The sequence below is a fragment of the bacterium genome (genome assembly GCA_016703265.1).
GTDB lineage: Bacteria > Krumholzibacteriota > Krumholzibacteriia > LZORAL124-64-63 > LZORAL124-64-63 > CAINDZ01.
In genome coordinates this window covers 57,672-115,342 of sequence record JADJCK010000007.1, presented here as the reverse complement: position 1 = coordinate 115,342, position 57,671 = coordinate 57,672, and the positions used below count along the sequence as shown (strand labels likewise).

Sequence of the window (57,671 nt, the reverse complement as noted above, 5' to 3'; positions counted from 1 at the left end):
CGGCGGCGGGGTCAAGCATTTCAACGTGGAGAAGTTCGGCGCGAAGGTGGCCTACACCATGGACGGCGGCCGGCGCGGCGAGGTCGAGAACGAGACGTTCTGCGCCGACAGCGCCATCGTCACGTTCGTCGGGCGCGACATCCATCCCGGATACGCGAAGGACAAGATGATCGCCTCGGTGAAGGTGGCCGGCTCGTTCCTGGCGCTGATTCCGCGCGAAGGCGCGCCCGAGACGACCAGCGGCCGCGAGGGCTACATCCACCCCATCGCGATCAAGGGCAACTGCAGCGAGACGGAAGTGACGCTGCTGATCCGCGATTTCGAGCTGGCGGAACTGAAGCCGAAGGCCGACCGCATCCGCGGCTGGGCCGAGCAGGCCTGCGCGCAGTGGCCCGGTTCCTCGTGCCGCGTCGAGATCAAGGAATACTACCGCAACATGAAGTACGACATCTCGAAGGAGCCGCGGGCGATGGAGTACGCGCTCGAGGCCGTCAAGCGGGCGGGCATGTCGCCGATCCTCGGCCTGATCCGCGGCGGCACCGACGGCGCCGTGCTCTCGGCCAAGGGCCTGCCCACGCCGAACATCTTCACCGGCGAGCAGGACTTCCACGGGTACGGCGAGTGGGTGTGCGTGAAGGACATGGAGCTGGCTTCCGACACCATCGTGCACCTGATCGCGGTCTGGAGTGAGAAAAGCTCCTGAGCCGTTGGGTGGGAGAGCGTCACACAAATGATCCGGCGGGCTGTCCTCGCGCCTTTGGCGCTGCGGATTGCCCGCCGGATCATTTGTGTGACGCTCTCCCGCGCTCCACGGAGCAGGAGCTTCCTACTTCAAGAGCGTGATCAGGCGGATGTCGGTCGTGTTGTTGGTTGATAGGCGCACGGCGTAGGTGCCGGTGGCGACGGAGCGGCCTTCCGCGTCGCGGCCGTCCCACACCAGGGCGGTGCGACCCGCCGGCGCCGCGCCGGTGAACAGCTGGCGCACCAGGGCGCCGTCGAGGCTGTGCACGGCCAGGCGCACGTTGGCAGGTGCGGCCAGGTCGAAGGCCACCGTGGTGCTGGGGTTGAAGGGGTTCGGCCACGGGGCGGCGAGAGTCGCGGGACCTCGGGCCACCAGCGGGGGCACGGGGCTCGACAGGCCCAGGTCGTAGGCCAGGGTCACCCAGTCCTTGCCCGTGGTGGCGGCGTACACGTAACCGGTGACGAACACGCGACCGCCGCCCGCCGTCACGGCGCGCGGCTCGTCGCTCTGGCTGGACGGGCCGTCCTGGCGCAGCACCCACTGCTGCTGGCCCGTGGCGCCGTCGTAGCCCACGGTGGCGATGTCCCAGCTCGTGCCCGTGCCGTCGCTCAGACCGGTCGTGATGATCAGTCCGCCGGGGCCCTCGCAGACGGCCGTCGCCACGTCGTACCAGCCGGGGGGGCCGTTGTAGGCCGGCGCCTGCCAGACCACGGCGCCGGTGGCGCCCGAGAACCTGATGGTCATGAAGTTGTAGTTCCACCAGGTGTCCTGCACGCCGGCCACGACCAGGTCGCCAGTCGTCGTCAGCACCATGGCGCGGGGATCGTCGCCGCCGTGCGTGGGCCCGTCGTAGCGCGCGCGCCACACGGCGTGACCGTCGGCCTCGTCGTAGCGCGCCGTGAGGATGTCGTAGCCGTTCGTGGTCGAGTAGCCGCGCTGGGCCATCAGGATGTCGCCGTCCTGCCCCACCGCCAGCCAGGCGCTGCGCGAGACGATGTCGGCCAGCGCACCCGTCGTGACCGCTTCCCAGACCATGGCGCCGGTGGCCGCCGCGAGCTTGCGTGTCAGGCAGCGCGCGACGTTGCCCGCCTCGATGGTGTGCCCGCTGAAGACCGGGTTGCCGTCCGGACCCACGACAACGTCCCAGGCGATGTCGTCGGCGCCGGCAGCCCCGCCGCGAATTTCCATCCAGTCGATGGTGCCGTTGCCGCCGTCCAGCTTCATCGCCAGCATCTGCACGCCCTGGCCGGCCACGGAGACCCGCCCGGCGATATACACGTCTCCCGCCGCGTCGCCCGCCACCGCCAGCGCCGCTTCATCGAGCCCAGCCGAACCCTGGTAAAGCCGGGACCAGAGAACCTCTCCGGTCGCGCCGTCGACCTTCAGGACGACGACGTCATCACCCTGGCCTCAGCCAACGCAGCCGCGGATGTAGCCCGCGACGAGCAACTGGCCGGCCGTGTCCCAGGTGATGTCCGCAACGGTCACGTCCTTCGCGTCGTACCCCTGGTAGCGCGCCTGCCACAGCTGGTGGCCGTCCTGGCGGTCCAGCTTGCGGATGCACAGGTCGATGCCCTCGATGCCGTCGGCCGACTCGCCGGCCACGATCACGTCGCCGGCCGGGTCGACGACCGTGCACCAGCCGTCGTCATTGAACTGCCCGCCGCCGTCATGGCGCTGGTTCCAGGCGATGGTCGGCACCGCCGCCGTTGCCGGCAGCGCGGCCAGCAGCGCCGTCGACGCCGCCAACGCAAAAGCGATTCCCTTGAAGTCGATTCCCTGTAGTTCATGCGACCGTCCCCGGCTCCGCGAGCCACCTGCAGGTTCGTTCCCTACTTTGCCAGAACCAGTTTCGCCGTGCGCGCCGGGCCGGCGCCCGTCACGCGCGCCACATAGACGCCCGACGGCAGCGGGAAGCCCGCGTCGTCGCGGCCGTCCCAGGCCAGGACCACCGGTCCTGCCGCCATCACGCCGCGCGCCAGGCGACGGACGACCCTGCCGCCCAGGTCGCAGATCTCTGCCTGCACGGTGCCCGAGGCGGCCAGATGGAAGCGCAGTGTCGTCGACGGATTGAACGGGTTCGGCGCCACGGCCAGCGTGCCGCCCGGTGCCGCAGGCACCACGTCATCCACGCCGCTGGCCCGCCCCAGCGCCCAGTCCAGGAAACCGTGCAGGAACAGCGAAGCCTCCGAGGCGCCGAGCGACTCGACGGCGTAGCCGCAGAACAACGAGCGCCCCGCTCCCCAGGTGGAGGTCACGGCGGCCCAATTCCCATTGCGATACGTCTGTGCCAGCGCGCCGGCACCGACGGCCGTCAGGGCGTCGGGGCTGGTGCTGTTGCCGGCGCCGCCGGCGCCGTTCAGGGTGCCGCTGAACCAGTTGCTCCCGAACGGGGCCGCGGGCAACGCGGCCACTTCGACCGCGCCGGTGGCGTCCGCGGCGTAGGCGGTGCCCAGCACGACCTGGAACCAGGCCGCGGCCTGCGACGAGTACCACGGGCTGGCCGGGCTGCACGCCTGCCAGGCCAGGTCCTGGCCACACAGCAGCAGCGTGCCGCCGTGCTGCACGTAGTAGGCAAGGGCCGAGCGGTCGGCTTCGTCCAGTGCCGGCTCCATCGCCTCGCCGAACCAGATCACCCCCGTGAAGCCATCCAGCTCGGGCGACGTCAGGATGCCGGCCTCGTCGCGCGGCCAGCGCGCCCAGGTCACATCGCCCGAAGCCAGCGCCGGCGCATAGAAGTCCTCGAGCGACTGGCCGCCGTCGCCGTCGACCAGCAGCACCTCCACGCCTGTCGTGACGACACGGAACTCCCGCGAGCTCACCAGCGAGGGGTCACCCTGGCTGGCCACGGTGACGTGCGCCACGCCGGCGCCTTCGACCGCCAGGGGCGTCAGGTCGATGTCCACGTTGGTCTCGGAACCGGGCGCCAGGTTGAAGGAGATCTGCTGGATGAAGGGCGGGTAGCAGATGGTGCCTTCGCAGAGCGAGCAGCTCCAGGCGGCAGGCATCTCCTTGACCGTCGTGACCGTGTAGGTGTCGGTGACGGTGCCCGTGTTGCGCACGGTCGTGGTGAAGGCGGTGACGACCGAAAGACCGGTCACGGCGCCCTGGTCGGCGGCCGTGAAGGTGAAGGAGCGGGTGGCCGCATCGGCGGCGCCGGCCGGCAGCACCAGGAGGGCGCACCAGCAGAACAGACGAAGACAGAAAAGACGAAGACTTGCGTGCATGTTGCCTCGCCGGGCGCCTGGCTGCGCCCGCAGACGGGGTGGAATCCGGCGTTGCAGCGGCCCGCCGGCCGCGCCACCGGGACGCCTGAACGATGGCTATCATATCACCGGCGCACCGGTAGGTCATGACAAAAAGCCAAACTCAAACCGGAAAGTCGCGCGGGTGCTTCGGCAGCGAGGCGCACCCGGGTCGGCGCAGCCATCACGGAATCGTCCCTAATTGTAACGCTTTTCCTCATATTTGATATCGTGCGATTATTGCCGCAGTGGTCCTGAGTGTCGCGGACTCGCGAGACAAAACAGCAAAAAGTCGCTAGTTGATTCTTTCTTTGCATATCCAAGACGTGATAGCATTGACAGGTCGGACCAGCGCAGGCCGGGTCCGGCTGGAGGCGTCCCGCGACGCGCAGTGCACCAGGTGTGCGGCGTGTCGTTTCGGCCTGTGGGGGTCGTGTGATACAGGGGAGTGGAAACATGCTGCGCAGGAGATTGCTGTCTCTCATGCTGGCGCTGATCGCGCTTTCGGCCACCCTGGCCGTCGCCGCGCCGATCAAGGTCAGCGACCAGGCCTCGGCGCTCGCCGTCACCGCCGAGAAAGGCACCGGCCTGAGCTTCCACGTGCAAGTGGGCGAGCTCGAGGCCACCGACATCGCCACCAAGAGCGGCGTCTTCACCCGCCTGGCGATCCCGGGCTTCCACAGTTCGATGATCGAAGGGGCACCCGAGTTGCCGCAGATGAACCGCCTGGTGGCGGTGCCTGCCGGCGCGACCGCGCGCGTCAGCGTGCGCAACGTGGTGACCACCCGCGTGAAACTGGCCGACTACGGCATCACGCGCCCGATCTTCCCCGCCCAGCCCAGCGTCTCCAAGAGCGCCGACCTGGACAACCTGCCCTTCGTGCAGGACATGGCCGCCTACATGCAGAAGGTCGTCAGCCGCGAGCCGGCCACGATCCTGCCGCAGGGCCGCCTGCGGGCCATGGACTTCGCGCGCCTGGAAATCGCGCCGGTGACCTGGTTCCCGACCGAGAACGAGATCGAAGTCGTCACCAGCATGGACGTCGACGTCGCCTTCGACAATGTCGACAAGTCCTACGCCACCGACCTGATCGCCCGCACCTACAGCCCGTTCTTCGAGAGCCTCTATGCCGGCATGGCCGGCACGAAGGCCTTCCACGACGCGTATCCCGACCGCGTGGGCGACGTCGTGACCATGGTCATCGTGACCCCGCCCGCGTTCGCCAGCCAGATGGCCGACTTCGTGGCCTGGAAGACGCAGCGCGGCTTCCGCGTCATCATGGCCGTGACCGGCACGCCCGCGGTGGGCACCACGACCACGTCCATCGAGGCCTACCTGAACGGCCTCTACAATAACGCCACCCCGGAACTGCCCGCGCCCAGCTTCGTGCTGTTCGTCGGCGACGTGGCCGAGCTGCCGACCTACTCCGAGGCCGGCGACGCCACCGACCGCCCCTACTGCGCGGTCGACGCGGACCTGATCCCCGACATGTACTACGGCCGCTTCAGCGCCACCAACCCGACGCAGCTGCAGGCCCAGCTCGACAAGACGATGATGTACGACCAGTTCACGATGCCGGATCCCAGCTACCTGAACCGCGTGACGATGATGGCCGGCGTGGACGGCACCTACGCCGCGACCCACGGCAACGGCCAGATCAACTACGGCACGAACAACTACTTCAACGCCGCGCACGGCATCACCAGCAACACCTGGCTCTACCCCGCCTCGAACGGCGCGGTCGAGGCCGCCGTCATCCAGACGGTCAACGACGGTGTGTCGATCATCAACTACACGGCCCACGGCAGCGAGACCAGCTGGGCCGACCCGACGATGACGCAGGCGAACATCAACGCGATGACGAACGTCGGCAAGCCGACGCTGGCCATCGGCAACTGCTGCCTCACGTCGACCTACGACTACGCCGAGTGCTTCGGCGAGACCTTCCTGCGCGCCGCCAACAAGGGCGCCGTGGGCTACATCGGCGCCTCGAACTCGACCTACTGGGACGAGGACTACTGGTGGGGCGTCGGCTTCCACGCCTCGAGCCAGATCAACGGCACCGGCTACCCGATCCTGGCGACGGGCATCGGCGCCTACGACGGCATGTTCCACGAGTCCGGCGAGGCCGAGCACCTGTGGTACGTGACCAACGACGCGCTCGTGTTCTCGGGCAACCTGGCCGTCTCCGAGTCCGGTTCCTCGCGCACGACCTACTACTGGAACATCTACAACCTGCTGGGCGACCCCAGCCTGAGCACCTACCTGGTGCCGACGGCGAACACCGTGACCCATCCGGCGACGGTCTTCGTCGGCCAGACGTCGATCTCGGTCGGCGCGGCCACCGGCAGCTACGTGGGCCTGACCCAGAACGGCGTCCTGATGGGCTGCGGCACCGTCAACGCCAAGGGTACCCTTGACGTCACCTACTTCGGCGAGCTCACGCCCGGCGTGCCCATGAAGCTCGTGGTGACGGCGCAGAACAAGATCCCGTACATCACCGACATCAACGTGATCGTGCCCGCCACGGTGACGATCAACCCGACCGTGATCGACGTGAACGTCCCGACCGCCATCACCGTCACGGTGATGAATGCCGAGGGCACGCTGCCCCTGCCGGGCATCTCGGTCTGGGCCGAGGGCCTCGACTACGCCACGACGCCGGTGCTGACCGACGCTGCCGGTGTGGCCGTGGTCAACGTCAACGCCGCCTACGGCCCGACGCTGGACATCGTCGGCCAGGACATGGCCGAGACTTACCGCCTGTTCACCGAGCAGGTGACGGTCAACGCCGCCACGCTGACGGCTCCGGACCTGACGGTCACGACCGGCATCGGCCTGAGCGATGCCTTCGCGCTGAACCTGCCCGGCACGCTGCACGCGTCGGTGACCGAACCCGGTGCCACGCTGTACGCGCGCCTGCCGAACGGGACGCTGCTGGAGACGACGGCCGCCGACCTGGCGCTGACGCCGACCGGCCTGGGCGTCGTGGCCGGCACCATCGCGGTCAGCGGCTACAATGTGTACACCGAGAACTTCAACATCATCGAGGCCTACGGCCAGCTCACCGGCACGGTCACCTCGGCCGGTTCGCCGATGGTCGGCGTGACGGTGCGCCTGCTCGACGAGACCCTCACCGAGGTCTTCGCCGTGGTCAGTGGCGCCGGCGGCGCCTGGTCGGCCCCCGAGGACATCCTCGTCGACGACTACACTGTCGTGGTGGACCACTTCGGCTACCTGCACTACGAGGCGGCCCAGTTCATCAACTACGGCGCCAATACGCACGACGTGGTGCTGGCTGCCGCGCCGAGCGGCGTGTTCTCCGGCTCCATCTTCGATTCGGTGACGAACGAGCCCCTGCAGGGCACGGTGCGCGTGTACCGTTCCGACAACGGCTCCCTGTACACCGAGACGACCAGCGGCGTGGACGGAACGTTCGTGACGTCGGCGCTGCCGTACTTCACGTACAACATCCAGGTGCGCGCCTGGCACCACAAGCCGGTCACGATTCCGGTCACGATCGAGGAGCCCGAGACCATCAAGGGCTTCCTGCTCGACCCGACGGCGGGCGACCTGCTGTTGATCGACGACGGCGCCAAGAGTGCCGACAAGGCGGCCAAGTTCGGCGGCAAGCTCGACGACGAGCTGCTGGCTGCCGGCTACACCGCTCCCGTCGCCAAGAGTGCGGCCCAGATGCTGCTGGATCTCGAGGAGATGGGCTACTCGGTCACGTCGGTCACTGCTGCCGCGGCCGATCCCGCGACCTTCGACGACTACGACCTGGTGATCCTGGCTTGCGGTGACAACACCGAGACGCTGGCCAACACTGCCCTCAAGGCGGGCCTGGTCGCCTTCGCGCAGACGGGCGGGCACATCCTGCTCGAGGGCGGCGAGCTGGGCTATGACCAGTACGGCGACACCGCCTTCGCCACCAGCGTGATGCACTCGACCGACTGGAACGCCGACAGCGCCGGCACCATCACGGTGAACGACGCCGCGGCCTTCATCCTGAACAACCCGAACGCCGCCGCCGTGCCGCTGGACCTGACCTACGCGGGCTACGGCGACAGCGATGCGATGGCGCCCCTGGCCGACGCGGCCCGGCCCCTGGCCTGGTCCAGCTACGCTTCGGACGCCAGCGTGATCACCTACGATCCGAACCCGGCGCCCGAGGGCGGCCAGATCGTGTTCTTCTGCTTCAACTACCTGGCTGCCGCCGCCGGCCGCTACCAGTTGCTCGAGAACGCGATCCTCTGGCTGACGACTCCGGAAATCGGCAGCTGCACGGTGACCGGTCACGCCCTGCTGGCGGGCCAGTCCAACCATGCGGGCATCGTGATCTCGGCGTCGCCCAACGGCGGCACCACGACCACGGCCGCCGACGGCTCGTACACGCTCAGCGGCCTGTTCGCCGGCGCCTACACGATCCACGCGGCGAAGGCGGGCTACGCCTCCACCGACGTCGTCGTGACGCTGACGAGCGGCGAGACCCGCACCGGTGTCGACTTCGCCATGAACTCGACGACGCAGCTCGACCAGTGCGTCTCGCCGGCCCTGGCGATCGCCGACAACACCACCGTCAACAGCACCATGGACGTGCTGACGGCCGGCGTCATCGGCTCCATCAAGGTCTACACGAACATCACCCACACCTACCGCGGCGACCTCGTGGTCACCCTGGTTTCGCCCGCCGGCACGAGCGTGGTCCTGCACAACCGTACCGGCTCCGGCACGGACAACCTGACCGGCTGGTTCCCGGGCGACTTCACCCCCGCGGGCAACCTGAGCTCGCTGCTCGGGCAGAACATGCAGGGAACGTGGCGCCTGACCGTGGCTGACCAGGCCGGCGGCGACACGGGCACGCTCAACCAGTGGTGCCTGCAGATCGTCTACGCGCCGCCGTACGTGGCCGGCGTCGATGACGAGACCGTGCCGAGTGTGCTGGCCCTGGCCGGCAACTACCCGAACCCGTTCAATCCGGTGACGAACATCAAGTTCGACCTGCCGGTGCGCGGGCACGTGACGCTGCAGATCTTCGACGTGGCCGGACGCCTGGTCCGCACCCTGGTCGACGAGACCATGGAAGCGGCCACGCACACGGCCGTGTGGAACGGCACCGATGACGCCGGCCGCATGGTCTCCAGCGGCGCGTACTACTGCCGCGTGAGCAGCGGTGGCGCCATGGCGACCTCGAAGCTGCTGCTTCTGAAGTAACCCGAGTCCTTCGCACAGCGGGGGCGGCGGCCGGAAGGCCGCCGCCCCTTTTTTGCCAGTAACATCATCTTGGGTGGTAATCTATTCAAAAATAGCAACTTATGGCTTCTGGTGATTTTCATGTGGCCCCTTGCGGCCCCGATCTCACTGTGATATCATCTTAACATCAACACCGGCAACCACCCGATCCTGCGGAACGGCCGAGGAGGCTCGCGATGCACAAGGAAAAACAGATCGCCACGATGTCCGGCTGGGCCATGTTCTTCTTCCTGATGATCCTGCTGTTCGGCTCGATCGGCCTGCTCATCATGGCGCTGGTCCGGCACCACGTCGTCGGGATCGTCGGCAGCTCGCTGGGCCTGCTCGCCTCGCTGTTCCTGCTGCCCGGCCTGTTCGTGGTCAACCCGAACGAGGCCGTCGCCCTGCTGCTGTTCGGCGACTACAAGGGCACCACGCGCCAGGGCGGCATGCGCTACACGAATCCGTTCTACACGAAGATGAAGCTGTCGCTGAAGGCGCGGAACCTCAACGGCGACCGCCTGAAGGTGAACGACCTGTCGGGCAACCCGATCGAGATCGCCGCGGTGGTCGTCTGGCGCGTGCACGACACGGCCGAAGCCCTGTTCGAGGTGGAGAACTTCGAGCACTACGTGAAGATCCAGAGCGAGTCGGCGGTGCGCCATCTGGCGAGCGCCTACCCCTACGACGCCGGCGATGACGAAGTGAGCCTGCGCGGCGCCACCGACTCGGTGAGCGAGCATCTGCAGCGCGAACTGCAGGAGCGCCTGGGCAAGGCGGGCGTCGAGGTGATGGAGGCGCGCCTGGCGCACCTGGCCTATGCGCCCGAGATCGCGCACGCCATGCTGCAGCGCCAGCAGGCCAGTGCGGTCGTCGCCGCGCGCAAGAAGATCGTCGAGGGCGCGGTCGGCATGGTCGAGATGGCACTGCAGGAACTGAACACGCGCGACCTGGTGCACCTGGACGACGAGCGCAAGGCCGCGATGGTCAGCAACCTGCTGGTCGTGCTGTGCAGCGACCACTCCGTCCAGCCGGTGGTCAACACGGGCACGCTGTACACGTGACATGAGTGAACGCAAGGCATTCCCGCTGCGGCTCAGCCCGGAACTCTACGACGAGATCCGGCGCTGGGCCGATGCGGACCTGCGCAGCGTCAACGGGCAGATCGAGTTCCTGCTGCGGGAAGCGGTCGCCCGGCGCCGCGCCGGCCGCCGGGCCGCGCGCCCCGGACCCGACGACGAGGCGGGCGGTTCCGGTGAACCGCCCGCCATCTAGCCCGGACCTTGCCGCTACTGCCGCTCTTCGACGGCCGGCGCGTCATCGGCCACGAAGATGAGCTCGACGGGATTGGTCTCCTCGTTCCACCCGGCGGCCAATCGCTCGCGCAACGGCTCCAGGACCGCGGCTGCTTCCGGCGTGACACCCTCGCGCCATTGCTCGCGCCGCAGCGCGAAACGGGCATCGCCCGCACCCTTGTCGCCTGCTCCCTGCCGCTCCGGACGCCGGCCGGCGGCGGCGTCATGCCCCAGCCAGCCGTGGTAGACCAGCCCGTACAGCCAGACGTATTCGCCGGGCCCCATCCCTGCGGCCTGGAGCGCCTCGTTGCGCACGCCCCAGAAGGACGCCAGCACCTGTGCCAGGTCATTGGCGCCGCCGGCGCGGCTCCACCAGTTGCTCGCGCTCCCGGCGAAGCGACGGTCCTCGGCGGCAAGGCGCTGGCGCCACTCCGCCGTCGCGGATCGCACGCCGAGGAACGCCTCCAGACGGTCCGGCCCGGGAACGCCGTCGACCGGCGGTGCAAAGGCCGTCGGCGCCGCAGTGGCGGCGATGAGGGCCTGTTCGCTTTTCTGGACCTTCTTGTACTCTCGCGACAACTGCGTCGAGTACCAGGTCAGGGCGCCGGCAACGACGATCGCGCCGACCACCAGCACGCCGCAGCCCAGGCCCGCCAGCTTCTTCCCGTTCCAAGCCATGCCCCGCCTCCCGTCATTCTGTCGGTTGCAGCCCGTACTCGCGGATCTTGCGCCAGAGCGTACTGCGATCCATGCCCAGCCGGCGCGCGGCCCGCGTACGGTTCCAGCCCGTGGCCGCCAGTGCGCGTTCGAGCAGTTCCCGTTCCTGCGTCGTGTGCGCCGGTGGCCGCGGCGCGGCCATGCCGCCGCGCGCCGGCTCCCGCAACTCCGGCGGCAGGTGCGCCGCAGTCACCGGCCCGCCACGGGCCAGCACCAGCGCGTGATCCAGCGCGTTCTCGAGTTCACGCACATTGCCCGGCCACGTGTGGGCCATCAGCAGCGCCAGGGCCGGCTCGGTCAGGGCCGGCGCGGCGGGCAGGCCGTCGCGCACGGCAAAGCGCTCGAGGGCGTGCGCCGCCAGCAGCGGGATGTCCTCGCGCCGCTCGCGCAGCGGCGGCACCCGCAGGGTCACCACCTTGATGCGGTAGTAGAAGTCCTCGCGCACACGGCCGGTGGCCACGAGCGCCTCGAGGTCGCGGTGCGTGGCCGAGACCACGCGCACGTCGACGGGCAGCGGCCGGTTGTCGCCCACGCGCTCGACGACCCGCTCCTGGAGCACGCGCAGCAGCTTCACCTGCACGACCGGGCTGACGTCGCCGATCTCGTCCAGGAAGATGGTGCCGCCGCTCGCCTCCGCAAACCGGCCGCGCCGGTCACCGACCGCGCCGGTGAAGGCGCCGCGGACATGGCCGAACAGTTCGCTCTCCAGCAGCTGCTCGGTCAGCGCCGAGCAGTTGACCGCCACGAACGGACCCGCGGCCCGTCCGCTGTTGTCGTGCAGCGCGCGCGCCACCAGCTCCTTGCCCGTGCCGCTCTCGCCGCGGATCAGCACGGTCGCCCCCGAGCCGGCCACGTCGGTGATGAGAGCGTAGAGTTCGCGCATCCGCGGGTCGCGGCCGACCAGGCGACCGAAGCGGTCGCGACCGGTCACCAGCTTGCGCAGGTCCGTCACCTCGGTCACGTCTCCCAGCAGCAGGGCCACCCCCAGCCCGCGGCCGTCATCGCCCCGCAGCGAGGCCGACCGCAGCACCACGTGGCCCCGCCGGCCGCCGCCGAGGTCGATGGTGGTCTGGTAGTCCACGATCGGCGCCCCCGACAGGAGCGTTTCCTCCAGCACATCGCGCGGGCAGGCAGGCTCGCCGAACAGGCGGCACACGGGCACGCCGGCCAGGTCGGCGGCCGAGCGGCCGAACAGCGCCTCGGCGGCCGGGTTCATGGCCGCGATGCGCAGTTGCGGGTCCAGCACGAGCAGGCCCTCGTTGAGCGCCGCCAGCAGTTCCAGCAGGCTGTCCTGCCGCACCGCGCCGACCAGCCGGGCCAGCCCGGTCCCGGTCTCCCTGCTTCCCATGGCCGCCTCCGTTGTTGCCACGATTCCGTTGCAACAATATCGATGCATGCAACAGCCGCGTCAAGTCGCCGGCCGGCCGGCGCCCGCCCCCGCCCGTCGGCGATGATGGGATAATGCTTTTACCAGCAAGGCTTTACACAAAAATCGGCGATCCGGCGGGGGTGACGGCCGTTCCGGCACGGGCTGTGCGTATTCCTGCCCGTGCAAGGACCTCAACAGGCTGGACCCGGCACCGCCGGGCCCCGGAAATAAGGAGAGCAGAACATGGCCAACGTGATGGAATTCAACGTGGCGAACTTCGCCACCGAGGTGACCGGCAGCGACGTCCCGGTGCTCGTCGATTTCTGGGCCCCGTGGTGCGGCCCCTGCAAGATGCTGGGCCCGACGATCGAGCAGCTGGCGGGCGAGTTCGCCGGCAAAGCGAAGGTCGGCAAGGTCAACGTCGACGACAACCAGGACCTGGCTGCGCAGTTCGGCATCCGCGGCATCCCCACGGTGCTCCTGTTCAAGGGCGGCAAGCAGGTCGGCAGCTTCGTCGGCCTGAAGCCCAAGGAAGAACTGGCCAAGGCGCTGACCGACGCGATGTAATCCGCGACACGCCCTGTCGCACCGTTGGCTCCGGCCGCCGCCCTCAGGGGCGGCGGCCTTTTCTTCTCCCGATCACCCGCGCCCGGCTCCGTCCCCCGCGATCCGTTCCCTCCCCTCGCGCTTGCCGCCGAGGCGCAGGTGCGCGACATTGGCATACTGGCAAGACCAATCCCCAGCGGCGGCGAGGTTCCCATGGCCGGCATCATCAGCGGCGTCAAGCGCCTGTTCGGCGGCAATGACCGACCCAACAACATCTTCTTCATCGTCTTCGACAGTTGCCGCTGGGACGCCTACCAGGCTGCACGCACGCCGAACCTGGACCGCCTGGGCACCGCCGAGAAGCGCTACAGCTACGCCAGCTGGACCAGCCCCAGCCACTTCACGTTCCTGATGGGGATGATCCCGCACCAGAGCCCCCGCGGCGTCTTCGCCTCCGATGTGTATCGCGACGAGTTCGCGCTGTGGTCGAACCGCCTGAACATCAAGGATGTCGAGTTCGGCAAGTTCGTCCCCCGGCTCTCGCTGCCGCACTTCCTGAAGTCGCAGGGCTACCGCACCGAAGGCGTAGTCAGCCTGCCGGTGCTCAATCCGATGACATCGCTCAGCCAGCACTTCGACCGTTATGAGCTGGCGCCCAGTCATAATGATCTGTCGATCATCCTCGACGGCGGCACGGTGGCGCGCGAAGGCAAGGTGCCCCTGTCCGTCGGGCGCATCGAGGCGAAGACCGACCAGCCCACGTTCTGGTTCCTCAACACCGGCGAGACCCACTACCCGTACCTGCTGCCGGGGGAAACGGCCGGCGACCTGCCGCACATCAGCGGCGTGCACGGCGTCTTCAAGTCGCTCGACGAATTCCTGAAGAATCCGTCCGAGGTCATGCAGGACCGCAAGCAGGACGAGTTCTTCACGCCGCAGCAGTTCCGCGCCTTCTACGACAAGCAGGTCACCTGCGTCGAGCACCTCGACGGCGTGGTGGGCCGCCTCATGGACCGTTGCCCCGACAACACCTACTTCATGATCATGTCCGACCACGGCGAACTGTTCGGCGAGGACGGCTACTTCGGCCACGGCCCGATCTTCCACGAGAAGGTGTTCGAGGTCTTCTACCTGGAAGGGAGACTGCCATGAGCCAGTCCACGTCCGACGTCCGCCTGATGCGCGCGGCCATCACCGAGGCCGCGGCCGGCGTGGCTGCCGGCGACGGCGGCCCCTTCGGCGCAGTCATCGTGCGCGAGGGCCGCGTGATCGCGCGGGCCCACAACCAGGTTGTCGGGCTCAAGGATCCCTCGGCCCACGCCGAGGTGCAGGCCATCCGCGCGGCCTGCCGCGCCCTCGACACCTTCGACCTGTCCGGGTGCGAGATCTACGCCACCTGTGAGCCCTGCCCGATGTGCTTCGCCGCCATCCACTGGGCCCGGCTCGACCGCCTGCATTTCGGGGCCTCGCGCAGCGATGCCGCGGCTGTCGGCTTCGACGACGCCGCCATCTACGACGTGCTTGCCGGCAGGCGCCCGCCGGGGTTCGCGGTCAACGCCGGCGTCGACGCCGAAGACTGCCGGCACCTGCTGAAGCAGTGGCACGCCAACGACGACCGCATTCCCTACTGATCGCGCCGCCGGCACCGTCCCGAGGTTCGCTGTGGGTCACCCTGGGCACGACCACCATCACCACGGGCATGGGCACGACCATGGCCATGGCCACCACCACGGCACGGCGGCCACGACCGGCCGCGCCTTCCTGGTCGGCATCGTGCTCAATGGCGCCTTCGTGGCCGTGGAGGCCGGCGCCGGCCTGGTGACCGGCTCGCTGGCGCTGCTGGCCGACGCCGGGCACAACCTCAGCGACGTGCTGGGACTGCTGCTGGCATGGGGCGCGAACCGGCTGGCGCGGCGCGCGCCGTCGCTGCGGCGCACCTACGGCTGGCGACGCTCGTCGATCATGGCGGCCCTGCTGAACGCGGTGCTGCTGCTCGTCGCCGTCGGCGGCATCGCCTGGGAAGCCATCCGGCGCGCGCAGGAGCCCACACCGGTGCCCGGCGCCACCGTCATGATCGTCGCGGGCATCGGCTTCGTTATCAACGCCGCCACGGCCCTGCTCTTCCTCTCGAGCCGCAAGCACGACCTGAACGCGCGCGGCGCCTTCCTGCACATGGCGGCCGACGCAGCGGTTTCCCTCGGCGTGGTGGCGGCCGGTGCCGCAATCGTGGCCACCGGCTGGGCCTGGCTTGACCCGGCAGTCAGCCTCGTGATCGCCGTGGTCATCCTGTTTGGTACATGGGGTCTGCTGAAGGAATCGCTCGACCTGTCACTGGATGCGGTGCCCGTCGGCATCGACGCCGCGGACGTCCGTGCCTGCCTTGCCGCGCTGCCGGGCGTGACGGCGGTGCACGACCTGCATGTCTGGGCCATGAGCACGACCGAGGTGGCGCTCACCGCCCACCTGGTGAAGCCCGACCCCGGCGGCGACGACGCGCTGATCGCCCGCGCCACGCACGAGCTAGGCGAGCGCTTCGGCATCGCGCACGTCACCCTGCAATGGGAACGCGCCGGCAACGACTGCCCCAGCGCGCCCTGCGCGCCGGGCCCTCAGTAGGACATCGCGTCCAGCTTCACCTTGCCGCGGAAGACGCGGTAGATGTGGAACGTGTAGCCCACCACCAGCGGCATCCCGATTCCGGCCAGGATCAGCATCGTCCGCAGCGTCAGCGGCGAGCTGGCCGCGTTGAAGCAGGTCAGGCTGGTGCCCGAGGGCCCGTTGCCGTGCACCAGTTCCGGGAACATGCCCAGGCCCAGCAGCAGGAACAGCAGCAGGATGGCCGCCGAAGACGAGAGGAATGCCGCGAGCTCGCGCCCGCGGTACACCTCGCGCGGGATGTTGGCGATGGCCAGCAGGCTGGCCGCCGGCACCAGGAACAGCAACGGCTGCTCGCGGAACGGGTCGGCCAGGCGCGGCACGTAGAGCAGCGTCGCCATCGTCTGCAGGACGTACATCAGCACGAAGGCGATGATGGTCGGGCGCACCCAGCCGCGCACGCGCTGGTTGAGCTCGCCCTCGGTCTTCATCACCAGGAAGATGGCGCCGTGCATCATGAACAGCGCCACCACCGTGGCGCCGGTGAGCAGGGCGTAGGGATGCAGCTGGTGCAGCAGGTTGCCGCGGTAGCTGAAGTCCGGGTCCACCGGCACGCCCCAGGCCAGGTTGCCCATGGCGACGCCGATGATGAACGAGCCGAAGACGCTCGAACCCCAGAAGGCGGCGTCCCAGGCCGCGCGCCAGCGCGCTCCGGGGCGCAGGCTGCGCACGTGGATGGAGATGCCGCGGAAGATGAGCATGAACAGCAGCAGGATGAAGGCCGTGTAGAAGCCGCTGAAGACCGTCGCGTAGACGTCGGGGAAGGCCGCGAACAGGGCGCCGCCGCCCGTCACCAGCCACACCTGGTTGCCGTCCCAGAACGGGCCGATCGCGTTGAGGAACACGCGACGGTCGCCGTCCTTCCGCGCCAGCAGGTGCAGGGCCCCGACACCCAGGTCGAAGCCGTCGAGCACCGCATAGCCCGCCAGCAGGATGCCCACCAGCGCATACCAGACCACATTGAGGAGAGGACCTTCCATCAGTGCACCTCCCCTGCGCCGGGCGCGGGATGCGCATGCGGCCCCTGCCGGATCTTGTGGTCGAGCAGCACGAAGAACAGGATGAACAGGGCCAGGTAGATCACCGTGAACAGGATCAGCGAGAACAGCACCTGTCCGGGCGCCAGCGTGGGGCTGACGGCGTCGGCGGTCCGCATCAACCCGTAGACGATCCACGGCTGCCGGCCGATCTCGGCCGCGGCCCAGCCCACCTGGTTCGCCACCTGCGGCAGCAGCACCGCGAACACCATCACCCACAGGAGCCGTCGCGAACGGAAGAGCACGCCGCGCCAGGCCAGCAGGCCGCCGACCCACGACAGGGCGATCAACGTCATGCCGATGGCGATCATCAGGTGGTAGAGCTGGAAGCTGGCCTGCACCGGCGGCCGTTCATCGACGGGAATGTCGTTCAGGCCCTTGATGAAGGTGTCGCGGCTGCCGCCCACCATCAGGCTGAGCAGGCCGGGCACCCGGATGCCGTGCACCGTCCGGTTCTCTTCATCGACCCAGCCGAGCACTGTCAGGTCGGCGTTCGTACCCGACTCGTAGATGCCCTCGAACGCCGCCAGCTTGGCCGGCTGGTGCTCGGCCACGGTGACGGCGCTGGCGTGCCCGGTCGCCAGCTGCCCCACCGAGGCCACCATGCCGAGGCCCAGCCCGATGGCGATGGAGGTTCGCCCCACGAAGTGGTGCCGGTCCTTGAGCAGGTACCAGGCGCCCACGGAGGCGACGAAGAACGCGCCCGCCTGCCAGCAGCCCATGATGGTGTGGGCCAGCCGGTCCACCGACGACGGGTTCATGACCATGCCCCAGAAGCTGGTGATCTCCGCGCGCGTGCCCTGGGCCGTCTCGACCAGGCGGTAGGCGGTGGGCGTCTGCATCCAGCTGTTGGCCACCACGATCCACACGGCGCTGAAGTGCGCGCCCAGGCAGACCATCAAAGTGGCCAGGAAGTGCATCCTCGGGCCCACGCGGTCCCAGCCGAAAAGCAGGATGGCGAGGAAGCCCGATTCGAGGAAGAAGGCGAAGATGCCCTCGGCGGCGAGCGCGCTGCCGAAGACATCGCCGACGTAGCGCGAGTAGCGCGCCCAGTTCGTGCCGAACTCGAATTCCATGACGATGCCGGTGCCCACGCCGAAGGCGAAGATGAGCCCGAAGATGCGCACCCAGAACCGGGACAGCTCGCGATAACGCGGCTCGCGCGTCTTGAGGTACATCCCCTCCATGACCACCAGAGCCACGCCCAGGCCGATGCTCAGGGGCGGGTACAGGTAGTGGAAGCCGATGGTGATCGCGAACTGGAGGCGTGACAGCAGGACCAGGTCCATGGGGTACCTCGGCTTGCGGAAGATCCGGCGGATGACAGGCGTCAATCTACCCCAACCTGTGCCGACCGGCAGCCCGGTCATTAAACTTGACAATTAGTGTAATCATTTCTATATCATTGTCAGAGCATGGGATATGAAACCGCGCGGTCGAAAGGCCGCCGACCTGGACAATGCCGCAGCCCGGCCGCAGGGCGCGCCGAAGGAGATGCAGGATCATGCCTTACCCCGAGCAGCTGGTGGCCCCCATGAGGGCCGAACTGACGAGCGCCGGCGTGCAGGAGCTGTGCACGCCCGCCGAGGTCGACGCCTGGTTCGCCCAGAAGCAGGGATCGGCCCTGCTGCTGGTCAACTCGGTCTGCGGCTGCGCCGCCGGCAGTGCGCGCCCCGCGGTGAAGCTCGCCATGAACAACAACAAGCGGCCCGACCGCGTGGCCACGGTGTTTGCCGGGCAGGACCTCGAGGCGACGGCGCGTGCGCGCCAGTTGATCGGCGACATTCCGCCGAGCAGCCCGTCGATCGCCCTGCTGAAGGACGGTGTGCTCGTGCACTTCGTTCCGCGGCACCTGATCGAGGGACAGGCTGCCGAGACGGTCGCGGGCGAACTGTCCGACGCCTTTGCCGACTACTGCTGACCGCCGCAAGGAGGACACATGGGAACATTCCACAACGACAAGGGTGAGCTGCACGGCATCACCGTCTATGCGCAGGCCGGCGACACGGTCTACGTGGGGCGCTGCGACGTACTGGATGAAGAGCGCCTGGTGCTCCACGACGCCGACGTCCATGTCGACGGCCACGATGGCCGCAGCATCGACGATTACCTGCAGCGCGCCGCGCGCTTCGGCGTCTGGAAGAAGCACGACATGCTGGTGCTGCCGGCGGGTGAGCTCGGGCCGGTGCGCCCGCTGGGCGAACTCGTGCGCGGCGGAAGCGCCCGCGGCCCGGCTGCGGAACCGGCGCCGGTGAGCGCAGAGCCGGCCGCCTCGACGGACACCATCGACGAAGTCGTGTCCCTCACGCCGGCTGCCGCAGCCGAAGTGCGGCGCCTGCTGGCCGCCGAGGGCATCGACGGACGTGGCCTGCGCCTGGGCGTGGCCGGTGGCGGCTGCTCGGGCCTGACCTACAAGGTGGAGTTCGACGGACGGCGTGATGGCGACATCGTCGTCGCCCACGAGGGCTTCGAGGTCTATCTCGATCGCAAGAGCGCCATCTACCTGCGCGGCATCACGGTCGACCACCAGCCCGGACTCACCGGTCGCGGCTTCCAGTTCCGCAATCCCAACGCGACCAACACCTGCGGCTGCGGCGAGAGCTTCGCGGTATGAACACCGCCGGCGGCTTGTGCCGGCTCGCGCGCGAGCGCGGGCTGTTCAGCCGCTGGGACGGCGTTCCGGGACTGTCGGCCCTGCTCGCAGCGGGGCCCGACGCCGGCAGTTTCCTCCAGGCCCAGGTGACGAGCGACGTACTGGCCCTGGCACCCGGCCGCGGCCAGCCTTCGGCGCGGCTCAACCGTGCCGGCGCGCTGCTCGCCGAGTTCACGCTGGTGCGCCTGCCCGATCGCGGCCAGCCGTTTGCCGCCTACATGCTCGTCGTCGACCGCAACGCGGCGGCGGCGCTCGCCGACGACCTCCGCGCCCACGTCGTGACTGAGGACGTGTTCATCGACGACGTCTCGACCGACTTCGACGGTTGGCTGCTGCTGGGCCCCGCCGCCCCGGACTGCCTGCGCGCACTGACCGGGGGTCCCTCCGCGCCGGCAGAAACCTGGACCGCCGAACTGCCCCTCACGGGTGATCCCGGCAGCCTGGTGCTGCAGCGACGCGGCGCCATGCCCGCGCTCGGGCCGGCCGTGGCGCGGGTTGCCCTCGAAGGCGGCCTGGTCGACTGGCCGGCCGATGCAGCCGGAGTCGAAGCCTGGCGCTGGCTCTGCCTGGAGGCCGGGCGCCTGCAGCACGGTGTCGACTACCTGCCCGGACGTCGCGGCCTGGCGCAGACGGGGCTGGAGCAGAGCGTGGTCAGCCTGACCAAGGGCTGCTACCTGGGACAGGAAGTCGTGGCGCGCGTGCGCACCTACGGCTCGGTGCCGGAAGCGGTGCGCGTGCTGTTGTTCGAGGATGCCGGGACCGAACAGGCGCCGGCGGTCGACGCTCCGGGTGTACCCGTGCACACGGAAGACGGAAAGGCGATCGGCACCTGGGCCTCGGCCGGCTGGTCGGCCATCTGGCAGGCGCCGGTGGCCCTGGCCTTCCTCGACCGCGCGCATCGCACTCCCGGGCGGGAGCTGGCGATTCGCCTGGCCGGCGGCGCGAACGCGACGGTGCAGGTCCGCCTCTCGCCCCTGCACGCGGCAGCCGGCGGCGGCGAGCTCGCGCGCCGGCTGCACGAGCGGGCGGTGTACCTGTTCAGCCGCGGCGACGACGACGGCGCCATCGGGCTGCTGCAGCAGGCGCTGCGCGCCGACCCCTCGCTGGGCGAGGCCGCCGAGGCCCTCGGCGTGATCCTGGGCCGGTCGGGGCGTTTCCACGAGGCCATCGACATCTTCAAGCAGCTCGAGGAACTGGCCCCGGACGAGCCGATGGTCCACACCAACCTGTCGCTGTTCTACATGAAGCTCGGTGACCGGCAGGAAGCCGAACGACAGCGCGAACTGGCCACGCTCAAGCGCTTCGCCGGCATCGACGACCAGCGCGAGGCGACCGAACGGGCCGCTGCCGAAGCCGTGGCGCGCCGCGGCGATGCCGCCCGCAAGCTGTCGATGTTCGCCGAGGTGCTCGAACTGGATCCGGAAGACCCGCTGGCGCTGCTGGGCGCCGGCAACGCACTGGCGACACTTGAACGCCACGCCGAAGCCGAGCCGCTGCTCGGTCGCGCGCGCGCCGCGCAGCCCGACAACAGCGCGCTCTACCTCTCGCACGGCCGCGTCCTGGAGCTCCTGGGCCGCGCCGAGGAGGCCGCCGCGACGTACCGCGACGGTGTCACTGTGGCCAGCCGCAAGGGCGACCTGCAGCCGCTGCGCGAGATGGAGCACCGCCTGCTGCTGCTCGACGCCGCGCGCTGAACTCCCTCGTCAGTACTCCCCGACATGGCGCGCGACGATCGCGGGCGCCACTTCATCCAGCCGGCTCACCGCCGCTGCCGTCTCCCTCGCGCCGCTGCCCCACACCAGGAGCGGCACCGGGTTTGTCGTATGCCGGCGCGTGGTCGCGTCCTCCAGGTTGCCGTGGTCGCTGGTCAGCAGCACCTGCGCGGTGCCTTGTGCCGTGCCTGGCGACAAGTCGTCGCCCAGCTCGTCGAGCACCGCACGCACGAAGGCATCGAGCTTCGCCAGTTCGCCGGCGATGACCGCCGCGTCGCCGGTGTGTCCCGCCTTGTCGCTGAGGAAATACTCGTAGAGCGTGAACCCGCCGCCTTCGCGCGCCGCCCTGGCCAGCACGCGTCCCGCACCCGCTGCCGTGCCCGGCGGCACATCGAAGCCGCGTGCGATCAACTCGGCGTTGGTGAAGTCCTGGTAGATGGAGCGGCCCGCCGCCACGTCGTCCAGCGTGAAGAACGGCAGGTCGGCCGCCAGGTTGGCCACTGTCGTGGCCGACAGGGTCAGCTGCTTCTCTCGCGACAGTTCCCAGAAACGCGGGCGGAACGCGTTGAGGAAGCGCGCCGGAACGCCGCGTCGCGCCAGCGAACGCAGCACCGAATGCTCGAGCAGGATCGCCCGCAGCGCCTCGTTCGGAAATCCCGTGAGATGCTGGCCGATGGCGGCCTGGCTGTTCACACCCGACAAGAGCGTGGTCTGCCCCGTGGCGCTCTGCGGAATGCCGGGCACGCCGAGCACGGCATCGATCGCGCGCGCCCAGCCGCCGCCGAAGGCAGGGACCGGCGCCGCGAGGGCGGCCGCCGCCTCGCCGAAGCGGAAGACCTCGCCCCCGTACGCGTGCTGCGGATTCGTGGCCGGATCGCAGGGCCCCCAGCCGAGGCCGTCGATGAAGATGAGGATGGTGACAGGCACGAAGGCTCCCCGGGCGGCGCCGGCACCGACGCCGACCGGGGGAAGATCGCACCCGCGAACGGGTTCCGCCACGGCCGCCGGCGGCCTTGACAATTTCGAGCATATGCTCATAATTGGGAACGAGGTGACGCCTTGCCAAGACCCCCCTGCTGCCGCCGTATCGCCGGGAAGCCGCTTGTCGCCGTGTTCAAGCCGGCGGGCATCCCGACCCGCGACCTCGAGCAGATCACCATGACGCTTGACGAGTTCGAAGCCCTGCGCCTGGCCGACCTCGAAGGCCTGTACCAGGCCGATGCGGCCGCTTCCATGGGGGTCTCGAGGGCGACTTTCGGGCGTATCCTCGAATCGGCACGACGGAAGACGGCCGACGCGCTCACGCACGGCCGCGCCCTGCTGATCGAGGGCGGTCCCGTTGTCACCGGAACACCCGGCGGCCCACGCCGCCACCGCTGCGGCCACCGCTGCGGCATCGAAAGGCTGGAACCATGAACATCTGCTTCCCCATCGCCGCCGACCAGGGGCTCGACAGCCCCGTCAGCGGACACTTCGGTTCGGCGCCCTGTTTCGCGATCATCGACAGCGAGAGCCGCGCCTTCCGCGTCATCGTCAATGCCAACCAGCATCACGGCCACGGCGGCTGCCAGCCGCTGGCGGCGATCGCCGGCCAGGATGTCGGCGCCGTGGTCGTCGGCGGCATCGGCGCCGGGGCCCTGTCGCGCCTGCAGGCCGCGGGTGTCCGCGTCTGGCGGACCGACCAGGGCACCATTGCGGGGGCGCTGGAGGCCTTCATCGGCGGGACGCTGACAGAGATGACGGCGGCGGCGGCCTGCGCGGGCCACGGTCATGGATCGCCCGGACAGGACGGGTCGCCCGGCCACGGCCACCAGTGCCACGGCGGGCACTCGTGAGCCGACCCCCATCCACGCCTCCGGCACGCGAAGTGGATCCGGCGCTGCACAGTTCTACCCAGCGCGCCGAACATGCGGGCTGCCTGGTGTGCGGCGCCGGCAACCTCTCCGGACTGCAGTTGCAGTTCCGCACAGCCGACGACGGCTGCGTCACGGCGCCATTTGTGGGCAACCCGGCGCTGGAGGGCTACCCGGGCCTGCTGCACGGCGGCATCATCTGCGCACTGGTCGACGGCGCCATGACCAACTGCCTGTTTGCACGCGGGGTCACGGCCGTCACGGCCGAACTGACGGTGCGCTACCTGGAAGGTGTCCAGATAGCGCGCCCCGTCGAGATCTCGGCCTGGTGCCTGCGCGCGCGCGGGCACCTTTTCGTGTTGCAGGCGGAGATCCGTCAGGACAGCCGCGTCGTGGTGCGCGCGGCCGGGAAGTTCATGGACAGGAGTCGGCAGCGCCCGACAACGGGCTGACCGGCGGCCGCGCGGGGCGGCGCCGCACGGAGGAACGCGGGATCCACCGGAGGAAGGCCATGACGAAGATCGGCATCATCATCTGTGATCGCTACCACACCTGCGCCGGCGGCAAGTGCCTGCGCGCCCTTCACGACCGCGCCGGGGCTTTCGCGGCCTACGCAGACCAGGAAGTCCAACTGGTCGGTTTCACCACGTGCGGTGGCTGCCCGGGCGGCAACATCGAAGATGCTCCCGACGAGATGGTCCGCAACGGCGCCGAGGTGGTCCACCTGGCCACCGGCTTCATCGTCGGCTACCCGCCGTGCCCGCACCTGGACCACTTCGTCGAGATGATCCCGAAGAAGTTCGGCCTGCGCGTGGTCGTCGGCACCCATCCCATCCCCCAGAAATACTGGCTGCTGCACGGCAGCCTGAACACCTGGGTGGAGCAGCGCTGGGACGCGCACCTGGCGGCGACGCGTGCCGATGAAGCGGTGCGTCGGGCTTACGATTGACGGCGGATCCCTTCCGCCCCCCCATTCGGACCTTGTTCTGCATAGGGGATATGCTATCCTGTTTCGAGCCTGAACTCCGGACACGGACCAGGCCGGACGGGACAGGTCAGGGCCTGGCCCCCGGATCCGGCGGGGGGATTGCCATGGACAGCAGCTACCAGCAGGCGCCGCTCGAGGGCGGTCGCGTCCGCTTCACCGTGACGCCGGCCGCGCCGCCGAAATCGAAGGGCGCCGCCAACGTCATCGCCGTCATCTTCGCGCTCATCGTTATCGGCTCCACGCCGGCGCACACGCCGTCGCTCCTCGTCTTCCTGCGGCTCGTCCTCGCGGTGGCGGGCGGCTGGTTCGTGCGCAAGTGGGTCAACAAGTGGTTCGCCGGCAAGGTCGACCGGATCCGGTCGCCGGGCGGCACCTTCGTCGTCTCGCCCGACGGCATCGAGGCACCCAATGGAGCCACGATCACCCGCGACCAGCTGCATCGCCTGATCGTGCGGAACGGCGTTCCCGACTTCCAGGGCGGCGCCGTGGCGGTGGACACCGGCACCATGTACTCGGCGATGCAGGCCGGCGCCGCGAACGACCGCGCCGTGAACCGGGCCCGCGCCTCGGCGGTGGCCTACATGCTGTGCGCGGAATCGGGCGGCCGCTCGACAACGCTCGCCGGCGGCATGACCGAAGTCACGGCCAACGGATTGCTGACCGACGTCAGCCGGGTGCTGGGCCTGGCAAGGGCGTGATCCGCCGCAAAGGGAACGGCTGCGGCAACTCGCTGCGCGGGGTCATGCTCGCGGCGGCTTCCGCCTGGCTCGCGGTCGGTGCCGCGCCCGCCGGCGCCTGCCCCGAAGGGGACGCTGCGGCCGCTCAACCGGCGTACGCGCTGCCTGAATTGAGCGCCGCCGGCATCCGCATGTTCCCGGCGGCCAGTGCAGCCTATGACCGCGCCATCGAACCCCTGGAAGCGGAACCGTGGCTGGTGAATCTGGACGGTCCCAGTGCGCTCAATCAGGTCGTCCTGGTCGATGCCGTGCCGTACGTGCTCGCCAGCGCCTGCAAAAGCCACGATTGCGCCGCGAACAACCTGGTCCTGCTCTATTCGGCGCAACAGGATCTGGTCTACGGGCTGGTCTTTCGCGACGGCAGTACGACGCTGATCGGGATGCCGCCGTCGGCCGTAACGCAGGCGCTGGAGACCTTCTGGTGGAAAGCCTTCCGCGAATGAACTGGGTGGGCACAATGGCACCCCCCGGAGCTCACAACAGCCGCAACGCCCCTGTAAGCACCCGTGCTTCAAGGCTGCCGTGTTCGCCGCAGTACTCGCCGTCCATGTAGACCGGCACCGGCACCGGCGCGCGCAGGCTGAGCCGGCTCGTGCGCGCGCGAGCAATGCGACCATCGCGCGGCTCGTTTCCCTGCAGCACCGGACCCAGCGCGGTGATGACGGCCAGGCGCCCCATCGCGCCGACGGTCAGCAGGTCGAGCGCGCCGTCATCGGTGCGCGCAGCCGGGCACAGGCGGAAGGCGCCGCCGACGCGACTGCCGTTGAGCAGCGCCCCGGTCGCCAGGCGGCCCGAGAATGCGCCGTCGTCCCAGGTGAGATCCAGTTCATAGGTACGGAGAGTCGCCAGCGCGCGGGCCAGCGCCACGAAGTAGAGGGCCGGCCCGCGAACGATGCGTACGCGGTGGCTCAGGCGGTTCACCTCGGCCTCGAAGCCGAACCCGAGGTTGTTGTGGAAGCGGCCGGCCTCCCACTGCCCCACGTCGACCAGCCGCTCGCGTCCGGCGGCAATGCGCGCCACGGCCGCTTCGATGCCGCCGCCGAGACCGTGCTGCCAGGCGAAGTCATCGCCGCTGCCGGCGGGGATGATGCCGAGCCTCTGCGCGCCGAGATCGAGGCCCTGCAGCACCTCGTGCACGGTGCCGTCGCCGCCGACGGCGACCACCGGGTCGCCGCCCGCGTTCCGCGCCAGTTCGGTGGCATGGCCCGGCCGTTCGGTGACGGCCACCTCGACGGAAGTGCCGTGGACGGCGAAGGCGCGGCGCAGGCGCTCGAGGTCGGCGCCAAGGTGGTCACGACCATGGCGGCCGCGACCGGAGCGCGGGTTCACGATCAGGAAAGGATGCATGACGTGTCAGCCCGTTCCAGCCACGTCCGGATTGCGGTTCGCTGCGGGAATGCGTCGTTCACCGTTTCCGGCCCGGCGCGTCGATTCTGCCACACGCGGCCGCCGATGACAAAGCCGAAGCCCCGCCACCTTTCGGCAACGGGGCATCGGCCTCAATCATCGCAGGCTGCTTCCGTCGCCGGAAGCGCCGCGAACTAGCGGAACAGGGCCTTGACGTCGCCGAAGCTGGCGTCCTCGACGGAGACCGGCAGGTACGGCGCGATCACGATGTTGCCGTACGGCGCCACATCGGTGATCCACACGCAGACGCCGACCATTTCGAAGCCATACTGCACGTGACGGGCAGGATCGTTGATCAGGACCTGCGAAACGTTGAAGGCGCCCGACGACGGCAGGTTGACCATCGTCTCGACGACCGACGAGAAGTCCGGCGCGAAGTCGCGGATGAAAGCCTTGGCGACGTGGGCCGAGGTCAGCGAGCTGGTCAGCACGGTGCCGGTGAAGTTCAGGGTCTGGCCGGCCAGCGAGCCGTCGTCCACCTGGGCGTACGAGTCGGCGTACATGATCTTCTGACCCACGCTGCCGGGGCCGCCGCCGGGCAGGTACCAGTACGGGTTGGGATCGTTGATCGAGTTCGGGCTCAGCGTCAGGTTCGAGCCGGAGTACGAGGCCACCAGGTCCGCGAAGCCCCAGACGCCGCCGAACTGGTAGACGTTGCTGAGGTCCCACACGTTCATGTAGGCGTTGGTGATCTTGGTGGGGTCGACGGTGACATCGGCGGCGAAGGCGCTGCCGGCGAACAGGGCGCAGATCACCAGGGCGATGATTGCTTTAGCACTGTGGCGCATGTTTGAGGCCTTTCGTTACGGGACGGGAGCGAACACATCGAGAACTGCGGGTTCTCACCGTCGCTCGGCAAGGCCCGCGGCGGATCGTCCCCAGACACCATTCTAGACTATGTTCGGTTTCCGAATCAAGTCCAAAATGGGCGTCGTGACTGCAAATTTTCTCCCAGGCCGGGAGATAGTTCGATCGTGGCGTCAAAAGCAGACCTTACTATATTGTAAATGCATTTATTGCAAGATGTTAAGTAAACACTGGTTCGCGTCAGGCGCCGTCGCGGTCCGCAACCACGAAAACGGTGGAAATCGCGGCAGCGACCGTTCCCGCACCCCCATTGACGATCGCGGAGGCCAGATGCCACTATCGGCATCGGTGCCACTGCAGCGAGCCAAACCACTCCCCCGGAAGGGCCGAGAATGCGCACGACAATCCGGTTCATCTGCTGCGTCGCCCTGTCGACGCTGCCGGCCTCGGCGGCGGCACTGGACCGGCCGGTGTTCGTGGTCCCCGAAATCGTCGTGATCGGGGTGCGCCCGGTGACCACGGCGGGCGGTGTTGCCGCGGTCGAGGTGCAGCCCGACTCCCTGGCGTTGCCGGCGGCTCCCACCCTCGCCGAAGTCTTCCGCGAACTGCCTCACCTGCATGTTCGCACGAACTCGCGCGGCGAGTCCGAGATCTCCGCGCGCGGCTCGGATTCGCGTCAGGTGGCCGTGCTCGTCGATGGTGTGCCCATCACCCTGGCCTGGGACTCACGCATCGACGCGTCGGTGATCCCCTCCTCGGCCCCGCAGGAACTGGGCTATGTGCGCGGACTTTCGTCGATGCTCCACGGCCCCAACGTGCTGGGCGGCGTGATCGACGTGCGCGTCGGCAGCGCGACGCAGTTGCCGGATTCCGGTTCGCATGCTGCAGGCCTGGAGGTCGATCATGGCGGCGCACTGGCCGGCGCCGCGGACGTCACGGTTCCGTTCACGGCGCGCGGCGGCCGCGGCGTGCTGCGCGCAGGCCTGGGCTACCGCGATTCGCCAGGCCAGGCACTGGCCCGCGGCATTGTCGAGCGACCGGGCGCCGATGAAGGACTGCGCCTGAACACCGACGCGCGGCTGGCCGACGGCTTCGTCTCCCTGCGTTACGCGCGCGACGACGGCGCCTGGATCTCGTTCGCGGGCCTGGGCATGAGCGGCAAGCGCGGCATCGCCGCCGAACTGGGGCTGCCGGATGCCGACGCGCGGTTCTGGCGGTACCCGCGCGTGTCGCGCGCGCTCACCGTGGCCTCGGCAGGAACCGGCGACCGCACCTCGCCCTTCGGCGGGCGCGGCGACCTCGAAGTCAGCCTGGGATTCGACGCCGGCAGGACGAATATCGACGCCTACACGTCGGCGGCCTACGACAGCGTGGCCGGCTTCGAGAACGGTCGCGACCGCACGCTCACGCTCAGGCTGCTGGGCGACCAGTCGCTGGGCGGCGCCGCCGAACTGCGCGGCGCGTTCACCGTCGCGGACATCAAGCACGACGAATCGTTGCCCGAGGGCGACTCCCGCTATCGCCAGCGCCTGTGGAGCCTGGGCGGCGAGACCGTATTGCGGCTGGTCGATCCCGGCGCGAAGGCGCGCTTCCTGCGCGTGGCGGCGGGCGCCGCCTGGGATGCCGCCGAGACGCCGGAGAGCGGCGGCAAGGAGTCGCTGGGTCGTCTCGACAGCTGGGGCGGGCGCCTGGGCCTGACCGGCGGGCTGGACGACGGCACCACGCAGATCCACGCGGGCGTCAGCCGCCGCAGCCGGTTCCCGTCGCTGCGCGAACTCTACTCCGGCGCGCTGAACCGGTTCGCGCCGAACCCGGACCTGCGTGCAGAGAACCTGGTCGCCTGGGAGGCGGGCATCACGGCGCGCGCCGGCCGTGGCGAGATCCAGGCTGTCGTCTTCCACAACCTGCTGCGCGATGCGGTCGTGCGCATCCGCCTGCCGGAGCCCGATCGCCGCTTCCAGCGCGTGAATCGCAACGAACTGCGCTCGACCGGCCTCGAGCTGACGGGATCACACAGCTGGCACCGCCTCTCGGCCACGGCGCACCTGACACTGCAGTCGGTGGAACTCACGGACACGGAGGACGGCTCTGCACAGCGTCCGGAAAACCTGCCGGAGATCGCGGGTGGACTCGGCCTGCGGGCCGACCTGTCACACAGCTGGTCGACGCGGCTCGACGCACGTTGGACCGGCGAGCAGTTCGCCGTCGACCCGACCAGCGGTGACGACAGCCGCCTTGCCCCCTCGGTCCGCCTCGACCTGGGCGCCATGCGCACGTGGTCACGCCATGTCGAGACCATTGTCGCGCTGGAGAACGTGGGCGATGTGGTCAGCCAGGACCTGATCGGGCTGCCACAGCCGGGGCGCACGCTGCGGGTGCAGATGCGGGTGCGGTGAGGGAACGTGCAGAACTGGTCGGAGCGTCTAGTTTTCCTCGGGCGTGTCCGCATCCGCATTCGCCGGCGATCCGGATTCCATCTCGCCGGCAAGGTAGCTCGCAACGACCTTGTCCGTCACCTCGTCCGTGACCACGACGCGATTCCAGTGCGACTTCTCCGTGTAGGCGTAGGCGCACGCCTGTGCCGCATAGCGGAACCGCCGCAGTCGGCTGCCCGATTGACGACGTTCGGCAGCCAGCGGCATGACAGCATGATTGAAGCAGTAGACCTTGTATCTTTCCATGGCGAGCGAACCCCCGGGCTTCACAAGACGGCGCCAGGGCTTCTCGCGATGGCACCACCCCAATGTACGCGCACCAGCGGTCGAAAGTATAAGACATTCTGAAATGACGGATTGCCGGCCTCGCAGCCCCGGGAACCGGCCAGGGGCCTCTGCCCTCCCGTTCACTGGCGGCATGGAGACAACAGACGGACGGCGCTAGAAGCGGCTGATAAGCCTCAGTTCAGCCCCCTCGAAGTCCGGGACAAGGTAGCAGGTGCCCGAAGTGCAGGCAGTACCCCCACGACGGGTGCCGACGAAAAGCGTGGCCTCGTGGTACCGGCTCACAGGCGCGCTGACAACCAGGCCCAACCACCGTCTGGGCTTCGTCTCGATGACTTCCGGGGTGAGGGGATCATCCTGCTCGTCGGGATCGTCGGAATACTCGGCCTGCAGCGCTAGGGTGCCCAGGCCCGCCCGGTCGACACCCAGGCCGAGGAAGGCGTTGTCGAACGTCGAGGCGACGTCAAAGGCGGTGCGTTCGGCGCGCTGGTATTCGGCAGCCACCCGGATCGACAGGCCGTCGCCCAGATCGCGCCGCAGGGAAATGCCACCCGTCCGATGGTCGGTAATGCCCTCGACTTCATCGCTGCCCGTGGCCGCGAAGACTTCCCAGTGCAGCGGGCGGAGCGGGTCCCCGCCCAGGGTGAGTGCGTCGAGCCGGTAGTGCCGCAGCCCGTTGATCTCGTTGTGAGCCCGGGCCGCATCGAACTGCAGCGCATGTTCTCCGGGCAGGGCGCCGATAACGGACAACTGGTGGCCGTCCTCCTTGTCGGCGAGCAGGAAGTGCGACATGCGGTTCAACAGGTGCTGCGACATCTCCGGCACCAGGTTCGGCGGGTCGTTCCAGCCCAGGGCGAAAGCATCGTAGTCCTTGGTCTCGAAACTGGCGCCCCAGCGGCGGTAGTTGAGCTGCGCGGCGGTGTACAGGGCGTGGGGCGCGGTCGCATCCGTCTCCAGCCCGTCCTTGAGCGGATTCCAAGACCGGCCGGCGTATTCGGCGTAGAACTGCAGATCGAGTTCATGGTCCGCCGCCAGCGCAGGCGCCAGTTCGGCGGCCCTCAGCGTCAGGTCGGCCGAGGCGTATTCGTCGAGCTCCGGCTGCGCGCCCGCCAGCTGGCGTTCGCCACGCAGGTAGCCCGCGCCGAGAACCAGTGAGGGATGGATCTCCAGCGCGGCGTGCCCGCCGGCCACGTGGCCGTCGCGGCGGGGAAGATCGGCGATGCCCGGCGGAGCGTCGGGATAGCGCACCGGCTCACCACCGAACGCGAGTGCCGACAGCGGCCCCCTGTCGAATTCGATGATCACGCCGTCCAGGCTTCGCGAGTCCACGTATTGCGACGGCGGGAACGTTGCGTCCCGCACCACGCCACGCAGCTCGAAGGCCCGGAACATCAGGCCGCGCCCCAGTGTGGCAAAGCCGTTGCCGACGTTCAGTCGCAGGCCGTCGGCTTCCCATTCGACGAATTTCATCGTCAGTTCGTCGTAACGGGCAGGCACGAATCCCTCGTCACGGGAAGGCCGGAAGCTCTCGAAGCGCAGGCCTGCGCGCAGCGCGGCCCGGCTGTATTCCAGGTCGAACTGGTCGAAGATGGAGACCGAAGCCGAGGCCTCGACCGTGGGGTCACGTCCCGTCTGCCACTGCAGCAGGTTGTCCGCGCGCACCGTCCCGGCGGCGTCCTCGGCGCTGGCACGGGGCGCAGCCGCGCCGGACAGCCACACCAGCCACGTCAACGACAGGCAGGCCACGGTCAGCGCGCGACGCGCGGTTGCCGTCACTTCACTGGCTCCGTCGGCGTTGCGGCAGGTGCCCCTGCCGGCGCAGCGGGCGCATCCAGCAGCGGCAGGAGCTCCTGTTCCAGGATCTCGATATCGCCTCGACGGAATCCCCGGTGCAGGGCCTGTATGCGGCCCTCGCGATCGATCAGGAAGGTCATCGGGATGGACTCCACGCGGTAGAGTCGCGCGGCCCGCTTGTCGGCGTCGATCAGGATCGGAAACGTCAGGCCCAGTGATCGCGCCGTGCTGGAGATCTTCGGACGGTTGCGCGGTTCATCCGTGCTGACCGCCAGGATCGTCAGGCCCCGCGCGGCGTAGCGCTCGTGCAACGTCTGCAGCTCCGGAAGGGATTGCTTACAGGGGCCGCACCAGGTCGCCCAGAAATCGACGATCACCGGGCCGCGCTCCAGGGCCGCCGCCAGGGACATGCGTTCACCGGTGGTGCTCTCGAGTGTGAAAGCGGGCGCCGGACCCTGGTCCTGATCGGCAGCCGCGACGTCGCCCGTGAACGGCAACGCCGCGGCCAGGAGGATCAGGACCAATGGCAGGCGGCATCGGCACGAGACATCGGATCGGGTCCCGATCATGCCTTCTCCTATTTCAACAGGGTCACGAAGCGCGACTGGCTCTTGCCGTCGACCGCGAGCTCGACCAGGTAGCTGCCGCTGGCCAGGGTCAGGCCCGCGTCGTCGCGGCCGTCCCAGACCATCGTGTAGTCCTGGTCCGCGCCCTGGCGTTCGTCGACCAATGTCCGCAGCACACGGCCCTGCACGTCAAGGACGCGCAACCGCACCGGCAGATCGCCGCTGCCGTCGATCCGGTAGGCAAGGTTGATACTCGGGTTGAACGGGTTCGGATAGCCCGGCTTCAGGAGGAACCCGTCGCGCGCCAGCGGCGGGACGTCCGAGGTCAGGTCCGCCAACGCCGCACTGACAGCGGCACTCGTCTGGGCGAGATTCCAGCCGCTGCGGCGGAACTTGATGATCCCGTCGCCACCGACCACGAAGAACACGTCCTGCGCCGTGGCGTAGCTGTTCCCGATGGCGGTGGAGCCGCCGTACAACGCAGGGTAGGTGATGCCGGTGACCGAGAGGAAGACGTTCGTCTGCGCGAGGGTGCCGCTCCACATCTCCAGCCCCAGGGCCTGGAACGAAGGACCGGCGAAGCTGGCTGCCATGGTCTGGGTGGACGGCCCCGCCGCCCGACAGCTGCTTCAGGAATGGCCGAACATGAACAGGAACTTGACCTTGCCGTCGTAGTCGGAAAGGCTGTGGGTCTGGCCGGTCGTGCTCTGGAGCGTGAATCCGGCCGCGACTTCGCCGACCTGACCGGTGGCGCGGGCATTGCCGGCCACCAGCGTGACCAGGGCCAGGACCACTCCTGCTGCGGGGAACACTCGGGTGATGCGCATGGCGGCTCCGTCTCTGGTTTTCAATACTGGGTGTCGGTCCCGGTCATTGAAGATTCTGGATGGTTTTCGTCATCATTCTACAGGCAGGGATCGGCATCGTCAAGCGGGTTGCCGGTCCAGACATGGAATGCCCGTGAAACCGTCCACGCGGTTCTCCGAGTGGTAATCGTCGGACGACTGTCGGGCTGGGGGCTGGCTTCTTCTACCCATCCAGCGCGAAGCCGATCTTCAGCGTGACCTGCCACTCAGCCACCTTGTCGTTGTCTATACGCCCGCGTGTTTCGACAACTTCGAACCAGCGCATGTTGCGAACGGACTTCGCTGCGTGTTCGACAGCGTTCTTCACGGCATCCTCGATCGAGGTTGCGGATGTCCCGGTGATCTCGATCTTCTTGTAGACCCGATCCGACATGTGAATCATCCCTTCGCTTCGACGGTGTGTCACGATCCCCGCCATCCGATCGCGGGATCCCTGAATCCCAATGTGGCCGGGTTCGCGCGATCCTGCCACTGGTCCCGGGTCACCCCGCCTGCCGACGACTACCGGGCCGCCGAACCTGCCTCGCCGACGGCCAGGCGGCGGTCCGCCGCACGGGCGTGCCCCTCCAACCCTTCCAATCGCGCCAGGGCACGTGCGTCGGCCGCCAGGGTCGCGGCGGCCGCCAGGTCATCGATCCGCAGCCAGGTCCGCACGGCTAGGAAATCGCCCACCCACAGCCCGCCGCGCAGACGGGCCGCGCCGCCTGTGGGCAGCACGTGATTGGGGCCGGCACCATAATCCCCGAGCACTTCGGCGGCGCCGGCGCCCAGGAACAGGCCGCCGAAGGCTGTGAGACCGGCGGTGACCCGGCTATCGGCTGCGTTCCATTGCAGGTGCTCGGGGGCCAGGCGGTTGCACAGGGCCACAGCTTCGGCCGGGCTCGCCGCGCGCACGGCGTACCCGCCGGCCAGCGCGGCGCGCGCGACCGCCGCCGTCGGCAAGGTCGCCAGTTGTTTTTCCAACTCGGTTTCCACCGCCTCGATCACGCCGTCGTCCAGTGCCACCAGAACCGGCCGCGCCGAGGGTCGTGCTCGGCCTGCGCCAGCAGGTCGGCGGCCACGATGGCGGGTTCGGCGCCGGCGTCGGCCACCACCACGAGCTCCGACGGGCCGGCGGCGCCGTCGGTTCGCACGCGGCCCTCGACCGCGCGTTTTGCCGCCGTCACCCAGATGTTGCCCGGGCCCACCACGGCCTCGCAGGCCGGCACCGATTCCGTGCCCCAGGCCAGCGCGCCGATCGCCTGCGCGCCGCCGGCCGCCAGCAGGCAGTCGGCGCCGGCCGCCGCCGCGGCCGCCAACACGACGGGTTCGGGACGGGGGCAGGCGACGACCACGGTCGCCACGCCGGCTGCACGCGCGGTGACGGCCGTCATCAGCACGGAGGAAGGCAGCGGATGGCGGCCGCCGGGCGCATAGCATCCCGCCGCAGCCAGCGCCGTCACGCGGTGTCCGGCGCTGCCGCCGGGAACCTCCAGCGAGAGATCATCCAGCGCGCGGCGCTGCGCCTCGGCAAAGGCGCGGATGCGGCCGGCCACGCGCAGCAACAGGGCCTGCACATCGGGGGCACACGAAGCCAGCGCTACGTCTAGCGCCCGCCGGTCGTAGAGCAGCGGCCGGTTATCCGTCCAGCCATCGTGTTGGGCGGCAAGTCGACGCAGGGCGGCATCGCCACCTAGCCGCACGTCCTCGACGATGCGCGCGGCGCCCTCGCACACCTCGGGCGAGATGAGGGCCGCAGCGCTGCCGGTCACTTCGGCCGCGTCGAGGCGACGCAAGATCGTGTTGGCGTTGGGCATCACGAATTCCCTTCCCGACCGGCATTGTTGCGGACCTTGGCGTCGCCCCGGCGCCGTGTCACCTTGCGCTCGCGGTGATCGAGATGCCTGCCCACGTCCTCCCAGCGGCCGCCCGCGCGCGCCAGCGCGACCAACGCGAAGTAGATGACGTCGGCCGCTTCGGCGGCGACGTGGTCGGGTGAGCGTGCTGTGGCCAGTTCCATCGCCTCTTCCTGGAGCTTCTCCGCGAGCAGGGCGGGATCGTCCAGCAGGCGCCGTGTGTACGAACCCGGTGGGCTCGCTACCATGCGTTCGGCCAGACGTCGGGCGAGGCGAGGCGCGCCGTGGTCCTCGCCCCAGCAGGTACGCGCACCGGTGTGGCAGAAGCCGCCGCCATGTTGGCGCACCACGGCGCGCAGCGCATCCCTGTCGCAATCAAGGTCGAGGCCCAGCAGGTCCTGCGTGCAACCGCTGTCCAGCCCCTTGACCCACAGCCCGCGGCGCCTCGAGTGGTAGACACCGCGGCCCGTGGCCAGGGCTTCGCGCACACTTGCGGTGTCGGACCAGGCCAGGCCCAGGGCGATCCCGTGCTCGTCACACACCACCGTGGGCCAGGGGCCTTCCGGCAGGCGCGCCGCCAACGGCGCCACGAACGCATCGGCCAGGTCCAGCACTCCCGTGTAGAGGGCCATGCCGACCTGCACATCGCAGCCGGCTGCGTCCAGAACGGCGACCTCGGCGGCACTGCGCACCCCCCCGGCCACGGTCAGGCGCGCCGGGGCTGCGGCCGCGACAAGGTCCCGCGCCAGCCCGGCATCGAGGCCGACCATGCGCCCTTCACGTTCGACGAAGGTCACCAGGAAGCCGCCGCACAGCCCGCGAAGTTCGGCCATGCGCTCGGTCACGCCGCGGCCCGTGCCTCGCGTCCAGCCTTCGACGACCACCTCGCCGTCGCGCGCATCCAGGGCCACGATCACCCGTTCGGGCGGCAGCTGGCACAACAGCCCGGGCGTGGCCGCAGTGCCGATGATGATGCGCTCGGCGCCCGCATCCAGCCATCGCCGCGCCTGCTCCACGCTGCGGATGCCGCCGCCCACGCGGCAACGCGCAATGTTCAACAGCTGCGCGATCAACGCGGCGTTGTCGCCCGTGCCGAGGGCCGCATCCAGGTCGATGACCGCGATCTCGCCCACGCGGCCGAACCGCGCGGCCAGGGGTACGGGATCGCCTGCCTCCAGCGCCAGGTCACGTCCGCCCACCAGCTGCACCGTGCGGCCGCCCTGCAGGTCGATGCTCGGCACGATCATGGCCGCACCTCCACACCCCGGGCAGCAAGCTCCAGCTTGAGTTCGCGCACAGCCCACACTCCGTCGTGGAAGATGCTCGCCGCGAGCACCGCGTCCGCACCGGCGGCCACCGCGGCGGCCATGTGCGCCGGCGTCGCACCACCCCCGACGCGACGATGGGCACGTCGACGGCGGCGCGCACTGCGGCGACCAGTTCCAGGTCGTAGCCGGTGCCGGTGCCGTCGCGGTCCCAGCTCGTCAGCAGGATCTCGCCCGCACCGAGGCGCGCGCCCTCGCGCGCCCACGCCGACACCTGCAGCGCTTCGGGCTGACGGCCGGAGCGCGTCGTCACGGTCCAGCCACCGCGGCCATCGGCCTGCGCATCGATGGCCAGGACCACGCACTGGCGCCCGAACTCCGCAGCCAGTTCGCCCAGCAGCGCGGGCCGGCGCACCGCCGCGCTGTTCACCGCCACCTTGTCCGCGCCCGCCCCCAGCATCGCTCGCGCCTGGTCACGGCAGGTGATGCCGCCACCCACGGTCAGGGGCACGTCCAGGCCGCGGCGCACCGCATCGACGGTGCGCACACGCGCGCCGCGATCCTCCAGCGTGGCCGTCACGTCCAGCAGCACGACCTCGTCGGCGCCCTGCGCGGCATAGGCCGCGGCCTGCTGCGCAGGGTCGCCGGCATCACGCAGGTCCTGGAAGCGCACACCCTTGACCACGCGTCCGTCGCGCACGTCGAGGCAGGGTACGATCCTCACTGTTGCCATGGAGACATCTCCTGTTCCGCGTCTTCCAGCCAGGCGCGCATCAGGCGCGCGCCCCAGGCTCCGGACAGTTCGGGGTGGAACTGGCAGGCCAGCACGCCGCGCCTGCGCGCCGCGGCCAGGAAGGTCCCGCCATGGTCGGCGGCCAGGGTCTGCCAGCCGCCGGCGTGCAGCCGCTCCAGGGCCCCGCCCGGCACGGCGTAGGAATGGGCGAAGTAGGCGTGTGCCCCGGCGCCATCCCCCGCCGAACCTGCCACGGCGCACCAGCCCAGGTTGGGTACCCGCGCCACCGCCGGCAGGCGCCGCACGCGCGCGGGGATGACGCCTAGGCCACGGTCGCCCGGCGCTTCGTCGCTCCCTTCGCACAGCAGTTGCAGGCCCAGGCACACCGCCAGCGTGGGCAGGCCGGCCAGTGCCCGCTGGCGCAGCGACGAAGCCAGGTTGCGCGTGTGCAGGTTCGCGAGGCCGGGGCCGAAGGCCCCGACGCCGGGCAGCACGACGCGGGCGGCGCGCGCCAGGTCGTCGGGATCGGCGACGAGACGCGTCGTCGCACCGAGTCGCTGCAGCGCCACCTCCATGGAGCGCACGTTGGCAATACCCGTATCGATGATCATCACGTCGCTCATCCGAGCACCTCCTTCGTGCTGCGCACGGGTCCATCGGTAACCGCCAGGGCCGCCCGCAACGCCAGGGCCAGCGCCTTGAAGGCGGCTTCTGCGCGGTGGTGGTCGTTGCATCCACGCTGCACATCGACGTGCAGGTTGAAACGCCCCTCCATGGCCAGCGTCACCAGGGCGTGCGTCACGTTCTCGCACGCCATGTCGCCGATCGAGGGGCGCTCCAGGCCCAGGGCGACCTCCGCCCAGGGGCGCCCACCGAGATCGACTGCCACATCGGCAAGGGCTTCATCCATGGGCACGCGTGCCCAGCCGAAGCGCGCGACCGCCCCCCTGCACGCGGCCACTTCGCACAGGGCGCGGCCAAGCACCAGCGCGCAGTCCTCGGCTGTATGGTGGTCGTCCACATGCAGGTCGCCCTTGCAGGTGAGCTCCAGGTCCCAGCCTGCGTGCCGCGCCAGCGAGGCCAACAGGTGGTCCAGGAAGCCCAGCCCGGTGGCGATCGAACTGCGGCCCGCCCCATCGGGATCGAGGCGCAGTGTTACGTCCGTCTCGGCCGTCGTGCGGTTCAGTTCGACGATGCGATTGTTCATGGCAGCAGCTCCTTGAGCTCGTCGAGGGTGGTGATGATGCGGGCAGCGCCGGCAACCTCGAGGGCCGCACCGGTGTCGTCGGCCGCCGCCGGCGGCCGGATGCCGATCGGCAGCACGCCTGCGGCCCGGGCTGCAGTGATGTCGTCTGGCGTGTCGCCCACCATCCAGGCGCGTTCAATGCCGAGGCGCCGCAGCGCCTCGCGCACGGGTGCCGGATCGGGTTTGGGCGCCGCGTCGTCGCGCGAGACCATGCACGCGAACAGGTCGCTCAGCCCGAAGCGGTCCAGGAAGCGCAGGGCTTCGGCGCGCGGCCGGCCGGTGACGATGCCCAGGGGCAGGCGCGCGGCCAGTTCGGCCAGCGTGCGGCGCGAAGGAATCAGCGATTCGCGCTCGCACAGTCCGGGTCGCCCGTCGCCGCCCAGATAGTGTGCCTGGAATTCCGCCACGACCTGCGCCAGCGGGACATCCAGCCCGCGTTCCAGGAGCAGTCGCCGGGTCACTTCCCAGTCGTCATTGGCGCCCGGCACCGCCTTGGCGGCAGCGACCTGTTCGCGCGTAACCGTGAAGCCGTGGTCGGCCAGGACGGCGCCGATGCAGGCGCGGTAGCTGTGGCCTTCATCGGCGATCACGCCGTCCATGTCCAACAGCAGCGCCTGGGGGGCCAGCGCCACGTCCAGCGCGCGTGTCAGCCGCGAGGCTTCGGCCTCGTGTCCAGGACAGGTGATGCGCAGCCACTGATCCAGCTGTCCGTGCCCGGGCCAGGCGCGCACGCTGACCCCGAGCGCCGCGAGCCCCGCACCAGTGAAGGCTGCGTCGCGCGGCCGGCAGAGCACGAAATTGCCTTTGCTGGGCAGCGGCTGCGCGCCCAGTTGCGTCAACTGGGCCGTGAGCTCCTTGCGTGATGCGCGCGCGAACGCCACGCCGGCCTCCATCGCGGCGGCTCCGGTGGCGAGCGCTTCGCGCGCCAGGTCCACGCTGGGGCCCGACACCGCGTAGGGCTGGCCACAGCCCCGGAGCTCCGCGATCAGTTCCTCCGGACCCAGCAGGCAACCGATGCGGAGGCCGGCCAGGCCCCACGCCTTGCTGAGGGTGCGCAGCACGAGGGTGCGCGGCAGTGTCAACGCGAACCGGGTCAGGTCCTCGTCCGCGAACTCGGCGTAGGCCGCATCGAGCAGCAGCGGCACGTCGCGGGTCTTCCGGCGCAGGCGGCCCAGTTCCTCGGCCGTCACGACGGCACCGGTCGGGTTGTTGGGGCTGACCACGGCCAGCAGCCCGGTGCCCGGCCCCACGCAGGCGGCGACCGCCGCGACCGGGTACGCGCCTTCCCACCACGACACCGTGCGCAGGCGGCCGCCGGCCAGGCGTCCGTGGCGCGCAAACATCTCGAACGTCGGCTCGGTCAGCACCAGTTCGCGGCCGCCGCCCAGGAAGCGCCGGCAAAGCCGGTCGATGCCGCCGTCACCGCCGGCGGTGACGAGCACGCATCCGGAAGGCACGGCGAAGCGCGCTGCAAGATCCGCTTCGAGTCCGCTGGTGTCCGGATAGCGGCGCAGCGCCTCGATCGCCCCCGGCCAGCGGCCGGACAGATAGTCGGGCGCCGGGCCCTCGTTGGCGTCCAGGCGCACGGCGCCCGGCGGCGCCGGCTGGCGGCGATAGGCTCCCCCCACGGGCACGGCATTCTTCGCTGCCGGCTTCATGGCACGATCTGGCTGGGTTCGGTGACCACGATGTCGGTGCCGCCCTGTTGCCGGATACGCGGGATCAGAAGTGCCAGGCCGTCGCGGGGAACGGCGACCTTCACCGCGAAGCCCGCCGAGCCACGCAGGCTGCTGACCGTCGGCTCGCGCATGCAGGGCAGCACCGCCACGAGGCGGTCGAGATCGGCCGCGGAAACGTTCACCTCGAGCATCACGCGACGACGAGCCTCGAGCACCGACTGCAGCAACAGCGCCACTTCCTCGATGCGCGCACGACGGCGCCGATCGGCCCAGGCCGGACGACTGGCATACATGCGGGTCGAACTGGCGAGCAGGTCCTCGAGGATGACCAGTCCGTTGGCGCGCAGCGTGGCGCCGGTTGCGGTATTGTCGACGATGCAGTCCGCATCCTCGGGTGGGAAGACCTCCGTGGCGCCGTAGCTGCGCACCAGGCGGGCGGTCACGGCACGGCGCTCCAGCCAGCGGGTGGCCAGTCCCACGTACTCGGTCGCCACCACCAATGCCCGGCCCGGCAGCGCGCCGTCCTCCAGCAGCGACGCCGGCGCGGCTGCGACCACGCGCACCGGATCCAGGCCCGTGTCCAGGACCTCGACCAGGTCGGCTTCCAGTTCCTCGACCCAGTCGGCGCCGACGAACCCCAGGTCGCGCGTCCCGACCTGCAGCATCTCGACGATGTTCTGGGGCTTGAGCAGCTTGACCTCGCAGGCAGGCAGCGAGACGCTCGCGCGGTAGTCGCGTTCGCCGCTGGTCACCGCGATGCCGGCGTCAGCCAGCAGGCGCAACACACCGGCCTGCATCCGGCCCTTGGGCAATCCAAGGCGCATGGAGGCGATGTCGGCAAGCGGTCGCTCGGCTGATGAGGCCACAAGATCGTTCAGCGGTTGCATGGCACCTTCCCGTTTCGGGCCGGTGCCCCGGGAGGGCGTCGCGCGGGCGAGGGTCAGGGGAGATCAGGACCTGCACCAACGACGAACGCCGACCCGAGGGCCGGCGTTCGTGGTTGCTTGCGATGGACCGTCAGGTACGCAGCAAAGCCGAATCGCCAACCCCGGGGCGGGGATGATGATGATGCCGGCTATGGTGATGCCGTGACCTGATGGCCATCGTGAGATCCTTTCGGGGACACCACCGATGGTGCCCGCGTTCGACCAGATTACGACGGCTCGTCCTGGATGTCAAGGGGCCCATCACCCGGGAAGCGCAGGCCTGCCGCTGCGGCTGCCGAATCGAGGGATGCGCCGACGAGGCAGCTGCTGTACCTTCGGGAACCCGACATTCGACCCGTCCGACCGCCGCATCCCCGGAGGTTTCCACGTGGCCGAGAAGGCACGATCCATCCCCACCCCAGGGCACGGCTTCGGCACGCTGCCGGTCTACTTCGCCGCCGTCAGCACCATCCTCGGTGCCGTGATGTTCCTGCGATTCGGGTACGCGGTCGCCAATGTCGGCCTGATCGGGGCCATCGGGATCATTGCGCTCGGGCACCTGGTGACGATCCCGACTGCCCTGGCCATCGCCGAGATCGCGACCAACCGGCGCGTGGAGGGCGGCGGCGAGTACTTCATCGTTTCGCGCTCGTTCGGAACCACGATCGGCGGGGTCATCGGACTGTCGCTCTACCTGTCGCAGGCCATTTCCGTGGCATTCTACATGCTGGCCTTTGCCGAGGCGTTCACGCCGCTGGCCCCGTGGTTCAATGAGACGTTCAACCGTGCATTCGACACACGATTCGTCTCCCTGCCGGCAGCCGCGATCCTGTTGACGGCGGTCTGGTACAAAGGGGCGGGCGGCGGCGTCAAGCTGCTCTATGCCGTCGTCGCCGTCCTTGCCGCATCGCTGGTCGCCTTCTTCATGGGCAAGCCCGTCGACGGCTTCGAGGCCCAGGGCGCGTCACTCACGGCGCGCCTGGCCAATGGCGATTCGTTCTTCGTCGTGTTCGCGATCTGCTTCCCGGCCTTCACGGGCATGACCGCCGGCGTCGGCCTGTCGGGCGACCTGCGCAATCCACGGCGCGCCATTCCAGCCGGCACGCTGGCGGCAACAGCCACCGGCATGGCCGTGTATCTGGCGCTGGTGATCAAGCTGACCTGGTCGGCCCCGATCGACGACCTGGCGAGCGACCAGTTGATCATGTCCCGCATTGCCGCCTGGGGCCCCTTGATCCTCATCGGCCTTGGAGCGGCCACGCTCAGCTCGGCACTCGGCTCGGTTCTGGTGGCGCCGCGAACCCTGCAGGCGCTGGGAGCCGACCGTAACGTCCCGTTGCGCGCGGCCAACCGCTGGCTGGCGCGCGGCACGGGCAACGCGAACGAGCCGCGCAATGCGACCCTCGTGACGGCCGCGCTGGCCATGGCGATCATCGCACTGGGGAACGTTGACTTCGTCGCGCGTATCATCTCGATGTTCTTCATGGTCACCTACGGCTCGCTGTGCGCCATCAGCTTTCTCGAGCATTTTGCCGCCCGCCCCAGCTACCGCCCGGGCTTCCGCTCGCGCTGGTACATCAGCCTGTTCGGCGCGCTGATCTGCCTGTTCATGATGTTCCAGATGGATCCGCTGTACGCCCTGCTCGCGCTGGCCCTGCTCGTCGGGCTTTACCAGCTGATCCGCTGGCAAAAGGGCGGCGCCTCGGACGACATCGCCGCCATGTTCGAGGGCGTCATGACGCAGACCACGCGGTATCTCAACGTACAGTTGCAGTCACATCGCCGGGTCATCGGGAACGCGGAATGGCGACCGAGCATCATTATGGTCAACAGCCGGACATTCGAGCGCCGTGCGCCGCTGAACCTCATGCGCTGGCTGTCGCACCGCCACGGATTCGGCATGTACCTGCACTACATCCAGGGTGCGCTCGATGCGCGAACCTACGCCGAGGGCCAGGAGGTGCAGCGGCAACTGGTCGAGATGGCGCGCCTGCAGAAGAGCGCGGTGTACATGGGCACCATCATCAGCCCATCCCTGACGACGGCGCTCGCACAGAGCCTTCAGGTGCCGGGCGTCTCCGGCATGCACAACAACTGCGTGATGTTCGAGTTCTCGATCCATGACGAGCAGCGCGTACTGACGGAAGTCGTCGACAACTGCCTCTTCGTGGCCGATACGGGCATGAGCCAGATCGTGCTGCGCCACGGCGACCTCCATTTCGGCGAACGAAAGCACGTCCACGTCTGGCTGACCTGGAACGACACCGAGAATGCCAACGTGATGATCCTGCTTGGCTACATCCTGGCCGGCCACTCCGACTGGAAGGACGTCGCCATCCGCGTCTATTTGGCCTACCCGCGCGATGACGTGCGCGAGCGCCGAGCCGAGATCAAGGCGCTGATCGCCGAGGGCCGCATGCCCGTCTCGGAGGTGAACATTCGCTTCATGCCTGTCAACGACGTCGATTCGTTCCGCGAAGCCGTGGCCCGCTACTCGTCCACGGCCGACCTGACGATCCTCGGCTACGACATGCAGGGGTTGCGGGAACGGCGCGAGGATCTGTTCCGCAAGCACTCGAGGCTGGGTGACGTGCTGTTCGTACACTCGCCGATGGGCATCAACATCCGCTGACGGCTGAGCCGGCCCCCCCCCCCCCCGCCCCCCCCCCCGGCCCCCCGGGGGGCGCCCCCCCCCCCGGGGGCCGGGGGGGGGGGGGGCGGGGGGGGGGCCCCCGGCGGGGGGGAGCTCCCCCCGGAGGCGGGGAAGGGGGGCCCCCCCCGCCCCCGGGGGGCCCCCCCGCCCCCCCCCCCGCGCTGGCCCCCCCCCCCCGCCCCCCCCCCCCCGCCCCCGGCCCCCCCCCGGGGGGAAAAAAAGGGGGGGCGGCGGGCCCCCCCGGGGCGCGGGGGGGGCGGCGCGGCGGGGGCCCCCCCCCGCCCGGGGGGGGGCGGCGCGGGGGCGGCCGGCCCCCCCCCCCGGGCCCCGGCCCCCCCCCCCCCCGCCCCCCCCCCCCCCCGGGAAAGGCCCCCCCCCCGCGGCGCGCGGGCGGGGCCCCCGCCGGGGCGGGGCCGGGGGGGGGGGGGGCCCGCCGCCCCCCCGCCCCCGGCGCGGGGGGGGGGGGGGGGGGCCCCGCCCCCCCCCCGCCCCCCCCCGGCCCGGCCCGCGGGGACCCACCCCGCCCCCCGGCCCCCCGGCCCCCCCCCCGGGCCCCGCCCCCCCCCCCCCCCGGGGGGGGGGGCGGCCGGCCGCCCCCCGCCCCCCCCGCCCCCCGCCCCCCCCCCCCCCGCCCCCCCCCCCCCCCCCCGGGGGGGGGGCGCGGCCGGGGGGGGGGGGGGGGGGGGGGCCCGCCCCGGGGGGGGCCCCCCCGCAAAACCCCCCGCCCCCCCCCCCCCCCCCCCCCCCCCCCCCCCCCCCCCCGCCACAGGCCCCCCCCCCCCCGCCCCCGGGGGGCGCCCCGCGGCGCCACACCCCGCCCCCCCCCCGGGGGGGGCGCCCGGGGGGGGGCGGGGGGGGGGGGGGGGGGGGCCCCGGGGGGGGGGGGGCCCCCCCGGGGGCGCCCCCCCCCCAAGGGGGCCCCGCCCCGGGCCCGCCCCCCGCCGGGGGGGGGGCCGCCCCGGGGGGGGGGGGGGGGCCGCGGGGCGGGGGGGGGGGGGGGGCGCCCGGGGGGCGGGGGGGGGGGGGGGGGGGGGGGGGGGGGGGGAGGGGGGGGGGGGGGGCGGGCCGGGGCGGTGGCCGCCTGGGGGGGGGGGGGGGGGGGGCGGGGCCCCGGGGGGCTTTTGAAGGGCCCCGGGTGGGCCCCCCCCCCCCCGGGGGAGGGGGGGGGGGCCGGGGGGGGGGGGGGGGACGGCCGCGCCCCGGGGCCGGGGGGGGGGGGGTTTTGCCGCCGACCCCCCCCCCCCGCGGCCGCCCGCCCCCTCGGGGGTTGGGCCCCCGCCCGGCGGGGGGCAAGAGCGCCGGCCGTCAGCGCGCCTTCTCGTCGCGCAGCAGATCCCCAAACACGGTCTTGCCCGCCATGGCCGTGGTCGCGCCCCAGGTGAGCAGCGCCAGGAAGATCGCTGCGGGCAACAGCGCGCGGTTCGCGTACCAGGCCGAGAAGTCGAGTGTCGCCACCGTCGACGACATCACCGTGCCGACGAACGCGGCGGTGAACGCCGGCAGCAGGCCGAAACGCACCAGCACGAAGAGCAGCACGGGGACATTAAGCGCAGTGACGGCCAGGGCAATCGGCCAGCCTTCCGTGGGCGCCATGCTCGTGATGCTGACGACCCCGATCAGGATGCCGGCGGCCAGCGCCGCCGTGGAGTTGCGCCTGAGCGCCAGGCGCAGCAGGAAGAGCTGCACGAGCGTGTTCAGCACATTCAGGATGCTGACGGACGCCGCGTACGAAAGGTTGAAGCCGGTCCCGCCATGACCCGCCAGGGACGTGAGCATGCTGCCGGAAAGGCGCGTCGGCAGGCTGGCCAGCCCCATTGCCGTGAACGCGGCGACGACCGCAAGTGAAGCCGCCGCCATCACCGCGCCGGCCACCGAACCGACGAGGATGTCGCGCCCGACCAGCGGATCGCGAGCCCGGCCCGAGACCAGGCGCGCCCACGACACCAGCATCCGCGGCCAGAGCCGCCGCACGTAGGGCTCGAGAGCCACGTAGGCCAGCCACATCTGCACGGCGTGGGTCAGGGAATGGCCCATCGCCCTCCCGCCGACCATTTCCCACAGCGTGGCCTGCAGTCCGATCTCGCGCAGCGGGGTGTTGAAGACCGCCTCGAGCATGTTGACCGCGAAGACGAACAGCGCCAGGCGCGTCGCCCCGCGCCGGTCGCCGCGGCCGAGCCTGAGGTTGCGCACGGCGAAGTAGGCGCTCACAAGCAGGCTGAGCAGCCCGTCCAGCATCAGGCCGATCCAGCCGTAGATACCGCCGTTGTCCACCGGTTTCGGTTCCAGCGGCGCCGTGGACCGGCCCCAGTCGTGGGTGATCGAGAACCAGGCCAGGCGGCCGCCCCGCACAGCGCCCATGCGCAGCGTGACGGGCTCGTCGTCACGGCCGGGCAGCCGGCCCTGCCAGGCGGCCACCTCGTCGCAGGCGATGGGCAGCGGCGGCGCCGGCGTGATCCTCGTGAACAGCGTGGAATCGAGGCCGGCCGCCGCGAAGAACACGCTCCAGTCCGGCTTGCCGCCGGGACGTGCTTCCACCGAGTCCGGCGGGATGGCCTGGAAGCCGACCAACTTGCCCGCGGGGTCGAGCAGGACGCAGGCCCGACCCGACATGAGCGGCGACGGGCTGTCGACCGTGACGACCTCGGAGTGGAAATTGGCGTGCTCGAGCGGATCCGGGCTCCAGCGCCGCCAGTAGAACGCCGGGCTGCCGCCCCGCGTCACTTCGGCCGTGTCGCGCCGCAGGTGCTGGAGGTGCGACTGGTTCAGGTCGAAACCCTCGGCCGTGTGGCCGGGGATCTCCTCGAAGCAGCCGGACTTCTCGAGAAGATCACTGGCCCGCACCGTGAGGACGGATGCCGGCTGCGTGAAGGGTCGCAACGCGGGGCCGACCAGCCCGCACCACAACCCGACAGCCACCAGCCCCAGCGCCACGGCGCCGAACGCCACGGTCGTACCCAGTCCGCCGCGGTCGCCGGCATTGGCCACCAGCTCCGGCGACGGCGTCTCGCCGGCGGCCAGCGCCGCGGCCAGCGGGTCGCCGCCGGGCAGGGCCCCGAGCACCGCGTACGCCGAGGCGGGGCGCGACTCCGGGTCGGTTTCGAGGCAACGCTGCACGACGCGCTCGACGGCCGGATCGAGGTCGCGCACCAGGTCGGTCAGGCTGGTGAACGAACCGGATTCCTGTTGCAGCCGCATGTCGGCCAGGCTGGTGGCGGTGAAGGCGCGCTTGCCGGTGAAGATCTCGTACAGCACCAGGCCCAGTGCGTAGATGTCGCTGCGCGCTGAGACCCGCCCTTCCTTCAACTGTTCGGGCGCCATGTAGCCGGGTGTACCGGCAATGCGTCCATCCCGCGCCAGTTCGTCCGCCAGCCCGGCCAGGCCGAAGTCGGTGATGCGCGCGCGCCCGCGGCCGTCGATCATCACGTTGGCGGGCTTCAGGTCGCGGTGGAGCATGCCCGCTTCATGCGCGGCGGCCAGGCCCAGGCAGACCTGGCGGGCGATCTCGATCGCCTTGTCGGAGGAGGGACGGCCCATCCGGCGCAGCACCGAGGCGAGGTCCTCGCCGTCGATGTACTCCATGGACAGGAACACGTGGCCGTCGATCTCGCCGATGTCGTACACGCGGCAGACGTTCGGGTGCGCGATCTGGCGCGCGACGCGGACCTCGTTCCGGAATCGCGCCAGTTCCGCCGCGTTCCGCGACACGGACTCGGGCAGGAACTTGAGCGCCACCGACTGGCCCAGTTCGAGGTCGTCGGCGCGGTAGACCTCGCCCATGCCCCCGCGACCGAGCAACGCGACGATCCGGTAACGGGTGCCCAGGCGCGTGCCCGTCTCGAAGCGGCCGTGGTAGCTGGCGGCGGAGGCCGGGGCACTGCCGGCGACTGTTGCGTCGTCGAGACGGGGCGCCGGCGCCTTGTGCGTGGCGGCGAGCGTCTCGTCGGCGGGAGCCGGCGCCGCGGCGGGGGCACAGGCACCGGGGCGGCGCAGGCGGGGCAGAAGCGCCCGCCCTCGGGCAGCGCCTGGGCGCAGCGGGTACAGAATGCCATCCGGCCGGACCAGCCTTTCGGGTCGCGTGCGACGCTGCGGGGAACGGCGAATAGCCCTGAGGTGGTTCGTGCATCCCAGTAAGATGCTGGGAGATTCTATCACGTTCCGGGGCCGGCCGCCATCCCCGCGAGGAAAACGCCGGGGGTATTGACGCGCTTCCATCGCCGGGCCTAACATCATGGCGTGCGCACCGCCACGGCCACGACCGCCGCTTCACTTCGGCTGGTCTGCACATCGCGACGGAAGGCGGGCGCCCCGCTTCGATGCCCGCGAAAGGACAGCCGACCGATGAAGCTGATCTATCGCTGCCTCTGCGCGGTTCTCGGCGCTATCCTCGGCACCGGCTGCAGCAGCAACTCCACAGAGCCGGTCGAATACGGCCCCATGCCCGAGTACGGCGTGCCGACGGCCAGGATCCGCCTGGACGGCCGGGTTCTCGACTCCGTCGGGACGCCCATCGCAGGGATCGAAGTCGCCCTCGCCGAAGCCCCCGCCGACACCACCGATGCAAACGGCCACTGGTCGATCGCGCAGGACGGCGCCTACATCCCCTGCATCGACAGCAACACGAGTGCCTGCACCGTCGCGGCTTCCGACATCGATGGCGCGGCCAACGGCGGCCCTTATCCCACCGTCGAGGTGACGTTGGACCTGGCGCAAACCGCGCCGGGCAGCGGCTACCTGGACCTGGGCACGTGGGAACAGCACGGCGTGGACATCACGATGACGGATGCCGCCGAATACGGTCCGCCCCTGGCCCGCAGGCCGCCGCCGACCGGCCGGGAACGTTGAGCGCGCTGAGGGACCGGGGCCCTGCCGGACGTTGGCTCCATCGCCGGTTGTTGCCGATGCACCAATCGGCCCAGCGGCAACTGCACGACCTGAACTACCTCTTCTTCGAGATCACCCAGCGCTGCAACCTGGCCTGTCGTCATTGCGGCAGCGACTGCGCCGCCGACGTGTCCCAGCCGGATCTTCCCGCCGACAGCATCCTCGCGGTCCTCGACGGGATCAGGCAGCGGCACGACCCGGCCCGCATCACGGTGGCCCTGACCGGCGGCGAGCCGCTGCTCTATCCGGGCTTCTTCGAACTGGGGACGGCGATCACCGCTCGGGGCTATCCGTGGGGCATGGTCTCCAACGGCTGGGCCTGGACCCCGGCCAGGGTCGAGGCGGCCCGGCTGGCCGGCCTGCGCACCATGACGATCAGCCTGGACGGACCGGAAGCCGTGCACGACTGGCTGCGCGGCCGCGCCGGCTCGTGCGAGCGGGCCTGCGCGGCGCTGCGCCTGCTGGCGTCGGCGCCCTGGCTCCAGAAGCTGGATGCCGTCACGTGTGTGCACCGCCGCAACCTCGACCAGCTCGAAGAGACGCGCAGCCTGCTGGCTTCGCTGGGCGTCGAACACTGGCGCCTGTTCACCGTCTCGCCCATCGGGAGGGCGGCCTCCGATCCGGACCTGCTGCTCGACAAGGATGGGTTCCGGCGGCTGCTGGCCTGGGTCGAGGCGGCGCGCGACCGGCCGGGCCCCGCCGTCGCCTGCAGTGAATCAGGCTATCTCGGCGCCTGCGACACGACCGTGCGCAGCCATCCGTTCTTCTGCCGCGCAGGAATCAACGTGGCCGGGGTGATGGCCGACGGCGCGATCCTGGCCTGCCCGAACATCGACCGCAGCTTTGCGCAGGGCAACATCGGCACCGACGATTTCTGCGAGGTGGGAAAGCGGATACCGGATTTTCCGGGATCGCAGCTGGCTTCGCACGGGCGAATGTGAAAACTGTTCGGAGTGGTCGCTGTGCCAGGGCAACTCGTTCCACCTGCTGGATCCGCAGACGGGCCACACGCGGCTATGTTATCACCGGTCGTTCGACCTGGCTGAGCGGCCTGCACGATCATCATCCTGATCGTGCTGGCCATCGTGCTGTTCGGCGGCGGCGGCGGCTACTACTGGGGTCGGCGCAGGCGGTAGCTGCTCACTTGGCCAGCGTGACCTTCAACGACCGGATGCCTGTGGGAGTCTCCAGCTTCGCGAGATACACTCCTGACGGCACCGCAATACCATGCATGTCGCGACCGTCCCATGAGGCGGTCCTTTCGCCGGCCTGCTGCACGGCGTCAACCAGTGTCGCCAGGCGCGCGCCGCGCTGGTCGTAGACGTCCAGGCGCACGTGGCCCGGCCTGCGGCAGGCTATAGCGGAATGTCGTCACGGGGTTGAACGGGTTAGGCTCGTTCTGGTACAGGCGTGGGACCACAGGAAGCGGTGTTCCTCAAGGTGCGCCGGACCGTGCCAGAAGCGGGAGCCGTCGGCAGCCGACTCCATCAGCCAATAGTCGGCGGAGCCGGGCAATGGCGCGGCATCCGTGAATACATACGACCCCACGACATCCGGTACGGCACTCCCAAGCAGCGCGCGTTGCGCACCAGTCGCTTCGCGCCACACCTGGAACGAAGCGCCGGACGCGGGACCGGAGATCGTCCAGCGGATGATCGCTTCCCTGCCGATCCGTGCCGCACTCAGGTCCGTCAGGTAGACGGCCACGCCCGGCTCACACTGGAGTCGCGCAACGTGGAGGCCGGTGCTCGCGTCCGACAGGTAGGCGTAGTTTCCCCAGACCAAGGCGCCAACAACCCCGCCGGGCGTCACGACTGCACCCAGGACCTGCGGGTGCGTGGGATCGGCGATGTCGATCACCTGCAAGCCGGAGTTACCGTCGGCGATATACGCTCGTGCCCCGCTGACGTCGGCTTCACTGGCGAAGCCGGAGGTGTTCGCGGCGCCGATGATGCACGGGTTCACCGGATCGGCAAGGTCGACGATCTGGAGACCGGCCTCCCAGTCCGCCACGAATGCGTAGCTCCCGGAAACGGTGACGCCGCGCGCATCGCCTGGCGTATCGAGACTGGCCACGATGTGCGGGCTGGCCGGATTCCGGATATCGATCACGCGGAGGCCATACCAGAAATCCGCAACGCAGGCGTAGTCGCCGTACAAGGCCACGTCGCGCGCCAGGTAGGCGGTATCGACGCTGCCAACAATCCATGGTTGCGTCGGATCCGAGATATCGACGACCTGAAGCCCCGATCCCCCGTCCGCCACGTACGCGAAGTCCCCGGCCACGGCCACGGCCTGCGCCTGGCCCGGCGTATCCAGGGTGCCGGCGATCCATGGGCTGGCGGGATCCGCGATGTCCACCACCAGAAGGCCCGCGTACGATGCGGCCACATACGCATAACGTCCCGAGACGGCGACTTCATAGGTGGGACCAGAAGTCGCGATCGAGGCGGTGAACTGCGGCCGCACCGGGTTCGCGATATCGAGCACGCGCAATCCTCCCCAACCGGCCACATAGGCATGGTTGCCGGAGATCGCGGCCGAATTGGCAACAAATGGCGCCTCAACGCCGCCGGCCGACGGCACACTGAAAGGGTTGCGCACGTCAATCACATGCAGCCCCTTGGAGCGGGCGGCGACATAGGCGAAGTCCCCGGACACCGCGACGCCGTACACGTAATCGGGCAATGTGACGCGACCGACGACCTGCCCGTTCTGCGGACTGGAAATATCGACCGTGACCAGGCCGTAGCCATGGTCGGCCACATAGGCGAAGTCCCCGGAGATCACCACCTTCATTGCCCCGCCAGGAGTGGTGATGTTGCCAAGCGTCTGCGGATGAAGCGGATCGGCAACATCGATCACCAGAAGCCCATCATCGGCGACGTACGCATAGTGGCCGGATACCTTGACATCACCGGCCTGGCGGGCAGGTGCGGCAACGCTGGCAACGATGACCGGGGCTGCAGGATTCGCGATGTCGATCACCTGGACTCCCTGGGCCCCGTCTGCCACATAGACGTAGCTCCCGGAAACATCGATTCCATAGGCGGCGCCTGGCGTGTCGATGGCGCCCACGATGACCGGAAGCGCCGGATTCGAGATGTCGACGATCTCGATCCCCGCCCAATCGTCCGCGACGTAGGCGTGGTTGCCCGAGATAGCCACGCAGCGGACGGTACCCGGAGTGTGAACCGTGCTGACGATCCGCGGGCTGGCGGGATTCGCGAAGTTGACGATCTGCATCCCACTGGTGGCGTCCGCCACGAAGGCATAGTTTCCGGCTATCGCGACGTTGAGGGCGTATCCGGGCGTGTCGACAGCGCCGACGATTCGCGGGTTCCGTGGATCGGCAACATCGACGATCTGGAGTCCGTGGTAGTCGTCCGCAACCAGTGCATAGTGTCCGGAGATGGCGACCGCATCAGCCTGGCCGGGCAAGGCAACTTCACCTTCCCAGTGCAGGAACGCCTCATAGTTCTCGCATTGGGAAACCGAAGTACCCGGAAGGACGGCAAGGACAATCGCGGCAACCGATACAGCAACGATCCTCCGGAACGGCATGGTTCGCGTCTTCATGGTGGACTCCCGTGGCGTAGGTGCATCAACACTCCACCCGCATCATTTTCCGGATGCCCATATCACCTGCATGAGCCGATCATAGCATACCCGCCTTGCGACGAACAGGATCGAATCCGCGCGCCGGCGTCGTCAGGACCGGCCCCATCACCCCCGAGGATTCTCGCTTCAGGTGGACGGGGACCTCCGCCGCGCCCGAGGCCTCAACGGCCTTCCGGAACCCACTGCAGGATCGCACCCCCGCTGCTGGCGACGATGCATGACCAGGGTCCGACCGCTGCGACCGCATTCAGTGTGGATGAATAGGTCCCCGATGCCCGGCTCCAGGTTTGCCCGCCGTCAGCTGTCCTGACCACCGTCCCGCCGGTGCCCACAGCGAACCCGTGCCTGGCATCGACGAACGAGATGTCATGCAGGTACCTGTCTGCTGCAGGCGGAATGCTCGCCCAGGTCAATCCACCGTCCGTTGTTCGCATGGTGTAGCCGACCCAGTTCGAGAACCCGACGGCCACTGCCGTCAGCGAGTCGGCAAACGCCACGGCCCGGAGTGAAACGGCAATTGACCCGGCAGACACCGTGGTCCAGTTCCAGCCTCCGTCCTGCGTGCGCAGGATACGGCCATCGTTTCCCGTGGCCACGCCCGTGCGGGCGTTCGCGAAGGCCACGTCGGTGAGCGCCACCTCGTCCGCGAAGGTAGACGGGGCCCACGACAAGCCCCCGTCGATGGACACGAGGATCGACCCGTACTCGCTCACGGCGACGGCACGTTCTCCATCGGCAAACGCCACGGCGTTCAGCGCGGCGTCGGTGCCGGAATCGCGCGGCTCCCAGGTCTGGCCGGCGTCCGTCGTACGAACGATGGCTCCTCTGCTTCCCACGGCCAGCGCCACGTCTTCATCCCCGAAGGCGACGTCCAGCAGTCTCGCGGAAGTTCCGCTGCTCACGGCGCTCCAGGTCGTTCCACCATCGACGCTGCGCAGAATGTCCAGACTCGTCCCCACCGCTAGCCCCGTGGCCTCAGCATTGAAATCCAGGCCTAAGAGCGGCGCCGCCACGCCGCTCGAGGTCCTGGTCCAGGTGACGCCGTCATCGACGGTATGGAACATGACACCCGAGCCGCCAACCGCGAATCCTCGACCGTCGGCTGTGAATACGGGCGGCGTGATGTACTCCACCGGTCCGGTCGGGGCACTGCTCCAGGTGACGCCGCGATCGGAAGTCGACAGCACGACGTTGGCGTTCGTGGTCACGACCCAGGAGCCATCGTCCCTGACGGTGATCGACCTCAGCCCTTCGGTAGTGGTCGAGATCGCGGCGGTCCACGTGGCCCCGCCGTCGTATGAATGGCTGATCAGTCCGTTGCGACCAACCGCCACCAGGGAATCGACGCCCGTGAAGGCAATGTCCCACGGGAACTCATAGACTGGTAATTCGCCGGCAAGCCACGTCGCCCCGCCGTCGGCCGTGTGCAGGATGCAGTATGAGCCCGCGGCCACGCCATGTGTACTGTCACGGAAAGCCACAGTCGACAGGTCGCACACGCCGCCGCTGTCCTGCTGGACCCAGGTGCGCCCGCCGTCCGTTGTGCGGGCGATCGCGCCGCGGCTGCCGACGGCCGTCCCCGTCGCAGCACCCGTGAAGCACATGTCGTACGGGTCATCGACCCCGGACGGACCGCTGTTCGACCAGGTCAAACCGGCGTCATCCGAGCGCAAGGAAACACCACCGTAGCCCACCGCGACCGCCGTCAGGTCCGGCAGCAGCGCCACACCCATGAGATGGCTCGGCGAGCCGCTGGCACGGGTCGTCCAGGTTGCCCCACCGTCTGTCGTCCGCAGGATGGTCCCGTCGCGACCGACCGCCAGGCCGACGCCGTCGATTGTCCCGGCACAGCTCGTGAGGTCGTTTCCCTGGGGAAGCGGATTGCGCCAGACCCATGTCATCGACGGTTCTCCGGGATCGGGACCGGAAGGGTTGTCGGTGCAGGAGGCGAGGAGGATTGCAGTAAGCGTTGCGACGGCGATCGTCACGCCCTGCAGGCGGCTGCGGCTTCGCGATGACATGGAACTGCTTCCGGTTGATCCGGTGACTGGGGCCGCGGATGCCGCCCGGCACCTGCTGATTGTCGTACACCCTGCCTCCGCAGGTCAACCGATCAGCAGGTCAACCGATCAGCAGGTCAAGGGCAGGTTCAATGCACCATCTGCCGCCGCGGAAACCAGACTCCAACGATCCCGATAATGCGCGGGCAACCTTGATTGTCTCAACGTGGTCGAAACGACCTGGAGCACCCCATCCGTGCTAAATCAACGAGGTGCCGCCAGGCGCCACGGGGACCGGCCGGTTGTCACTCCACTTCTCGTACGACGATTCCGAGTGCGTATCCGAGTCCGGATCTGATCCCGGAAGTTGCGGTTGAACGGGAGCATCATGATGCACCTCTATCCACGCAAGTACAGCCTGGTCGCCGCCGCGCTGCTGGTCGTCGGCATCGGCATGTCCGTTCCCGGCGGAGCGCAGGCGAAAGGCCCGGATTGCGCCGACTATCGCCACCAGACACACTGGCTCCCGAGCCCCGTCGAACTGACGACCACCCCCACTGCTATCATGCGCTGGCAGGATCGGCTGCTGGTGCTGCATCCATCCGCACTCCTGATGGTCGGCACCGACGAGCAGCAGGCGCCGATCGAACTCGGCCGCATTCAAGGCGGGTTCAGCGAGCTCGCCGTCGGCAGCGATTTCATCGTCCTGGGCCACACCGGCGGATTCCAGGTGTACGACCTGCCGGCGCTGACCTTGCGCTGCAGTCATGTCGGTGGCTGGGCGGGGACGCCCAGGCTTGCCTGCACGGACGACCTGATCGTCGCCGCCGCCGACGGCCGATTCTACTTCTTCGGTGGACCAGCGGACGGCACTGTCACTGCGCTCAGCGACTGGGCGATTCCACACTACATCTCGTTGATCGGGGCGGGCAAGCTGGCCATCGTCGGCTCGAATCTGGTCCGTTGCGCCGGGGGCGGCAACAACATCTCCGGCTATTTCACAGACCTCTCGCTGATCGACATCGCGGATCCGCTGATGCCGATACTGACCGATCGGCTGACCGCCGCACCCGGAGACAGCCCTGATGACCTGACCATTTTCCGCGATATCCAACCGTTCGACGGCGGGTTCGTTCTCTGGTGGATCACCAACAGGTCCGATATTCGCCCGGAAATGACCTCCAACAACGCTGCATTTCTTGGCCGCATCGCCATCGAGGATGGACACTTCGCCTGGCGTGGCTACGCCCAGCGAAGCGGTCCCTACTACGGCGGCTTCGCGATAGCCGGCCGCGAAGCGATCTGGACGATGGGCAGCGGCAACGGTCATCTCGGCGAATCGAGCCTGATCGTCGACCTGGACCGGGACCTGCCGGCGCCCGTCGTGACCGCTTCGCTGCCTCGGCTCTACACCGGGCCCGTCGGCTGGTTACCCGGGAACGCGCTGGTGACCTCCGGCTTCCACTTCTACCACTTCGAATCCGCGCCGACCGCCCCGGCCAAGCCAGATGACGTCGGTTCCTCGAGTTCGGGCACCATCGTGCTTGATGCGGACTTCCTCGTGTCCTGGATGAACACCTCTGATTGGGGAGGCGACTCCTGGGGACTCTACGTGCTCGACCGGCGTGTCTCTCCGGCTGCTGTCGTCGCCACCATCACTGACGATGCGCTGTACGGCCTGCTCACCTCAATCGCCGTGGTCAACAGGCGCGTCTACTATTCGATCAATGACCAGCGCCGCACCGTGGAGATCGACGACAGCGGGCACTTCTCCACCCCCGTCGTGTCTGCCGAACCCGTGATCCTGGACGCGATCCCGTGGGGCCCGTACACGGTGGTCTCCACGCCGGACAGCCTGCTCATCTGTCTTGCCGACGATTCCGAACGGCTGCAAAGGGTCGCCTCGCTCGGCGGGTACTCGGCCTCGGGACTGAATCGCCTCATCCGGGTCGGCGATGTGCTGCTCGGGCAGCGCATTGCCGGCAGCACATCGAACCTGGCCCACTTCGATCTTTCGAATCCCATCATGCCGGCACTGCTCCGGACGACATACGGCTGGGGGCGGAATATCCGCTTTCAACCCGAAGCCGGCCTGCTCTTCGATTGCGGTGGCGAAAGATTGCGCTGGCATCGCGTCAACAGTGACGGCACGATCACGCTGCTGGGCTCCATGGCTGGCTTACGGAGTGCGATCGTCCGGGATGCCTGGCTGAACGAAGGTCTCCTGTACCTGGCGCTGGATCACTACGGACTGGGCGTCTACGAGTTCGACCAGGACAACGGCCCGACGCCGCTTGGCGGCATGGTGCTCACCTACGGCGCGGTACAGATCATCGCCGACAATGGCTGCTTCCAGATCCTGCCGCGGGCCACGACCATGCCGCTGGCCTGCAGCGACCCGCTGCCGGTCATGATCTCGTCGCTCCGCGCCGCCTGGCAGTCCGATGTGGCCGTGGTTGAATGGCATTGCAGCCTTGAAGGCGCGTCCGGAGACGAGTTCGTGGTCCGTCGCCGTTCCGGCGGCGGCGCCCACGCCATCTCCCGCCGGCCCGTGGCCACCGGGGATTTCCGCATCGAAGATGCGGGAGTTCCCCGCGGCGTCGCGACATCCTACGAACTGTGGCTGGAGACCCCGGAGGCCTCGCCCCTGTTGCTCGAAACGGTGCCACTCGATGGGCTCTCCGGCCCGGCGCCGCGCTGCTCGGTGTCGGCCGCGCCGAACCCCGCCAATCCGTCGACCCTCATCTCGTTCGAGACGGAGCGGCCGTCGCGGGTTCGCCTCGGCATCTACGCGCTCGACGGACGCCTGGTCGTCACGCTTGTGGATCGGGAACTGGAGAGCGGCCGCCATGTCACCCGTTGGGACGGTCGGGACGCGGATGGACGGAGCGTGGCATCGGGCACCTATCTGATGCGCCTCGGGTCCGAGGGCCTTGTCAGGTCGGGTCGGTTGACGTTGTTGCGATAAATCGCCGGCGGCTACCACGCCGATCGGATGTCGACAGGAGCGACCCCTCCTATCTCCAGAGCGCCTTCAACCCGCCCCACGACATGGATTCGGTCGGCACCGACTGGCCGGCGAAGGGGCTGTACAGCACCGTTTGCCGGACGGCTTCGATGATCCACGATCGGATCGTCGCCTCGTCGGTCGTGTCCCAGTAGTTGTTGCGCAGGTCGTGAACGGCGGATCCGAGGCCGCAGTTCGCGCACGCGATGATCGGGCCGGAGCCCTTCACGAGATCACAGCCGCTGATCTGACTCGACCCGGCTTCGGAATCCGCAAACAGCAAGGCGCCGTAACCGCCGACAATCCTCGAATTGGTGACCACGAACCGGCCATACCGCGAGACGACCAGGAGCGTCGTCCAGCTTGCAGACAGCTCGGAATTGGTGATCGTGCACTCGTTGAACAGGCCGTACTGCATCTCGACGGCCACCGACGTATCGCTGAACCTGCAGGTGTCGACGAATACCTGCGCTCCACCATAGACATGCATCGTCGTCGGTGCGCTCGTGAATTCACACCGACGAAGCGTGACGCCCCTGAGCCCGGCGATGGAGAACAGGACGCGCACGGCCGAGCAGTCTTCGATAAGAATGTCCACATCGGTGCTGAGCATGATGCTTCGGATCTCGACGTAGGATTGCTGCCGCGACCCGTCGTTTTCGAACCGGCAATCGCGAATGCGGCCGCCGCTGCCCGATGGCATCCACTGGAGAGGCTGCATGTTTCCGACGAATGCACAACCGCCCAGGAAGAGCCGGCCCGCGACGTACATTCCTTGCCCGCCGTTTCGCAGGCAGACACCGGAAATCGTGATGTTGCCGCCCCCGCCGTAGGTGATCAACTTCGTAGACTCGCCGAGATATTCGGCCGGCGATGATGGACTC

General features: G+C 69.4%; 50 protein-coding genes and 1 pseudogene (1 of these 51 only partly in view). 22 read left to right on the top strand and 29 right to left on the bottom strand.

What is annotated here, in order from left to right:
* A protein-coding gene (gene pepT / locus IPG61_14415) for a peptidase T (protein ID MBK6735241.1) crosses the window boundary here: on the top strand, positions 1-703 show its 3' portion. It extends 557 nt beyond the left edge of the window; 703 of the gene's 1,260 nt are visible here — the last part of the coding sequence; its start codon lies beyond the left edge, outside the window; it ends in the stop codon at positions 701-703.
* 123 nt (positions 704-826) lie between these two features.
* Here pepT and IPG61_14410 read toward each other — a convergent pair whose 3' ends face one another.
* The 3 genes from IPG61_14410 to IPG61_14400 all read right to left on the bottom strand — a co-directional run bounded on the left by IPG61_14410 (position 827) and on the right by IPG61_14400 (position 3,969).
* Entirely contained in the window at positions 827-2,044 is a 1,218-nt protein-coding gene (locus IPG61_14410; protein ID MBK6735240.1) for a hypothetical protein, read from the bottom strand.
* A gap of 108 nt (positions 2,045-2,152) precedes the next feature.
* Positions 2,153-2,491: a hypothetical protein gene (locus IPG61_14405; protein ID MBK6735239.1), complete on the bottom strand. Its 339-nt coding sequence runs from the start codon at positions 2,489-2,491 to the stop codon at positions 2,153-2,155.
* Positions 2,492-2,574: 83 nt separating this feature from the next.
* The gene (locus IPG61_14400) at positions 2,575-3,969 is read right to left on the bottom strand and encodes a hypothetical protein (protein MBK6735238.1); all 1,395 of its coding nucleotides are present in this window, start codon (positions 3,967-3,969) and stop codon (positions 2,575-2,577) included.
* 474 nt (positions 3,970-4,443) lie between these two features.
* Between IPG61_14400 and IPG61_14395 the strand changes: the two genes are divergently transcribed.
* The 3 genes from IPG61_14395 (at position 4,444) to IPG61_14385 (ending at position 10,494) form a co-directional block, all read left to right on the top strand.
* On the top strand, positions 4,444-9,201 hold the full coding sequence (locus tag IPG61_14395) for a carboxypeptidase regulatory-like domain-containing protein (protein MBK6735237.1): 4,758 nt from the start codon (positions 4,444-4,446) through the stop codon (positions 9,199-9,201).
* Between the two features lie 215 nt (positions 9,202-9,416).
* Positions 9,417-10,283 carry an SPFH domain-containing protein gene (locus IPG61_14390; GenBank protein ID MBK6735236.1) on the top strand — a complete coding sequence of 289 codons (867 nt, stop codon included), beginning with the start codon at positions 9,417-9,419 and terminating at the stop codon, positions 10,281-10,283.
* A 1-nt stretch (position 10,284) separates the two neighbouring features.
* Positions 10,285-10,494, top strand: a complete 210-nt coding sequence (locus IPG61_14385; protein MBK6735235.1) for an Arc family DNA-binding protein — start codon at positions 10,285-10,287, stop codon at positions 10,492-10,494.
* Positions 10,495-10,508: 14 nt separating this feature from the next.
* On the opposite strand, the gene IPG61_14380 is transcribed toward IPG61_14385, so the two are convergent.
* Positions 10,509-11,192: a hypothetical protein gene (locus IPG61_14380; protein ID MBK6735234.1), complete on the bottom strand. Its 684-nt coding sequence runs from the start codon at positions 11,190-11,192 to the stop codon at positions 10,509-10,511.
* A gap of 13 nt (positions 11,193-11,205) precedes the next feature.
* On the bottom strand, positions 11,206-12,579 hold the full coding sequence (locus tag IPG61_14375; GenBank protein MBK6735233.1) for a sigma 54-interacting transcriptional regulator: 1,374 nt from the start codon (positions 12,577-12,579) through the stop codon (positions 11,206-11,208).
* Positions 12,580-12,843: 264 nt separating this feature from the next.
* Between IPG61_14375 and trxA the strand changes: the two genes are divergently transcribed.
* From trxA to IPG61_14355, 4 genes are all read left to right on the top strand, one after another.
* Positions 12,844-13,167 carry a thioredoxin gene (gene trxA, locus IPG61_14370; protein MBK6735232.1) on the top strand — a complete coding sequence of 108 codons (324 nt, stop codon included), beginning with the start codon at positions 12,844-12,846 and terminating at the stop codon, positions 13,165-13,167.
* 192 nt (positions 13,168-13,359) lie between these two features.
* Positions 13,360-14,298: a sulfatase-like hydrolase/transferase gene (locus IPG61_14365; protein MBK6735231.1), complete on the top strand. Its 939-nt coding sequence runs from the start codon at positions 13,360-13,362 to the stop codon at positions 14,296-14,298.
* Positions 14,295-14,777: a nucleoside deaminase gene (locus tag IPG61_14360; GenBank protein MBK6735230.1), complete on the top strand. Its 483-nt coding sequence runs from the start codon at positions 14,295-14,297 to the stop codon at positions 14,775-14,777. The genes IPG61_14365 and IPG61_14360 overlap by 4 nt, the downstream gene beginning before the upstream one ends.
* Before the next feature lie 31 nt (positions 14,778-14,808).
* Entirely contained in the window at positions 14,809-15,762 is a 954-nt protein-coding gene (locus IPG61_14355; GenBank protein ID MBK6735229.1) for a cation transporter, read from the top strand.
* Here the strand turns inward: IPG61_14355 and cydB are convergent.
* Entirely contained in the window at positions 15,756-16,781 is a 1,026-nt protein-coding gene (gene cydB, locus IPG61_14350) for a cytochrome d ubiquinol oxidase subunit II (GenBank protein MBK6735228.1), read from the bottom strand. The two genes, IPG61_14355 and cydB, sit on opposite strands and share 7 nt — an antisense overlap.
* Complete coding sequence (locus IPG61_14345; GenBank protein MBK6735227.1) at positions 16,781-18,127, bottom strand: cytochrome ubiquinol oxidase subunit I; 1,347 nt, start codon at positions 18,125-18,127, stop codon at positions 16,781-16,783. The genes cydB and IPG61_14345 overlap by 1 nt, the downstream gene beginning before the upstream one ends.
* Before the next feature lie 215 nt (positions 18,128-18,342).
* Here IPG61_14345 and IPG61_14340 point away from each other — a divergent pair, with 215 nt between their 5' ends.
* The 3 genes from IPG61_14340 to IPG61_14330 all read left to right on the top strand — a co-directional run bounded on the left by IPG61_14340 (position 18,343) and on the right by IPG61_14330 (position 21,185).
* On the top strand, positions 18,343-18,759 hold the full coding sequence (locus tag IPG61_14340; protein MBK6735226.1) for a BrxA/BrxB family bacilliredoxin: 417 nt from the start codon (positions 18,343-18,345) through the stop codon (positions 18,757-18,759).
* 231 nt (positions 18,760-18,990) lie between these two features.
* A complete protein-coding gene (locus tag IPG61_14335) occupies positions 18,991-19,452 on the top strand; it encodes an iron-sulfur cluster assembly accessory protein (protein MBK6735225.1) in 462 nt (153 codons plus the stop codon).
* On the top strand, positions 19,449-21,185 hold the full coding sequence (locus IPG61_14330) for a tetratricopeptide repeat protein (GenBank protein MBK6735224.1): 1,737 nt from the start codon (positions 19,449-19,451) through the stop codon (positions 21,183-21,185). The genes IPG61_14335 and IPG61_14330 overlap by 4 nt, the downstream gene beginning before the upstream one ends.
* 9 nt (positions 21,186-21,194) lie before the next feature.
* On the opposite strand, the gene IPG61_14325 is transcribed toward IPG61_14330, so the two are convergent.
* A complete protein-coding gene (locus IPG61_14325; GenBank protein MBK6735223.1) occupies positions 21,195-22,130 on the bottom strand; it encodes a hypothetical protein in 936 nt (311 codons plus the stop codon).
* A 132-nt stretch (positions 22,131-22,262) separates the two neighbouring features.
* Here IPG61_14325 and IPG61_14320 point away from each other — a divergent pair, with 132 nt between their 5' ends.
* From IPG61_14320 to IPG61_14295, 6 genes are all read left to right on the top strand, one after another.
* Entirely contained in the window at positions 22,263-22,619 is a 357-nt protein-coding gene (locus IPG61_14320) for a DUF134 domain-containing protein (protein MBK6735222.1), read from the top strand.
* Entirely contained in the window at positions 22,616-23,038 is a 423-nt protein-coding gene (locus tag IPG61_14315; protein ID MBK6735221.1) for a NifB/NifX family molybdenum-iron cluster-binding protein, read from the top strand. Before IPG61_14320 ends, IPG61_14315 begins: the two co-directional genes overlap by 4 nt.
* Positions 23,035-23,508 (top strand): PaaI family thioesterase, encoded by a 474-nt coding sequence (locus IPG61_14310; GenBank protein MBK6735220.1) that lies wholly within the window; start codon positions 23,035-23,037, stop codon positions 23,506-23,508. The genes IPG61_14315 and IPG61_14310 overlap by 4 nt, the downstream gene beginning before the upstream one ends.
* A 59-nt stretch (positions 23,509-23,567) precedes the next feature.
* On the top strand, positions 23,568-24,005 hold the full coding sequence (locus IPG61_14305; protein MBK6735219.1) for a CGGC domain-containing protein: 438 nt from the start codon (positions 23,568-23,570) through the stop codon (positions 24,003-24,005).
* A 143-nt stretch (positions 24,006-24,148) separates the two neighbouring features.
* Entirely contained in the window at positions 24,149-24,742 is a 594-nt protein-coding gene (locus IPG61_14300; GenBank protein MBK6735218.1) for a hypothetical protein, read from the top strand.
* Positions 24,739-25,224: a hypothetical protein gene (locus tag IPG61_14295; protein MBK6735217.1), complete on the top strand. Its 486-nt coding sequence runs from the start codon at positions 24,739-24,741 to the stop codon at positions 25,222-25,224. Before IPG61_14300 ends, IPG61_14295 begins: the two co-directional genes overlap by 4 nt.
* A gap of 31 nt (positions 25,225-25,255) precedes the next feature.
* Here IPG61_14295 and IPG61_14290 read toward each other — a convergent pair whose 3' ends face one another.
* Positions 25,256-26,128, bottom strand: a complete 873-nt coding sequence (locus tag IPG61_14290; protein MBK6735216.1) for a diacylglycerol kinase family lipid kinase — start codon at positions 26,126-26,128, stop codon at positions 25,256-25,258.
* A gap of 194 nt (positions 26,129-26,322) precedes the next feature.
* The gene (locus IPG61_14285; GenBank protein MBK6735215.1) at positions 26,323-26,976 is read right to left on the bottom strand and encodes a hypothetical protein; all 654 of its coding nucleotides are present in this window, start codon (positions 26,974-26,976) and stop codon (positions 26,323-26,325) included.
* 411 nt (positions 26,977-27,387) lie between these two features.
* On the opposite strand from IPG61_14285, the gene IPG61_14280 reads away from it, so the two are divergent.
* Positions 27,388-29,391 carry a TonB-dependent receptor gene (locus IPG61_14280; GenBank protein ID MBK6735214.1) on the top strand — a complete coding sequence of 668 codons (2,004 nt, stop codon included), beginning with the start codon at positions 27,388-27,390 and terminating at the stop codon, positions 29,389-29,391.
* Between the two features lie 27 nt (positions 29,392-29,418).
* Here IPG61_14280 and IPG61_14275 read toward each other — a convergent pair whose 3' ends face one another.
* The 14 genes and pseudogenes from IPG61_14275 to hisG form a co-directional block, all read right to left on the bottom strand.
* A complete protein-coding gene (locus IPG61_14275; protein MBK6735213.1) occupies positions 29,419-29,676 on the bottom strand; it encodes a hypothetical protein in 258 nt (85 codons plus the stop codon).
* Positions 29,677-29,871: 195 nt separating this feature from the next.
* Positions 29,872-31,491: a hypothetical protein gene (locus tag IPG61_14270; protein MBK6735212.1), complete on the bottom strand. Its 1,620-nt coding sequence runs from the start codon at positions 31,489-31,491 to the stop codon at positions 29,872-29,874.
* Positions 31,488-32,078: a TlpA family protein disulfide reductase gene (locus IPG61_14265; protein MBK6735211.1), complete on the bottom strand. Its 591-nt coding sequence runs from the start codon at positions 32,076-32,078 to the stop codon at positions 31,488-31,490. Before IPG61_14265 ends, IPG61_14270 begins: the two co-directional genes overlap by 4 nt.
* An 8-nt stretch (positions 32,079-32,086) precedes the next feature.
* Entirely contained in the window at positions 32,087-32,668 is a 582-nt protein-coding gene (locus IPG61_14260; protein ID MBK6735210.1) for a hypothetical protein, read from the bottom strand.
* A 36-nt stretch (positions 32,669-32,704) separates the two neighbouring features.
* Positions 32,705-32,902: a hypothetical protein gene (locus tag IPG61_14255; protein MBK6735209.1), complete on the bottom strand. Its 198-nt coding sequence runs from the start codon at positions 32,900-32,902 to the stop codon at positions 32,705-32,707.
* Between the two features lie 202 nt (positions 32,903-33,104).
* Positions 33,105-33,314, bottom strand: a complete 210-nt coding sequence (locus IPG61_14250) for a dodecin domain-containing protein (protein MBK6735208.1) — start codon at positions 33,312-33,314, stop codon at positions 33,105-33,107.
* 128 nt (positions 33,315-33,442) lie between these two features.
* Positions 33,443-33,946, bottom strand: coding sequence for a histidinol dehydrogenase (locus IPG61_14245; GenBank protein ID MBK6735207.1), 504 nt, complete (start codon positions 33,944-33,946; stop codon positions 33,443-33,445).
* Positions 33,925-34,737: a histidinol dehydrogenase gene (locus IPG61_14240; GenBank protein MBK6735206.1), complete on the bottom strand. Its 813-nt coding sequence runs from the start codon at positions 34,735-34,737 to the stop codon at positions 33,925-33,927. Before IPG61_14240 ends, IPG61_14245 begins: the two co-directional genes overlap by 22 nt.
* Positions 34,737-36,023: a phosphoribosyl-ATP diphosphatase gene (hisE, locus tag IPG61_14235; GenBank protein MBK6735205.1), complete on the bottom strand. Its 1,287-nt coding sequence runs from the start codon at positions 36,021-36,023 to the stop codon at positions 34,737-34,739. The genes IPG61_14240 and hisE overlap by 1 nt, the downstream gene beginning before the upstream one ends.
* Positions 36,020-36,774, bottom strand: a pseudogene (hisF, locus tag IPG61_14230) (imidazole glycerol phosphate synthase subunit HisF). The gene hisE and the pseudogene hisF overlap by 4 nt, the downstream one beginning before the upstream one ends.
* Positions 36,762-37,397: an imidazole glycerol phosphate synthase subunit HisH gene (gene hisH / locus IPG61_14225; GenBank protein MBK6735204.1), complete on the bottom strand. Its 636-nt coding sequence runs from the start codon at positions 37,395-37,397 to the stop codon at positions 36,762-36,764. Before hisH ends, hisF begins: the two are co-directional and overlap by 13 nt.
* Complete coding sequence (locus IPG61_14220) at positions 37,394-37,981, bottom strand: imidazoleglycerol-phosphate dehydratase (GenBank protein MBK6735203.1); 588 nt, start codon at positions 37,979-37,981, stop codon at positions 37,394-37,396. Before IPG61_14220 ends, hisH begins: the two co-directional genes overlap by 4 nt.
* Positions 37,978-39,678, bottom strand: coding sequence for an aminotransferase class I/II-fold pyridoxal phosphate-dependent enzyme (locus tag IPG61_14215; GenBank protein MBK6735202.1), 1,701 nt, complete (start codon positions 39,676-39,678; stop codon positions 37,978-37,980). Before IPG61_14215 ends, IPG61_14220 begins: the two co-directional genes overlap by 4 nt.
* Positions 39,675-40,532, bottom strand: coding sequence for an ATP phosphoribosyltransferase (gene hisG / locus IPG61_14210; protein ID MBK6735201.1), 858 nt, complete (start codon positions 40,530-40,532; stop codon positions 39,675-39,677). The genes IPG61_14215 and hisG overlap by 4 nt, the downstream gene beginning before the upstream one ends.
* 481 nt (positions 40,533-41,013) lie before the next feature.
* Between hisG and IPG61_14205 the strand changes: the two genes are divergently transcribed.
* Entirely contained in the window at positions 41,014-43,257 is a 2,244-nt protein-coding gene (locus IPG61_14205; GenBank protein ID MBK6735200.1) for an amino acid permease, read from the top strand.
* A gap of 1,326 nt (positions 43,258-44,583) precedes the next feature.
* Here IPG61_14205 and IPG61_14200 read toward each other — a convergent pair.
* A complete protein-coding gene (locus IPG61_14200; GenBank protein MBK6735199.1) occupies positions 44,584-47,430 on the bottom strand; it encodes a serine/threonine protein kinase in 2,847 nt (948 codons plus the stop codon).
* Between the two features lie 186 nt (positions 47,431-47,616).
* Between IPG61_14200 and IPG61_14195 the strand changes: the two genes are divergently transcribed.
* Both IPG61_14195 and IPG61_14190 read left to right on the top strand, forming a co-directional pair.
* Positions 47,617-48,120, top strand: a complete 504-nt coding sequence (locus tag IPG61_14195) for a radical SAM-associated putative lipoprotein (GenBank protein MBK6735198.1) — start codon at positions 47,617-47,619, stop codon at positions 48,118-48,120.
* Positions 48,121-48,176: 56 nt separating this feature from the next.
* Positions 48,177-49,100, top strand: a complete 924-nt coding sequence (locus IPG61_14190) for a radical SAM protein (GenBank protein ID MBK6735197.1) — start codon at positions 48,177-48,179, stop codon at positions 49,098-49,100.
* A gap of 199 nt (positions 49,101-49,299) precedes the next feature.
* Here IPG61_14190 and IPG61_14185 read toward each other — a convergent pair whose 3' ends face one another.
* From IPG61_14185 to IPG61_14175, 3 genes are all read right to left on the bottom strand, one after another.
* A complete protein-coding gene (locus IPG61_14185; protein ID MBK6735196.1) occupies positions 49,300-49,494 on the bottom strand; it encodes a hypothetical protein in 195 nt (64 codons plus the stop codon).
* Positions 49,495-49,530: 36 nt separating this feature from the next.
* A complete protein-coding gene (locus tag IPG61_14180) occupies positions 49,531-51,738 on the bottom strand; it encodes a hypothetical protein (GenBank protein ID MBK6735195.1) in 2,208 nt (735 codons plus the stop codon).
* 203 nt (positions 51,739-51,941) lie between these two features.
* Positions 51,942-53,801, bottom strand: coding sequence for a hypothetical protein (locus IPG61_14175; protein ID MBK6735194.1), 1,860 nt, complete (start codon positions 53,799-53,801; stop codon positions 51,942-51,944).
* Positions 53,802-54,234: 433 nt separating this feature from the next.
* On the opposite strand from IPG61_14175, the gene IPG61_14170 reads away from it, so the two are divergent.
* Complete coding sequence (locus IPG61_14170) at positions 54,235-56,748, top strand: hypothetical protein (protein MBK6735193.1); 2,514 nt, start codon at positions 54,235-54,237, stop codon at positions 56,746-56,748.
* Between the two features lie 49 nt (positions 56,749-56,797).
* On the opposite strand, the gene IPG61_14165 is transcribed toward IPG61_14170, so the two are convergent.
* Positions 56,798-57,628 (bottom strand): hypothetical protein, encoded by an 831-nt coding sequence (locus tag IPG61_14165; protein MBK6735192.1) that lies wholly within the window; start codon positions 57,626-57,628, stop codon positions 56,798-56,800.
* Between the last annotated feature and the right edge of the window lie 43 nt (positions 57,629-57,671).

Coding starts and splice junctions, on each gene's coding strand:
- IPG61_14180 (MBK6735195.1), bottom strand. CDS start 51,738: ATGAAGACGCGAACCATGCCGTTCCGGAGGATCGTTGCTGTATCGGTT.
- IPG61_14400 (MBK6735238.1), bottom strand. CDS start 3,969: ATGCACGCAAGTCTTCGTCTTTTCTGTCTTCGTCTGTTCTGCTGGTGC.
- IPG61_14215 (MBK6735202.1), bottom strand. CDS start 39,678: ATGAAGCCGGCAGCGAAGAATGCCGTGCCCGTGGGGGGAGCCTATCGC.
- hisE (MBK6735205.1), bottom strand. CDS start 36,023: ATGATCGTGCCGAGCATCGACCTGCAGGGCGGCCGCACGGTGCAGCTG.
- IPG61_14285 (MBK6735215.1), bottom strand. CDS start 26,976: ATGCGCCACAGTGCTAAAGCAATCATCGCCCTGGTGATCTGCGCCCTG.
- IPG61_14390 (MBK6735236.1), top strand. CDS start 9,417: ATGCACAAGGAAAAACAGATCGCCACGATGTCCGGCTGGGCCATGTTC.
- IPG61_14335 (MBK6735225.1), top strand. CDS start 18,991: ATGCTGGTGCTGCCGGCGGGTGAGCTCGGGCCGGTGCGCCCGCTGGGC.
- cydB (MBK6735228.1), bottom strand. CDS start 16,781: ATGGAAGGTCCTCTCCTCAATGTGGTCTGGTATGCGCTGGTGGGCATC.
- IPG61_14330 (MBK6735224.1), top strand. CDS start 19,449: ATGAACACCGCCGGCGGCTTGTGCCGGCTCGCGCGCGAGCGCGGGCTG.
- IPG61_14240 (MBK6735206.1), bottom strand. CDS start 34,737: ATGCCCAACGCCAACACGATCTTGCGTCGCCTCGACGCGGCCGAAGTG.
- IPG61_14395 (MBK6735237.1), top strand. CDS start 4,444: ATGCTGCGCAGGAGATTGCTGTCTCTCATGCTGGCGCTGATCGCGCTT.
- IPG61_14250 (MBK6735208.1), bottom strand. CDS start 33,314: ATGTCGGATCGGGTCTACAAGAAGATCGAGATCACCGGGACATCCGCA.
- trxA (MBK6735232.1), top strand. CDS start 12,844: ATGGCCAACGTGATGGAATTCAACGTGGCGAACTTCGCCACCGAGGTG.
- IPG61_14220 (MBK6735203.1), bottom strand. CDS start 37,981: ATGAACAATCGCATCGTCGAACTGAACCGCACGACGGCCGAGACGGAC.
- IPG61_14170 (MBK6735193.1), top strand. CDS start 54,235: ATGTCCGTTCCCGGCGGAGCGCAGGCGAAAGGCCCGGATTGCGCCGAC.
- IPG61_14195 (MBK6735198.1), top strand. CDS start 47,617: ATGAAGCTGATCTATCGCTGCCTCTGCGCGGTTCTCGGCGCTATCCTC.
- IPG61_14280 (MBK6735214.1), top strand. CDS start 27,388: ATGCGCACGACAATCCGGTTCATCTGCTGCGTCGCCCTGTCGACGCTG.
- IPG61_14385 (MBK6735235.1), top strand. CDS start 10,285: ATGAGTGAACGCAAGGCATTCCCGCTGCGGCTCAGCCCGGAACTCTAC.
- IPG61_14345 (MBK6735227.1), bottom strand. CDS start 18,127: ATGGACCTGGTCCTGCTGTCACGCCTCCAGTTCGCGATCACCATCGGC.
- IPG61_14175 (MBK6735194.1), bottom strand. CDS start 53,801: ATGTCATCGCGAAGCCGCAGCCGCCTGCAGGGCGTGACGATCGCCGTC.
- hisH (MBK6735204.1), bottom strand. CDS start 37,397: ATGAGCGACGTGATGATCATCGATACGGGTATTGCCAACGTGCGCTCC.
- IPG61_14290 (MBK6735216.1), bottom strand. CDS start 26,128: ATGCATCCTTTCCTGATCGTGAACCCGCGCTCCGGTCGCGGCCGCCAT.
- IPG61_14275 (MBK6735213.1), bottom strand. CDS start 29,676: ATGGAAAGATACAAGGTCTACTGCTTCAATCATGCTGTCATGCCGCTG.
- IPG61_14305 (MBK6735219.1), top strand. CDS start 23,568: ATGACGAAGATCGGCATCATCATCTGTGATCGCTACCACACCTGCGCC.
- IPG61_14360 (MBK6735230.1), top strand. CDS start 14,295: ATGAGCCAGTCCACGTCCGACGTCCGCCTGATGCGCGCGGCCATCACC.
- IPG61_14260 (MBK6735210.1), bottom strand. CDS start 32,668: ATGGCAGCCAGCTTCGCCGGTCCTTCGTTCCAGGCCCTGGGGCTGGAG.
- IPG61_14190 (MBK6735197.1), top strand. CDS start 48,177: ATGCACCAATCGGCCCAGCGGCAACTGCACGACCTGAACTACCTCTTC.
- IPG61_14300 (MBK6735218.1), top strand. CDS start 24,149: ATGGACAGCAGCTACCAGCAGGCGCCGCTCGAGGGCGGTCGCGTCCGC.
- IPG61_14315 (MBK6735221.1), top strand. CDS start 22,616: ATGAACATCTGCTTCCCCATCGCCGCCGACCAGGGGCTCGACAGCCCC.
- IPG61_14365 (MBK6735231.1), top strand. CDS start 13,360: ATGGCCGGCATCATCAGCGGCGTCAAGCGCCTGTTCGGCGGCAATGAC.
- IPG61_14340 (MBK6735226.1), top strand. CDS start 18,343: ATGCCTTACCCCGAGCAGCTGGTGGCCCCCATGAGGGCCGAACTGACG.
- IPG61_14380 (MBK6735234.1), bottom strand. CDS start 11,192: ATGGCTTGGAACGGGAAGAAGCTGGCGGGCCTGGGCTGCGGCGTGCTG.
- IPG61_14265 (MBK6735211.1), bottom strand. CDS start 32,078: ATGATCGGGACCCGATCCGATGTCTCGTGCCGATGCCGCCTGCCATTG.
- IPG61_14375 (MBK6735233.1), bottom strand. CDS start 12,579: ATGGGAAGCAGGGAGACCGGGACCGGGCTGGCCCGGCTGGTCGGCGCG.
- IPG61_14255 (MBK6735209.1), bottom strand. CDS start 32,902: ATGCGCATCACCCGAGTGTTCCCCGCAGCAGGAGTGGTCCTGGCCCTG.